General features: G+C 50.5%; 44 protein-coding genes and 2 pseudogenes (1 of these 46 running past the window's edge). 21 read left to right on the top strand and 25 right to left on the bottom strand.

Features of this window, described 5'->3' with window-relative positions:
- The 4 genes from C234_RS0103835 to mraZ all read right to left on the bottom strand — a co-directional run.
- A protein-coding gene (locus C234_RS0103835; protein WP_027324695.1) for a penicillin-binding protein crosses the window boundary here: on the bottom strand, positions 1-1,090 show its 5' portion. The gene continues 1,037 nt to the left of window position 1, outside the view; only the first 1,090 of its 2,127 coding nucleotides appear in the window; its start codon is at positions 1,088-1,090; the stop codon falls past the left edge of the window.
- Between the two features lie 69 nt (positions 1,091-1,159).
- Positions 1,160-1,489, bottom strand: a complete 330-nt coding sequence (locus C234_RS0103830; RefSeq protein WP_027324694.1) for an FtsL-like putative cell division protein — start codon at positions 1,487-1,489, stop codon at positions 1,160-1,162.
- Positions 1,490-1,498: 9 nt separating this feature from the next.
- Positions 1,499-2,431 carry a 16S rRNA (cytosine(1402)-N(4))-methyltransferase RsmH gene (gene rsmH, locus C234_RS0103825; protein ID WP_027324693.1) on the bottom strand — a complete coding sequence of 311 codons (933 nt, stop codon included), beginning with the start codon at positions 2,429-2,431 and terminating at the stop codon, positions 1,499-1,501.
- Positions 2,424-2,888, bottom strand: a complete 465-nt coding sequence (mraZ, locus tag C234_RS0103820; protein ID WP_027324692.1) for a division/cell wall cluster transcriptional repressor MraZ — start codon at positions 2,886-2,888, stop codon at positions 2,424-2,426. The genes rsmH and mraZ overlap by 8 nt, the downstream gene beginning before the upstream one ends.
- Positions 2,889-3,690: 802 nt before the next feature.
- Between mraZ and glsA the strand changes: the two genes are divergently transcribed.
- Positions 3,691-4,509, top strand: a complete 819-nt coding sequence (gene glsA, locus C234_RS0103810) for a lyso-glycine lipid O-acyltransferase GlsA (protein ID WP_027324690.1) — start codon at positions 3,691-3,693, stop codon at positions 4,507-4,509.
- Between the two features lie 28 nt (positions 4,510-4,537).
- The gene (gene glsB / locus C234_RS0103805; RefSeq protein ID WP_027324689.1) at positions 4,538-5,551 is read left to right on the top strand and encodes a glycine N(alpha)-acyltransferase GlsB; all 1,014 of its coding nucleotides are present in this window, start codon (positions 4,538-4,540) and stop codon (positions 5,549-5,551) included.
- On the opposite strand, the gene dgt is transcribed toward glsB, so the two are convergent.
- Complete coding sequence (gene dgt, locus C234_RS0103800; RefSeq protein ID WP_027324688.1) at positions 5,523-6,866, bottom strand: dGTP triphosphohydrolase; 1,344 nt, start codon at positions 6,864-6,866, stop codon at positions 5,523-5,525. The two genes, glsB and dgt, sit on opposite strands and share 29 nt — an antisense overlap.
- 137 nt (positions 6,867-7,003) lie before the next feature.
- Between dgt and dut the strand changes: the two genes are divergently transcribed.
- The 4 genes from dut to C234_RS0103780 all read left to right on the top strand — a co-directional run bounded on the left by dut (position 7,004) and on the right by C234_RS0103780 (position 11,590).
- Positions 7,004-7,438, top strand: coding sequence for a dUTP diphosphatase (dut, locus tag C234_RS0103795; protein ID WP_027324687.1), 435 nt, complete (start codon positions 7,004-7,006; stop codon positions 7,436-7,438).
- Between the two features lie 530 nt (positions 7,439-7,968).
- The gene (locus C234_RS0103790) at positions 7,969-9,732 is read left to right on the top strand and encodes a tetratricopeptide repeat protein (protein ID WP_027324686.1); all 1,764 of its coding nucleotides are present in this window, start codon (positions 7,969-7,971) and stop codon (positions 9,730-9,732) included.
- On the top strand, positions 9,729-10,292 hold the full coding sequence (locus tag C234_RS0103785) for a DUF4292 domain-containing protein (RefSeq protein ID WP_027324685.1): 564 nt from the start codon (positions 9,729-9,731) through the stop codon (positions 10,290-10,292). The genes C234_RS0103790 and C234_RS0103785 overlap by 4 nt, the downstream gene beginning before the upstream one ends.
- A complete protein-coding gene (locus tag C234_RS0103780) occupies positions 10,289-11,590 on the top strand; it encodes a murein hydrolase activator EnvC family protein (protein ID WP_027324684.1) in 1,302 nt (433 codons plus the stop codon). The genes C234_RS0103785 and C234_RS0103780 overlap by 4 nt, the downstream gene beginning before the upstream one ends.
- Positions 11,591-11,856: 266 nt before the next feature.
- Here C234_RS0103780 and C234_RS0103770 read toward each other — a convergent pair whose 3' ends face one another.
- The gene (locus tag C234_RS0103770) at positions 11,857-12,561 is read right to left on the bottom strand and encodes a hypothetical protein (RefSeq protein WP_027324683.1); all 705 of its coding nucleotides are present in this window, start codon (positions 12,559-12,561) and stop codon (positions 11,857-11,859) included.
- A 73-nt stretch (positions 12,562-12,634) separates the two neighbouring features.
- Positions 12,635-13,702: a M20 family metallo-hydrolase gene (locus C234_RS0103765; protein ID WP_027324682.1), complete on the bottom strand. Its 1,068-nt coding sequence runs from the start codon at positions 13,700-13,702 to the stop codon at positions 12,635-12,637.
- A gap of 109 nt (positions 13,703-13,811) precedes the next feature.
- Between C234_RS0103765 and C234_RS0103760 the strand changes: the two genes are divergently transcribed.
- On the top strand, positions 13,812-15,617 hold the full coding sequence (locus tag C234_RS0103760) for an AMP-dependent synthetase/ligase (protein WP_027324681.1): 1,806 nt from the start codon (positions 13,812-13,814) through the stop codon (positions 15,615-15,617).
- A 126-nt stretch (positions 15,618-15,743) separates the two neighbouring features.
- On the opposite strand, the gene C234_RS17640 is transcribed toward C234_RS0103760, so the two are convergent.
- Positions 15,744-15,917, bottom strand: a complete 174-nt coding sequence (locus tag C234_RS17640; RefSeq protein ID WP_158330240.1) for a hypothetical protein — start codon at positions 15,915-15,917, stop codon at positions 15,744-15,746.
- Between the two features lie 58 nt (positions 15,918-15,975).
- A complete protein-coding gene (locus C234_RS0103750; protein WP_027324680.1) occupies positions 15,976-18,894 on the bottom strand; it encodes a M16 family metallopeptidase in 2,919 nt (972 codons plus the stop codon).
- Positions 18,895-18,980: 86 nt separating this feature from the next.
- Here C234_RS0103750 and prfB point away from each other — a divergent pair.
- From prfB to C234_RS0103730, 4 genes are all read left to right on the top strand, one after another.
- Positions 18,981-20,085 (top strand): peptide chain release factor 2 gene (gene prfB / locus C234_RS0103745; RefSeq protein WP_122056472.1). Its coding sequence is split into 2 segments (ribosomal slippage): positions 18,981-19,043 and positions 19,045-20,085, totalling 1,104 coding nucleotides; the frame shifts between segments, so codons are not numbered across the junction.
- Positions 20,086-20,573: 488 nt separating this feature from the next.
- Positions 20,574-20,708, top strand: a complete 135-nt coding sequence (locus C234_RS18145; protein ID WP_021647366.1) for a hypothetical protein — start codon at positions 20,574-20,576, stop codon at positions 20,706-20,708.
- Positions 20,709-20,794: 86 nt separating this feature from the next.
- Complete coding sequence (locus C234_RS0103735; RefSeq protein ID WP_027324678.1) at positions 20,795-21,262, top strand: CYTH domain-containing protein; 468 nt, start codon at positions 20,795-20,797, stop codon at positions 21,260-21,262.
- 51 nt (positions 21,263-21,313) lie between these two features.
- Positions 21,314-22,609, top strand: coding sequence for an MgtC/SapB family protein (locus C234_RS0103730; protein WP_027324677.1), 1,296 nt, complete (start codon positions 21,314-21,316; stop codon positions 22,607-22,609).
- On the opposite strand, the gene C234_RS0103725 is transcribed toward C234_RS0103730, so the two are convergent.
- The gene (locus C234_RS0103725; RefSeq protein ID WP_148295153.1) at positions 22,610-23,110 is read right to left on the bottom strand and encodes a hypothetical protein; all 501 of its coding nucleotides are present in this window, start codon (positions 23,108-23,110) and stop codon (positions 22,610-22,612) included.
- A gap of 183 nt (positions 23,111-23,293) precedes the next feature.
- Between C234_RS0103725 and C234_RS0103720 the strand changes: the two genes are divergently transcribed.
- Positions 23,294-25,849 (top strand): TonB-dependent receptor, encoded by a 2,556-nt coding sequence (locus C234_RS0103720; protein ID WP_027324675.1) that lies wholly within the window; start codon positions 23,294-23,296, stop codon positions 25,847-25,849.
- A gap of 413 nt (positions 25,850-26,262) precedes the next feature.
- On the opposite strand, the gene C234_RS0103715 is transcribed toward C234_RS0103720, so the two are convergent.
- The 5 genes from C234_RS0103715 to C234_RS15785 all read right to left on the bottom strand — a co-directional run bounded on the left by C234_RS0103715 (position 26,263) and on the right by C234_RS15785 (position 34,758).
- Positions 26,263-27,255 (bottom strand): DUF5689 domain-containing protein, encoded by a 993-nt coding sequence (locus C234_RS0103715; RefSeq protein WP_027324674.1) that lies wholly within the window; start codon positions 27,253-27,255, stop codon positions 26,263-26,265.
- Between the two features lie 22 nt (positions 27,256-27,277).
- The gene (locus tag C234_RS0103710) at positions 27,278-30,025 is read right to left on the bottom strand and encodes a carboxypeptidase-like regulatory domain-containing protein (protein WP_027324673.1); all 2,748 of its coding nucleotides are present in this window, start codon (positions 30,023-30,025) and stop codon (positions 27,278-27,280) included.
- Positions 30,026-30,040: 15 nt separating this feature from the next.
- Positions 30,041-31,072, bottom strand: coding sequence for an endonuclease/exonuclease/phosphatase family protein (locus tag C234_RS0103705; RefSeq protein WP_027324672.1), 1,032 nt, complete (start codon positions 31,070-31,072; stop codon positions 30,041-30,043).
- Positions 31,073-31,085: 13 nt separating this feature from the next.
- Entirely contained in the window at positions 31,086-32,288 is a 1,203-nt protein-coding gene (locus C234_RS0103700; protein ID WP_081688110.1) for a DNA/RNA non-specific endonuclease, read from the bottom strand.
- 73 nt (positions 32,289-32,361) lie between these two features.
- Complete coding sequence (locus tag C234_RS15785) at positions 32,362-34,758, bottom strand: DUF5689 domain-containing protein (protein ID WP_052001882.1); 2,397 nt, start codon at positions 34,756-34,758, stop codon at positions 32,362-32,364.
- 550 nt (positions 34,759-35,308) lie between these two features.
- Here C234_RS15785 and C234_RS0103685 point away from each other — a divergent pair.
- Positions 35,309-36,964, top strand: a pseudogene (locus C234_RS0103685) (FAD-dependent oxidoreductase); the annotation flags it as partial.
- Positions 36,965-37,039: 75 nt separating this feature from the next.
- Positions 37,040-37,759 (top strand): annotated as a pseudogene (locus C234_RS18230) (DsrE/DsrF/DrsH-like family protein); the annotation flags it as partial.
- Here C234_RS18230 and C234_RS0103680 read toward each other — a convergent pair.
- From C234_RS0103680 to C234_RS0103670, 3 genes are all read right to left on the bottom strand, one after another.
- The gene (locus C234_RS0103680; RefSeq protein ID WP_034538149.1) at positions 37,752-40,610 is read right to left on the bottom strand and encodes a serine hydrolase domain-containing protein; all 2,859 of its coding nucleotides are present in this window, start codon (positions 40,608-40,610) and stop codon (positions 37,752-37,754) included. The pseudogene C234_RS18230 and the gene C234_RS0103680 overlap by 8 nt on opposite strands.
- 317 nt (positions 40,611-40,927) lie before the next feature.
- Positions 40,928-41,758 carry a bifunctional metallophosphatase/5'-nucleotidase gene (locus tag C234_RS0103675; RefSeq protein WP_027324668.1) on the bottom strand — a complete coding sequence of 277 codons (831 nt, stop codon included), beginning with the start codon at positions 41,756-41,758 and terminating at the stop codon, positions 40,928-40,930.
- Positions 41,759-41,780: 22 nt separating this feature from the next.
- Positions 41,781-42,566, bottom strand: a complete 786-nt coding sequence (locus tag C234_RS0103670) for a 5'-nucleotidase C-terminal domain-containing protein (protein ID WP_027324667.1) — start codon at positions 42,564-42,566, stop codon at positions 41,781-41,783.
- Positions 42,567-42,730: 164 nt separating this feature from the next.
- On the opposite strand from C234_RS0103670, the gene rplS reads away from it, so the two are divergent.
- A complete protein-coding gene (rplS, locus tag C234_RS0103665; protein ID WP_027324666.1) occupies positions 42,731-43,084 on the top strand; it encodes a 50S ribosomal protein L19 in 354 nt (117 codons plus the stop codon).
- A 286-nt stretch (positions 43,085-43,370) separates the two neighbouring features.
- Here rplS and C234_RS0103660 read toward each other — a convergent pair whose 3' ends face one another.
- Positions 43,371-44,351 carry an ROK family protein gene (locus tag C234_RS0103660; protein WP_027324665.1) on the bottom strand — a complete coding sequence of 327 codons (981 nt, stop codon included), beginning with the start codon at positions 44,349-44,351 and terminating at the stop codon, positions 43,371-43,373.
- A gap of 234 nt (positions 44,352-44,585) precedes the next feature.
- Between C234_RS0103660 and C234_RS0103650 the strand changes: the two genes are divergently transcribed.
- From C234_RS0103650 to msrB, 6 genes are all read left to right on the top strand, one after another.
- On the top strand, positions 44,586-45,302 hold the full coding sequence (locus C234_RS0103650) for an ABC transporter ATP-binding protein (protein ID WP_027324664.1): 717 nt from the start codon (positions 44,586-44,588) through the stop codon (positions 45,300-45,302).
- Between the two features lie 168 nt (positions 45,303-45,470).
- Positions 45,471-46,730, top strand: coding sequence for an ABC transporter permease (locus tag C234_RS0103645; protein ID WP_027324663.1), 1,260 nt, complete (start codon positions 45,471-45,473; stop codon positions 46,728-46,730).
- A gap of 12 nt (positions 46,731-46,742) precedes the next feature.
- Complete coding sequence (locus C234_RS0103640; RefSeq protein ID WP_027324662.1) at positions 46,743-47,984, top strand: ABC transporter permease; 1,242 nt, start codon at positions 46,743-46,745, stop codon at positions 47,982-47,984.
- Positions 47,985-48,006: 22 nt separating this feature from the next.
- Positions 48,007-49,116, top strand: a complete 1,110-nt coding sequence (locus C234_RS0103635) for an efflux RND transporter periplasmic adaptor subunit (protein WP_027324661.1) — start codon at positions 48,007-48,009, stop codon at positions 49,114-49,116.
- A 69-nt stretch (positions 49,117-49,185) separates the two neighbouring features.
- Entirely contained in the window at positions 49,186-50,589 is a 1,404-nt protein-coding gene (locus C234_RS0103630) for a TolC family protein (protein WP_081688109.1), read from the top strand.
- A 347-nt stretch (positions 50,590-50,936) separates the two neighbouring features.
- A complete protein-coding gene (gene msrB / locus C234_RS0103625) occupies positions 50,937-51,965 on the top strand; it encodes a peptide-methionine (R)-S-oxide reductase MsrB (RefSeq protein ID WP_027324659.1) in 1,029 nt (342 codons plus the stop codon).
- Between the two features lie 297 nt (positions 51,966-52,262).
- Here the strand turns inward: msrB and C234_RS0103620 are convergent, their stop codons facing one another.
- From C234_RS0103620 to C234_RS17870, 6 genes are all read right to left on the bottom strand, one after another.
- A complete protein-coding gene (locus tag C234_RS0103620) occupies positions 52,263-52,763 on the bottom strand; it encodes a DUF3836 domain-containing protein (RefSeq protein WP_027324658.1) in 501 nt (166 codons plus the stop codon).
- Between the two features lie 749 nt (positions 52,764-53,512).
- On the bottom strand, positions 53,513-54,613 hold the full coding sequence (locus tag C234_RS15780) for a hypothetical protein (RefSeq protein ID WP_051290142.1): 1,101 nt from the start codon (positions 54,611-54,613) through the stop codon (positions 53,513-53,515).
- Positions 54,614-54,650: 37 nt separating this feature from the next.
- Positions 54,651-55,322 carry a proline and serine-rich protein 1 family protein gene (locus C234_RS0103600; RefSeq protein WP_081688108.1) on the bottom strand — a complete coding sequence of 224 codons (672 nt, stop codon included), beginning with the start codon at positions 55,320-55,322 and terminating at the stop codon, positions 54,651-54,653.
- Positions 55,323-55,341: 19 nt separating this feature from the next.
- Positions 55,342-56,034, bottom strand: coding sequence for a proline and serine-rich protein 1 family protein (locus C234_RS0103595; protein ID WP_027324655.1), 693 nt, complete (start codon positions 56,032-56,034; stop codon positions 55,342-55,344).
- 112 nt (positions 56,035-56,146) lie between these two features.
- The gene (locus tag C234_RS0103590) at positions 56,147-56,986 is read right to left on the bottom strand and encodes a CvfB family protein (RefSeq protein WP_027324654.1); all 840 of its coding nucleotides are present in this window, start codon (positions 56,984-56,986) and stop codon (positions 56,147-56,149) included.
- 302 nt (positions 56,987-57,288) lie between these two features.
- A partial coding sequence (locus C234_RS17870) for a hypothetical protein (RefSeq protein ID WP_034538145.1) occupies positions 57,289-57,671 on the bottom strand: 383 nt, incomplete at its 5' end.

The raw sequence follows: 57,671 nt of genomic DNA, 5'->3' as shown, positions 1-57,671 counted from the left end.
CCCCCAGTATCTCTGTAACCGTCAGCTTGCCGTAACCTCCCCGATGCCAGTTGTGGTCTTTCATCACACGCCCGTGCATCGGCTTTTGCCCGTTGCCGGTATCCACGATATAGTCCGGAGTGATTTTCCCGTCTTCCAGCGCTACCATGATGGAAGCGGTTTTGAATGTAGAACCCGGTTCGAGCATGTCGCTGATGGCATTGTTGCGCATCTCGTAATATTCTCCGTCGTTCGCCTTCATCATATTGACAATCGCTTTCACCTCGCCGGTTGCGACTTCCATCAGCACCACCACGCCCACGCTGGCATTCAGTTCTTTCAGCTTGTCTACCAAAGCCTTTTCGCAGATGTCCTGCATGCCCACGTCCAATGTTGTAATCAGGTCGCAACCGTCTACGGGCGCTTTGTCTACGATATTCAGGTACTTGTTCATCACTTTCTGGCGGTGTGTCAGTCCGTCGCGCCCTTTCAGAAGAGTGTCAAAAGCAAGTTCGATGCCGTTTTTCGCTCCTTTGGCCGTGTCGGCATACACATCGCCCAGAGTACGCGATCCCAATGAACCGAAAGGTTTCTTGCGTTGGTTGAAGGCCAGTCCTTTGAATCCTCCTTTGTATGGGTTCAAGCAAAAGACAGGCAAGCGCTTCACTTCTTTGTATTGTATGTAAGAAATACGTTTGGGATAAATCAGGTAGTTGCGGCTTTTCGCCTGCCGTCCTTTTTTAAGATGCGCTTTGAAATGCGCCACACTTTGGTCGGGGAAGATTTTGTGAAGCCCGATGCAGATTGAATCCAGGTTGGCTTTGAGAAGAGAGTCCCGGCGCGCCTGATCTTTCTTTCGCTTCTTTTCATCTCTCTCGCCCGACATGAAGTCCATATATATCCTGTATTCCGGCAGCGAACTTGCCATAAGTTTGCCGTCGGACGAAATGATATTCCCCCGGTTCGGCTTCACCGTCACGTTCTCTTTCACGAAGCGGTCTGCCACCTCCTGCCAGTACTGTCTTTCGGCAAACATGGTGAAAGACGCCTTGACAACAATGGCTATGCCGACCGACGCCATCACGACGATGACGAAGAAGTAACGGGTCATTATGTTTTTTTTGTTTACAGCCACGGTTTTTCCTTTTTTCTTTGTTTCTACAAATCGCCCGCGCACAGCTTACTTGATGAGGTAAGGAGGATGGGTGGACGTTTGCAAATCACTTTCTTTGCTCGATATATAATCTTCGATGCGCGATTGGCGGCTTTTTTCCATCAGCTCCGAGTTACGTGTCAGCGCATCGTATTTAATGTCTGTCAGCTCTTTTTTCAATCGGTCTATCTCGATCTGCTGCTGCTGGCTGGCATAGCGGTTGTGGATGTAGAAAATGACAAAAGCCATCACGAGTACCAGCAGTCTGGTCTGCCGGCGGAAAAAGTCCGCAGCCAGAATGTCTCCTCCTAAGATGCTTTTTAGCGAAGTGCGTTTGCTTTTCTTTTCTTCTTCCATAGCGGTCGGTTATTCGTTTGACGGTTTTTCCCGCTTTTCGGCAATTCGCAGCTTGGCGCTTCTCGAGCGGGGGTTTCTGTCTATCTCTTCCTTGTCGGGAACAATCACTTTATTGTTGATAAGGCGGAAGGGAGCTCTCAGGTTGCCGAAGAAGTCTACGTCGGCCTTCCCTTCTGCGTTCCCCGTTTTCATTACATTCTTTACCATGCGGTCTTCCAGCGAGTGGTAGGTGATGACAACCAATCTGCCGCCGGGTTTGAGCGCTTCGGTGGCGGCTTGCAGCATCTCTTTCAGGGCTTCCATCTCCCGGTTCACTTCGATGCGAAGCGCCTGAAACACTTTTGCCAGTTCTTTCTTCTCGCGTTCGTGTCCGAAAAGAGGTTTGACAACTTCCAGAAACTCTCCGATGGTACGGATATGGTTTGCGCCGCGTGCCTTCACGAGCGTTGCCGACAGTTTACGGCTGTTCTTCAGCTCCCCGTAGAGGTAGAAAATGTCAGCCAGCCGACTTTCGTCGTATGTGTTCACCACGTCTGCGGCAGTCAGCCCCGCCCGCTTGTTCATGCGCATATCGAGTTCGCCGTCGAACCTGAACGAGAAACCCCGTTGGCTGTCGTCGAAGTGGTGCGACGACACGCCGAGATCGGCCAGGATGCCGTCTACCTGCTCTATGCCGTGGTAACGCAAGAAGTTGCGGAGATAGCGGAAATTGCTGCGCACGAAAGTGAATTGCGGATTTTCTGTGATGTTCCGTTCGGCATCTTCGTCTTGATCGAATCCGAACAGTCGCCCGCCTTCCCCTAAGCGTGAGAGTATCTCGCGCGAGTGTCCTCCTCCGCCGAAGGTGACATCTACGTAAATTCCTCCGGGGCGGATGTTCATTCCGTCTACGCTCTCCTTCAGCAATACGGGTATGTGGTATGTCTGCTCGTCTTTATTCATCTTCCGGTTGTTGGTCGTTCATAATCTCTTCCAGTACTTTCCCGAATTCTTCGGGCGGCATAAAGGGCTGTTCAGTCCGTTCTTTTGCCCAAATCTCTATTTTGTTGTCGATCCCGATAAAGCGTATGTCACCGTGGATGTTGCATATCTGCAAATACCGCTTCGGTATGAGTATGCGTCCGTTGTTGTCGGGGGTTACCACTTCCACGTCGCTGACGAACTGTCTGAATATCAGCTGGTGCTTGCTGCTCCATTTGTTCAAGCGGCTTCGGAGCTCGCTCAATTCTTCGTTCCATACGCTTTCGGGGTAGAGTGTCAGGCAGTCTTGAAACACGTCTTTTCGCATAATAAGCCTCTCTTCGGAAGCAGCTTGAAGTTGTTTCCGGAACGCAGCGGGTATGAATACTCTTCCCTTGGTGTCTGCCTTCGCCTCAATATTACCCAAAAAACGTATCATATATACCTTATATATAATAAGCGACGGTAAAATTAATCATTTCCCCACAATTCCCCACAAAAAACCACGAAATATTTCATAGAAGTTTTGAACAGATTGTTAAAAGCTTTTGCGGGCACTCTTCGTTTCAGCTGTAGAGTGAGCATTCACCCGTGTTTCGGGCGAGTTGTTTCGTCTTTTTTGAAGAGGCGGATTCTCTATTTTCCGGCATTCTCAATTTTATGTTTTCTCAATGAGAAGGATGTAGGCTGTCCGGGAAATTTTCGCATTTAGTATTGCCAAAGTTCTTTTCTGTTTAAATGGAGCTTTTATTTCGCTTGAACAAAGGCTCTCTTTGGCTTGAATAGAGCTTTTGTTTCGCTTGAATAAAGGCTCTCTTTGACTTAAATGGAACTTTTGTTTTGCTTGAACAAAAGTTCTCTTTGGAAGCAAACGAGAAGATGCTCTTGGGCGGATGGTGTTTTGCGAGTTTGAAATTTCGGAGAGAAAAGCTTTCTGCCATCGTTCCGCTTTATGTTAGATACAAGGTCGGCTTCTTCTGCTTTTTAACGCTCTTTTTCTTGTTGTTTTTTAAATTGAGGTAGATTATAGGTTCGAGAGAATGGAAGGTGCTATTTGTGATCCCAAGCGTTCGCTTTCCTTTCCGGCATCGGAACCTGCCGGGCAATCTTCGGTTATCTTATCGGTTTAAAGCGAGGTGTAAGGGAGATAATACTTACGGGTTTATATATTTTCTGCTGTTTTTTTGCGAATAATAAAAAAGAACCGTTAATTTTGTACCATCATTTTCGTTTAAAAAAAGATGACTGATGATTCATTGTTTCTGATTGATGTGGATAAGATAGTTCGGGATAAAGCTCCGAAGTATTATAAATATATCCCAAAGTTTCTCATTTCTTATTTGAAGCGGATTGTTCATCAGGACGAAATTAATGTGTTCCTGAACGATTCGAGAGATAAGGTAGGAGTAGACTTTTTGGAAGCCTGCATGGAGTTTCTTGACGCGAAAGTCAATGTGAAAGGCATTGAAAACCTTCCGAAAGAAGGGTTGTATACTTTTGTGTCCAATCATCCGTTGGGCGGACAAGACGGGGTGGCGCTCGGCTATGTGCTGGGACGCCATTACGATGGCAAAGTGAAATACCTGGTCAACGACTTGTTGATGAACCTGCATGGTCTGGCTCCGCTTTGTATTCCGATTAACAAGACGGGGAGACAGGCGAAAGACTTCCCCCGAATGGTGGAAGCCGGATTTCGTTCCGACGATCAACTGATTATGTTTCCCGCAGGTCTTTGTTCGCGGCGCAGGAAGGGGGTTATCTGCGATCTGGAATGGAAGAAGACTTTTGTTGTGAAAAGCGTGCAGGCCCATAGGGATGTAGTTCCCGTACACTTTGAAGGCAGGAATTCCGACTTTTTCTATAATCTGGCAAACATTTGCAAAGCGTTGGGGATTAAACTTAATATCGCCATGCTTTATCTGGCGGATGAAATGTTTAAAAACCGTCATAAAACCTTTACTGTCACCTTTGGCAAACCGATTCCCTGGCAGACGTTCGATAAATCGAAGACTCCTGCTCAGTGGGCGAAATATGTAAAGGATATCGTATATAAATTATAAACATGATAGAACAACTATAATTACGCACATGGAAGAAATTATAAAACCGGTGAGCAAAGAGTTGCTGAAAGCAGAACTAACAGAAGAGAAGCGCTTGCGAATGACTAATAAAAGTAATAATCAGATTTACATTATTACTCATAAAACAGCTCCCAACGTGATGCGGGAGATCGGTCGTTTGCGCGAAATAGCTTTTCGTGCCGCCGGTGGAGGAACCGGCCTTTCGATGGATATCGACGAATACGATACGATGGAGAATCCTTACAAGCAGCTTATCGTATGGAATCCCGAAGCCGAGGAGATACTGGGCGGTTACCGCTATCTGCTCGGGACCGATGTGCGCTTTGACGATGAAGGCGCTCCCGTTCTTGCAACTTCCCATATGTTTCATTTTTCGGATGTTTTCATAAAAAAATATTTGCCTCAAACGATTGAGTTGGGACGTTCGTTCGTTACTTTGGAGTACCAGTCGACCCGTGCCGGAACGAAAGGACTGTTCGCTCTTGACAATTTGTGGGACGGGCTTGGGGCTCTGACTGTGGTCATGCCCAATGTGAAGTATTTCTTCGGTAAGGTCACCATGTATCCCAGCTATCACCGTCGCGGAAGAGACATGATTCTTTATTTCTTGAAAAAACATTTCTGTGACAAAGAACATTTGATAGACCCGATTGATCCGCTGAAACCGGAAACTCCGGAGGGGGAACTGAAGGCCCTATTCTGTAAAGACTCTTTTAAAGAAGATTATAAGTTGCTGAACGGGGAAATCCGTAAATTGGGGTATAACATTCCTCCTTTGGTGAATGCTTATATGAGCCTCAGCCCTACGATGCGTATGTTTGGCACAGCCGTCAATCATGAGTTCGGCGAGGTGGAAGAAACCGGCATACTGATTGCCGTGGACGAGATTCTGGAAGAAAAAAGAATCCGGCACATCCAGACGTTCATCGAGAATCATCCGGATGCGCTGAGGCTGCCCGACAAAGGTGAGGAAGTATTTACACCGAAAGTCGTTACACCGCAGGAAGACTGTTGCCGTTGATTTTCCGGTAAAGGTCGAGCGCAAAGACGTCGGTCATGCCCGAGATATAATCGAGTACCGCCTGTATTCTTTCATAGAGTACGGGCGAATTTATATGATATTGCTCCGAAACCCGGTTGATCAATAGTTTGGAGTATGCCTTTTCCGGTGAGGTCACAGCATCTATCATCAGTTCGAGCAGAGTGCTGATGATGCGGAAACCTGCCAGTTCGATATCCAGAACGTCACGCGAACGGTATATCTTATCCAGCGAAACCTTTGCGCAATGTTCGTATGCTTCTGCCGGCTTTCCTGCGATATGCCTGATGAGCGCTCCCTCGAAAGTTCCCGCCAGTATCTCAGGCTCATGCTCCAGAAAGACGCGGGTACATTCGCGTATGAGCAGTCCGATGACCGAAGAACGGAGGTAAGCGATTTGCTCGTTGGTGTCGCTCACGATGCGGAGCGTCTCCCGGATATGCTCTATCCGTTCGTCTTCAAAAAAGCCCATGAAGAGTTGTTTGGTCTCTTCCGTAGTCAGAATCTTCAGCTTATGCGCGTCTTCTATGTCCATCATCTGGTAGCAGATGTCGTCTGCCGCTTCCACCAGAAACACCAACGGATGGCGCGCATACCTCAACGGATGCTCGTTGAGCAGAGTCAATCCCAGCTCGGTGCCTATCTTGCGGTAGCTCTCCTCTTCGGTGGTGAAAAAACCGAATTTCGACTTTTTGCCCGCAAGGCTTGAGGAGAAAGGATATTTGACAATGGAGGCAAGTGTCGTATAAGTCATGGCAAAGCCTCCTTTGCGCCGTCCTTCAAACCGGTGGGTCAGCAGCCGGAAAGCGTTCGCGTTTCCCTCGAAGTGTATCAGGTCTTCCCATTCTGCGGCCGAAAGCTGTTGCCCGTCGGGCTGCTTTTCTTGCAGAAACTGTCCTTTTCCCTCCGAGAAGAATGTTGAAATGGCCCGTTCGCCGGAATGTCCGAAAGGAGGATTGCCCAAGTCGTGCGCCAGACAAGCTGCCGATACGATGGAGCCGATTTCCGGAAGATAAGAGTCCCGGAGTTCGGGTTGCCGCTTCAGGATTGCTTTCGCCACATCGTTTCCCAAAGATCGCCCCACGCACGAAACTTCGAGGCTGTGCGTCAGTCGGTTGTGCACAAAGACGCTTCCGGGCAGCGGAAATACCTGTGTCTTGTTCTGCAACCTGCGGAAGGGAGCCGAAAAGATAAGTCTGTCATAATCTCTCTGAAATTCCGAACGATTCTCTTCCCGCTCCCGGTGGAATTCTTCCATCCCGAAGCGTCTGGCTGATATTAGCTGTTTCCAATTCATTGTTTTCCGTTTATTTGGTCAGGAGGAGGCTTTTGCTTGTTTCCAAATCGCCCCGCCAACTTAAATTAACTGCAAAATTAGCTAATTTTCAGCTCATTTTTTGTATTTTCGCCCGTTAAATAGTAAACTCGTAAAGAATGAACATCCAAGTAATCAATAAATCGAAGCATCCGCTTCCGGCTTATGCCACCGAACTTTCTGCGGGAATGGATATCCGTGCCAATCTGCACGAACCCGTAACCCTGAAACCTTTGGAACGCTGCCTCATACCTACGGGACTGTATATCTCTCTTCCCGCAGGAGCTGAAGCACAGATCCGTCCTCGTAGCGGACTGGCTGTCAAGAAGGGGATTACCGTGCTCAATTCTCCGGGAACGATTGATGCCGATTACCGTGGAGAGATACGCATCATTCTGGTCAATCTCTCTTCCGAGACTTTTGTGGTTGAAGACGGGGAGCGGATTGCCCAGATGGTGATAGCCAGACACGAGCAGGCTGTGTGGAAGGAAGTTGAGATACTCGACGAGACGGAAAGAGGCGAAGGAGGTTTCGGACACACCGGAAGAGGCTGAGCACTGTCAGTGCAGGCTGTCGATTGATTCGGAGGTTTGCGAATCTTTTTGCAGCAACGGTCGGGTGAGGCTGATTACTAATCGATAAAGGCCGTCGATTCACTCGGAACGTTTGTGAAGCGTTTTGCGGCGGAAGTCGGTGGGGTTGATTATATAGCCCATGCATGCTGTCGATTGATTCGGAGGTTTGCGAATCTTTTTGCAGCAATAGTCGGTGAGGCTGACTATTAATCAATGAAAGCCGTCCCTTGACTCGGCCACCGGCAAAGGGTTTTGCAGCAGTAGCCGATGTTCGACGAAAGCAGTGGTGGATCGAACTCAGGCTTTTGCTTCCCCTGACTCAGATCACCGGCAAAGGGTTTTGCAGCAGTAGCCGATGTTCGACGAAAGCAGTGATTGGTGCAGGCGGAGGCAGCGGATGAGTAAATCGGATGACTCCTTTAAAGACGGGAGAGAATAATAAATAGTGGTTGAGAAGAGTTAAAGCTCTTGTGGATAAAAGAATTCAAAAAGAAAAACGAGCTGGAAAAATGAAAAGAAATATAAGCTGTCTGATTATTGCAACATTATTGCTGGTATCCTGCGGAACTGCCGGAACTTTGAAGACAGGCAATAAGAAAAAAGCGGCTGAAGTAGCGGCTGCTTCTAAAGAACTGTCGCCCGAACTGCAACGGAAATACGATTATTTCTTTCTGGAGGCTGTTCGCCTGAGAGCAAAAAAAGAGTATGCTCCTGCTTTCGGTATGTTGCAGCATTGCCTCGAAATCGATCCTCACGCAGCTTCCGCACTCTATGAAATATCCCAGTATTACTTGCTTCTGCGTCAGATCCCGCAAGGGCAATCTGCTTTGGAGAAGGCGGTGCTGAACGCTCCCGGCAACTATTGGTACAGTCAGGCATTGGCTGCTCTTTATCAGCAACAGAACGAAACGGATAAGGCGGTGGAGCTGCTCGAACAGATGTCGGTACGGTTTTCCGACAAGCAGGAACCGCTACTCAACCTACTCGATCTTTACGGGCGGCAACAGAAATACGACCGGATGATCTCTACCCTCGACCGTTTGGAAAAGCGTATGGGAAAGAACGAACAGCTTTCTATGGAGAAGTTTCGCATTTATCTTCAGATGAAAGATGACAAAAAGGCTTTCCGCGAGATAGAAAGTCTGGTGCAGGAGTATCCGATGGACTTGCGGTATCAGGTCGTTTTGGGAGATGTTTACCTCCAGCACGGGAGGTTGGAGGAAGCTTACGATACCTACCAAAAAGTACTGGCTATAGAACCAGACAATCCGATGGCTGTGTTTTCCATGGCATCTTACTACGAGCAGAAAGGAGAGAAAGATTTGTACAACCGGCAGCTCGACATGTTGTTGCTGAACAAAAAGGTGGACGATCTGACAAAAGTCAATGTGATGCGCCAGATTATCGTAGAAAGCGAGCAAGCGGGCAAAGACAGTACGGAGGTTATTGCGCTGTTCGACAAGCTCATGACGCAAGATATGGACAATGCCCAGATTCCGATGCTTTATGCGCAATACCTGCTTTCAAAGAACATGGAGGCGGCTTCCGTTCCGGTTTTGGAGCAGGTGGTGAACCTCGATCCGGCCAACAAGGCTGCGAGGCTGATGCTGATAAGCTCCGCCGTGAAGAAAGAAGATTACCGGCAGATTATCAAAATCTGCGAACCGGGCATCGAAGCTACTCCCGATGCTTTGGATCTTTATTACTATTTGGCTATCGCCTACAATCAGGCGGAGCAGACGGACAGTGTGCTGAACGTGGTGCGGCGGGCGTTGGAGCATGTCACTACCGATACGCGGAAGGAATTGATTTCGGACTTTTATGCCATGATGGGCGATATGTATCACACTAAAAAGCAGATGACAGAGGCGTATGCCGCTTATGATTCGGCTTTGGTGTACAACCCTTCCAATATCAGTGCGTTGAACAATTATGCCTATTACTTGTCGGTAGAACGGAGAGACCTTGACAGGGCGGAGGAGATGAGCTATAAAACCATCAAGGCAGAGCCGGACAATTCCACTTTCCTCGATACGTATGCGTGGATTCTTTTTGAGAAAGGCAACTACTCGCAGGCGCGCATTTACATCGACAATGCGATGAAGGGCGATGGGGCGAAGAGCGATGTGATAGTGGAGCATTGCGGTGACATCTACTACATGACGGGCGATACGGAAGGGGCTTTGAAGTATTGGAAGCAAGCCTTGGAGATGGGAAGCAAATCGAAAACACTGAAACAAAAAATAGAAAAAAAGAAATATATTGCCGAATGAAAAAGGGAGTTTATCTTTTGCTGGTCGTAATGCTGTCGCTCGCCGGATGTAAAAGCACGAAGCGCCTGACTGTTCCGGAGGGACAGGTTTCCCGGTATCTGTCGTCGAAGTTGCAACTGACGGTTCCGGGGCGGAACGGGGCGATGTCTGTGGGCGGAAGCATGAAACTGAAAAGCAGGGAGCGGGTGCAATTGTCATTCCTGATGCCTCTGTTCCGTGTCGAAGTGGCGCGCATCGAAGCTACTCCCGATGAGGTGCTTCTGGTAGACCGCATGAACAAACGATTCGTTCGTGCCACAAGGGAAGAACTCAGAAGCCGGTTCTCGAAAGAGGTGGAGTTCGCGCGGTTGGAGAAGATACTTTTCGACGCATCTTTGCCCGGTGGTAAATCGGAACTGACAGGGAAAGAGTTGGGGCTTCCCTCGCTGGACAAAGCCAAGATCCGACTTTACGATTTCTCGGACAGGGAGTTTGCAATGAATCCTACCGAACTCGGAGCCAGATATGAGGAGGTTCCCGTAGATGATTTAATACAAATGTTGAAAGCTTTATTACGATGAAACATCTTTTTGTGTTCTTGTTGGTGTGTTTGGGATGGGGCATCCCGCTGTCGGCTCAGTCGAACAAACTGATCCGGGAGTTGGAGAACCGGCGCGGCGCTTTGCAGAAACAGATAGCCGACAGCGAATCGCTGTTGAAGAGCACGAAGAAAAATGTGGGAAGCCAATTGCGTAATTTGTCTGCGCTGACAGGCCGTATTGAGGAACGAAAACGGTATATCTCGGTAATCAACCGGGATGTGGATGCCATCGACCGTGAGTTGGAGAGCTTGGAAAAGCAGTTGAACAACCTGTTGCGCGATCTGAAAGAGAAGAAAACGAAGTATGAAGCCTCGGTGCAATATCTCTATAAAAACAAGTCCATCGAAGAGAAGTTGATGTTCATTTTTTCCGCCAAAGATCTGGGGCAGACGTACAGACGTATGCGCTACGTGCGCGAGTATGCCACTTCTCAGCGTTTGCAGGGTGAGGAAATTCTGAAGAAACAAGAGCAGGTGCGGAAAAAGAAGGCCGAGCGGCAGCAAGTCAAGCTTGCCAAGCAGAAACTCCTGAAGGAACGCGAGAGCGAAAAGGAGAAGCTGGAGGCTCAGGAAAAAGAGAAGCGTGTGCTGGTGGCAGACTTGCAGAAGAAGCAAAAAGGATTGCAGAACGAACTTGCCAAGAAGAGGCGGGAAGCCGCCCAACTGAACGCCCGTATCGACAAATTGATTGCGGAAGAAATAGAGCGTGCCCGCAAGCGTGCGGAAGAAGAGGCGCGTCGTGAAGCCGCCGCCCGTCGGAAAGCGGGAGAGAAAGCTGACGCGTCTGCCGCAGGAACTGCTTCGAAGCCGAAGTCGACACCATTGGAGTCATACCGTATGAGTAAGGCGGACCGCGAATTGTCGAGCAACTTTGCATCCAACAGAGGACGCCTTCCCATGCCGATTTCGGGACCTTACATCATAACCAGCCGTTACGGGCAGTATGCGGTGGAGGGACTTCGCAACGTGAAGCTCGATAATAAGGGAATCGACATACAGGGAAAGCCGGGCGCGCAGGCGCGTGCCATTTTCGACGGCAAGGTAGCTGCGGTATTTCAGCTGAACGGACTGTTCAATGTGCTGATACGGCATGGCAACTACATCTCTGTCTACTGCAACCTCGCTTCCGCCTCCGTGAAGTCGGGCGATACGGTGAAAACGAAGCAAACCATCGGGCAGGTCTTCTCCGATGGGGCAGACAACGGACGCACCGTGCTACACTTCCAGTTGCGCCGTGAAAAAGAAAAACTGAATCCCGAACCTTGGCTGAATAAATAAACCTGTATGCCGAAGAGTCCTGTATAGTGAGAAAGAGGGGCGTCGGTTGTCGTGCTGCGGAAAGAGGAGACTACCCGCTGTTTTGATTGAACAGGCAAACCTGTGTATGCAGGCAAGCCACAGCTTCCGCGTGGAGCGGCAGTTTGGCACATCCGAACAAGCAGCCCTGTGTATGCAGGCAGGCCCCCTGCGGACTATGTTGAAGCGGCCCGTGCGGAAACTCTGCAAAGCAGAAAGAGGTGTTCCCGCCGGGTAGCGCCGGAACTTTACTCCCTGATTCTCAGGAAGAGCTTGTAGCTTTCTTCCAGATAAGTGTCTTCGTTGTAAGCCCACTCGTCGTTGCGGTATTTCAGCGCCTTAAACAGCCGGCTGAGGTAGTCGTTCTCCATTTTTTTGCCGGTTTCTGTCAGGAAGCACTTGAAAAACATGGAGGGCTGCCCTTTCTTGTAGGTGTAAATGCTGATGCAATAAGGGTATTTGCCCTTGTAGGCTTTGACAAGAGGGAGCTCGGCCATGTAGATGGCATCGGCGTTGAGGCTGTCTTTGATAACTCCGCTCTCGATAGCCATGATGCGCGAATTAAGCTCTGCCTCGGTCAGCCCCGCTTCGCCGGAGGCCGTTGCCAACTCTTCGCGCAACTGGTAGAATGGCGAAGCCGCTTCGCCGCTCAGTTGCAGGTGGTAGAACATCGGGCGTACGCCGGGATAGAGGATGATGCAGTGCTCGTCTTTGGAGCGGAGCATCGCGTCGTATATCTTTTCGGAGTTTCCTTCCTGCGGCCCCCATACGGTGGACGAACGCAGATCGGTAAACCCTTCGGGAAGATCCCACGTGATATCCAGCGTGTTGGATACGAAAACGGAATAGGCGACGAATGAATTCTTTGATTTTTGCGCGTATCCTTCCGAGACTGCCGTCAGCAGGAACAAAGCGAAGAACGCGATTTTCAGAAAGCTTTTACTGATACTCATAAATTTAAAATTAGTATACCGAATTTGTTATAACGGCGATAAAGATAGAAAAAGAATTTCATAATCCGCACGTTTACAACTGTAATCCGTCCAAAATCTCTAAATAAATCCCGATCGCTTCTTCGATTTCTTTCAGCACGATGTATTCTTCGGCCGTATGCGAGCGTGAAGAGCGTCCCGGTCCCATCTTCACCGAAGGGAATGTCATCAGCGCCTGATCGGAGAGCGTGGGAGAGCCGAAAGGAACACGCCCCGCCGCCACGGCGCGCTGTACAAAGGGGTGCTTCTCGTCTATCCGCGAGGAGTTGAGGCGGAAAGAACGGGGCTTGGCATCGCAGGCGATGTGCTTCCGCACCTCGTCGAATATCTCTTCGTTGGAATAGAGTTCGTTGCTGCGGATGTCTACCACGAACGTACATCGATCCGGAATCACGTTGTGCTGCGTGCCCGCACTGATGCCTGTAACGCTCATCTTCACCGCCCCCAGCAGGGGAGACTCCTTTTCGAACCGGTAGTCGCGAAACCACCTGATGTCGTCCAATACTTTGTAAATGGCGTTGTCTCCTTCATCCCGCGCGGCATGCCCCGCTTTTCCCACGGCTGTGACGTCGAGCACCATCAGCCCCTTTTCGGCGATGGCGGGCTGCATCCCGGTAGGCTCGCCCACCACGCCCAAAGCAATGGGAGGAAGTCCCGGCAGTACGCTTTCTATGCCGTCTTTGCCCGAAACCTCTTCTTCGCAGGAAGCCAGGTAAATCGAGTTGTAGCTCTGCGCACTGCGGCAGAGCCGGAAGAAAACTTGCAGCAGAGCAACCACGCTCGCTCCGGCGTCGTTGCTGCCCAGCCCGTAGAGCTTCCCGTTTTCTTCGCGCGGGACGAACGGGTCTTTCCTCCATCCGTTCACGGGCTTCACCGTGTCGATGTGGGAGTTGAGCAGGATGGTCGGTTTCTTCAGGTCGAACATCGGACTGAGGCACCACACGTTGTTTCCCTTGCGTCCGGTCTGCATGCCTTCCGCCTCGATGTAATTTTGCAGAAAGTCTGCCGCCTGCGTTTCTTCACGGCTGACGGAGGGTATGCCGATCAGCGATTTAAGAAGTCCGACGGCTTCTGCCGTCATAGACGAAATATCATATTTCATTCGGTCGGTTTACTTTAGATTCATTTTAATATTTGCACAAAGATAGTTCTTTTGAGCAATAGTTTGAAATAAAACTAATACCTTTGCGCCATATTTAAATAGAATGAATATGACTTATCATCATTTATCTGTCTTGGTTCATCGTCGCGCCGAAAAGTATGGCGAAAAGGTAGCTTTGAAATACCGCGACTACGAGACAGCGCAATGGATTCCCGTTTCGTGGAATCTGTTTTCCAAAACCGTACGGAAAGCCGCCAACGCGATGGTGGCGATGGGAATGGAAGAAGAAGAGAATATCGGTATCTTCTCACAGAACAAGCCCGAGTGGTTTTATGTCGATTTTGCCGCATTCGCCAACCGTGCCGTAACGATTCCCTTTTACGCCACAAGTTCTCCGGCTCAGGCGCAATATATGATCAACGACGCGCACATCCGCTTCCTTTTTGTGGGCGAGCAGTTCCAGTACGACGCTGCTTTCAGCATATTCGGCGTTTGCCCGTCGTTGAAGCAGCTGATTATTTTCGACCGCTCGGTTGTGAAAGATCCGCGCGACGTTTCGTCGCTCTACTTCGATGAATTCATGGCGATGGGCGAAGGTCTTCCTCACAATATCACGGTAGAAGACCGTACGTCGAGGGCTTCGTACGACGACCTTGCGAATATCCTCTATACATCGGGCACTACCGGAGAGCCTAAAGGGGTGATGCTGCATCACTCGTGCTATCTCGAGCAGTTTCGCTCCCATGACGAACGCCTGACTACGATGTCCGACAAGGATGTGTCGATGAACTTCCTGCCTCTGACGCACGTCTTCGAGAAAGCATGGTGCTACCTCTGCATCCACAAAGGAGTGCAGATATGCATCAATCTGCGGCCGACGGATATTCAAACCACCATTAAAGAAATCCGCCCCACTGTGATGTGCGGTGTACCTCGCTTCTGGGAAAAGGTTTACGACGGCGTGCAGGAGAAAATACGGGAAACTACGGGATTGAAGAAGGCGCTGATGCTCGATGCCCTCAAAGTGGGCAGGGTGCACAATCTGGAGTATCTTCGTTTCGGAAAGACACCGCCCGTGATGAACCAGCTGAAATATAAGTTTTACGAAAAGACCATCTACTCGTTGCTGAAGAAAACCATCGGTATCGAAAACGGGAACTTCTTTCCTACAGCCGGTGCGGCAGTGCCCGATGAGATCAATGAGTTCGTCCGCTCGGTAGGAATCAACATGATTGTCGGCTACGGGCTGACGGAATCTGCCGCCACCGTTTCGTGCACGCTCCCCGTAGGTTACGAAATCGGCTCGGTGGGCGTTCCCCTGCCCGGTCTGGAAGTGAAGATAGGCAAGGATAATGAGATCCTGCTGCGCGGCAAGAGTATCACCAAAGGGTATTACAAAAAGCCCGACGTGACGGCTAAGGCCATCGACGCCGACGGATGGTTCCATACGGGCGACGCCGGGTATATCAAGAACGGAGAGCTCTTCCTGACGGAACGCATCAAAGACCTTTTCAAGACATCGAACGGAAAGTACATCGCTCCGCAGGTGCTCGAAACCAAACTCGTGATAGACCGCTACATCGACCAGATAGCTCTTATCGCCGACCAGCGCAAGTTCGTTTCCGCGCTCATTGTTCCCGTATACGGCTTGCTCAAGGCGTATGCGAAAGAAGAAGGTATCGAGTATAAAGACATGGAAGAGCTTTTGCGGCATCCTTCCATTCAGAAGTTGTATAACATGCGTATCGACACGTTGCAGCAGCAGTTTGCCCATTACGAGCAGATCAAGCGGTTTACGCTCCTTCCCGAGCCTTTCAGCATGGAGCGCGGAGAGCTTACGAATACATTGAAGTTGAAACGCGCCGTGATTGCCGAAAACTATAAGGACATTATCGACAAGATGTATGAGGAGTAGCTGGTGCGGGCGGTACATCCGTGAGACGCGGAGCCTTTGCGCATGAACGTATTGACTGCGGATTTTCGGAATAATCCTCAGTTTCGTCAGAGGCTCTGTTTTGTTCCGCCGGAGGCTCCGTTTGGCTTAAACAGAAGCTCTGTCGTTTTCCGGCAGAGCTTCTGTTTTTATGTCCTGTGATTGCTTTCTGTTCGGTGTGGCGGCAACCGATAGCAGGCAATCGCCCTTCATCGCTCCGCCGCCTGCTGCTTCGCCGGAGGCCGATAACGCGCCGGGGTCTCCGCAATGCCCGGCGTACAAACGAAACGTTTTGCAGCCATGGCTTTGCGGAGACCCCGGTTTGCGGTTGCCTTCTCGGTTAGTATCCGAATATTTGCTCCTGAGTAAGCTCTTCCACGGGGCCTACTTCCTTCAGTTTTTCCATATCCAGCTCTTTCTTGTCGCCCAAGATGCAGTAGACATAGTTACGTCCTTTCACCCATTGCTTCTGAAACTCCACAACGTCTTTCAAAGTCATTTTCTGTACATCGTTGTACAGTTTGATGCGGCTGTCCTTATCCATGCCGAGGTCTTGTGCGTGGATGTAGCTCCAGATAATGTCCATTTTGATGATGCGGTCTGTGCGCAAGCGGTTTATCAGCCCGTCTTTAGCCAGTTTGAAAGCTGTCTCCGATTCGGGCATTTGGTTCATTATCTCGTTGAACGTACGGATTGCATCCATCATCTTGTCGTTCTGCGTAGCGATCTGCGTATATATCGTATAAGGATACTTCAGGTATCTGGGCTGGTTCAGCCAAGCCCATGCCGAATATGCCAGGCTACGCGTTTCGCGCATTTCCTGAAATACGATGGAGTTCATTCCGCCGCCGAAATACTCGTTGTAGAGCTCGCGCGAGGGTTCGAATTCCGGTTCGAACTTCTTTTCCATATTCGATACTTGCGCCATGTAAATCTGCTTCGCCTCGTAGGGAGCGATCAGTATCTTCGTCTCCGGAGTGGCGAGATACGGGAATTCGTTGCCCTGCGGTATGTCGAGGAGCGTTTCCGGCACGCGGTGATACTGGTCGATGGTGCTCAGCAGGTCTTTTTTGCTGCTCGGCCCGTAGTATAAGATACGGTGCTTGTAACTGTTCTGCCTGTGAATGCGGTCGACCAGTTCCTGAGGATCCATCTTCTCCAATTCTTCTTTTGATAGCATGTGAGTGGAGGGGGACTGCGGTCCGTATTGGGCATAATTCATCAGGCGCGTGAAGTTCTGCCGTTGGTTCAGCTTAGCGTCGGTCCGTGCTTTCAGAATATCCGCCGCCAGATTGTTGTAGGCTTCTTTGTTCACTTGTGCGTCCGCCAGCAGTGCTTCGAACAGCTTCATGGCAGCCGGCATGTTCTCATTAAGCCCCGACAGCATGACATAGGTGCGTTCGTTGCCCGGCATTACCGAGAAGTTGCAGGCAAGCCGGTAGAACTCGCTCTTCACTTGTTCGGCGGTGAGTTCGGAAGTTCCCAGATATTCCAGATAATCGAAGGCCGTTCCCAACGCTTTGTCGTGATTGTTGCCCATGTCGAATACATAGATGAGCCGGAAGAGGTCGTTCACCGTATTCTGTTTGTAAAGCACCTGAATGTCCGATTTCGCCTTCAGGCGGTCCATGTCTTTCTCGAAGTCGAGGAATACGGGTTCGATAGGTTTCGCTTTGCTTTCTTGTATCTCTTTCAGGAAAGCGCTTGCCGTGTCTCGATTGGCTACGATCGGAGTGATTTCGGGCTTGGACATCTTTTTCTCGTTCGGGTCTTTTCCCTGCTTTTTGTATACCACGGCATAGTTGGTGTCTTTGAGATATTTGCCGGCAAAATCGACGATATCCGTTTTGGTCAGTTTAGCCATGCGGTCGAGGGCTGTCACTTCGTCGCTCCACGAAGTCCCGTTGATGAACGATCTGACGAACATGTCGGCCCGACCGTCGTTGTTCTCCATTCTTTGCAGTTCATACAGCTTCAGGTTGTTGATGTTGGCCTCCAACATTTTTTCGTCGAAATCTCCCATGCGCAGTTTCTCTATCTCTTTCAGCATCAGGTCTCTGACCTCTTCCAGCGTCTGCCCTTGTTTGGGCCTTCCGCCCAGAATCAGCGCGGAGTAATCGCTCAGCCCCATTAAGTATCCGTATCCGGTCAGCACTTTTTGCTGCTGGTTCAGGTCCAGGTCGATGAGCCCTGCTTTCCCGTTGTACAAAACACGTGAGATGACCTGCATGGTCTCGTACTCTTTATCGGAAACTCCGGGGAATCTCCATGCCAACGACACCATTTCGGCATCCGGTCCCATCACCTCCCGAACCACAGGCTCGTTGATGGACTCCTCTTTAGGAAGGTTGAGCACGGGCAGTTCGGGGTTCGGCTTCATCTCCCCGAAATACTTGTCGATAATGGCGATGGTAGCTTCCGGGTCCAGATCGCCCGACATGCAGATTGCCATGTTGTTGGGCACGTACCATTGTTTGTAATAGTTCTTGATGTTCGTAATCGAGGGGTTCTTCAAGTCGTCCTGCGTGCCCAGTACGGTTTGCGTGCCGTAGGGGTGCTTGGGGAAAAGCGAGGAGAAGATTGCTTCCTGTACCTTGCTCATGTCTCGCGTGAGCGACATGTTTTTCTCTTCATACACGGTTTCCAGTTCGGTATGGAATCCGCGTATCACGTTGTTCCCGAAGCGGTCGGCCTGAATTTTCGCCCAGTTTTCTACTTGGTTCGACGGAATGTCTTCCTGATACACGGTCTGGTCGTACCACGTGTAGGCATTCGTTCCGGTAGATCCGATGGCGGTCATCAGCTTGTCGTACTCGTTGGGAATGGCATACTTCGAAGCTTCGTACGAAAGACTGTCGATGACGCGGTATATGGCTTTGCGCTCCGCCTCGTCTTTCGTTTTGCGGTAAATCTCGAACTGCCGTTCTATCTCGTCGAGCAGCGGTTCTTCGGCTTCATAGTTCTGCGTGCCGAACTGCCGGGTTCCTTTAAACATCAGGTGCTCGAAGTAGTGGGCAAGTCCGGTGGTTTCGGCGGGGTCGTTCTTTCCTCCTACCCGTACGGCGATATAGGTTTGAATACGGGGAGTTTCTTTGTTTACCGTCAGATAAACTTTCAATCCGTTGTCCAGCGTGTAGATGCGGGCTTTCAGCGGATCGTTGGGAACTGTTTCATAGTCGTACTTTCCCGATGAAGTACATGCGCCCGCTGCTAACAAAAGAAAAAGCGACAGGCATGATTGTTTGAAAAGTTTATTCATAATAGCGATAACATTTAGGTAACAGAAACAAAGGTAGCGGATTTTTCCTTATCTTTGCCCGGCAAATCAAAAAAAAATGATATACAATGATCACTATCGAGCAACTTAAAGACGTGAAAGAGCGCACGGATGCGCTGAGGAGGTATCTTTGACATCGACGGGAAGAAAATTCAAGTCGAAGAAGAACAATTGAGGACGCAAGCTCCCGGCTTTTGGGACGACCAGAAGAAAGCCGAAGCCCAGATGAAGCTGGTGAAAGACCTGCAAAAATGGATAGACGGTTACAACGAAGTGCGTACACTGGCCGACGAACTGGCTCTGGCTTTCGATTTCTGTAAGGAGGAGTTGGTGACGGAGGATGAAGTGGATGCCGCTTATGCGAAGGCGAGCGCGGCAGTGGAAGCGTTGGAACTCAAGAATATGCTCCGCGAAGAGGCCGACCAGATGGACTGTGTGCTGAAGATCAATTCCGGAGCCGGAGGCACGGAGAGTCAGGACTGGGCGTCGATGCTGATGCGTATGTATCTCCGCTATGCCGAAACAAACGGATATAAAGCCACCATCGCCAACCTTCAGGAAGGAGACGAGGCGGGCATCAAGACCTGTACCATCAACATCGAGGGAGATTTCGCCTACGGCTACCTGAAAGGGGAGAACGGGGTGCACCGGCTGGTGCGTGTCTCTCCGTACAACGCGCAGGGAAAGCGTATGACTTCGTTCGCTTCGGTATTCGTCACCCCGTTGGTAGACGACAGCATTGAGGTGAGCATCGAGCCTGCACGTATTTCGTGGGACACGTTCCGAAGCGGCGGAGCCGGCGGACAGAACGTGAACAAGGTGGAGTCGGGCGTTCGTCTGCGCTATCAATACAAAGACCCGTACACCGGGGAGGAAGAAGAAATCCTGATTGAAAATACCGAGACGCGCGACCAGCCGAAGAACCGCGAGAACGCCATGCGCCAGCTCCGCTCCATCTTGTACGATAAGGAGCTGCAACACCGCATGGCGGAGCAGGCAAAGGTAGAGGCGGGAAAGAAGAAGATCGAGTGGGGATCTCAGATACGGAGCTACGTGTTCGACGACCGCCGGGTGAAGGATCACCGCACCAATCATCAGACTTCGGATGTGAACGGAGTGATGGATGGCAAGATCGACGACTTTATCAAAGCTTACCTGATGAGTTCCGAATAACGCTTTTCGCCCGATGCTTTCGCAGCTTGCATGCTCGTAATCATAACGAACTGCCTGACGGGCTGTAAGCAGAGTTTCAAGAAAGAAGTAGGATGGGCTTCGCTTCGGCTTTCGCCTACTTCTTGAGTCTGTAAGCAGAGTTTTAAAGAAAGAAGTAGGATAGGGTTTGCTTTGGCTTTCGCCCACTTCTTAAGTCTGTAAGCAGAGTTTCAAGAAAGAAGTAGGATAGGGTTCGCTTCGGCTTTCGCCTACTTCTTGAGGGGGTAAGCAGGGTTTCAAGAAAAAAGGGGAATAGCCTTTCCTTCGGCTTTCGCCCACTTCTTAAGTCTGTAAACAGAGTTTCAAGAAAGAAGTAGGATAGGGTTCGCTTCGGCTTTCACTCATTCCTTGAAGCTGTAAGCAAGGTTTGAAAAAAGAAGGAGTTATTTTTGGAAAGTTTATGGATTTGTTTTTACTTTGTTAGCGTTGAACTTTAAAGCTGATGTATTATGGGTAAAAGCAAAAAGAAAAGAGCACGCAGCAAGAAGGAAGAAGAACAGGCGCGGAAAGTGATGAAAATAATTTTTATCGCATTGCTTATTCTGGCATTGCTTCTGATGATATCGTTCTCCTTCCTCGGATAAAACAGCTACAGGGGATATGGAAGGATTGTGCGCATTTGCGGCAGGCATCCATATCCTCTGTTGTTTTTGCTTCTATGCATACCGTTATGGCACAAGAAATAGAACGTAAGTTTTTGGTTTCCGGTGAGTTCAAGTCGCAGGCTTTCGCTCACGACAGGATTACGCAAGGGTATATCTGCGCCTCCTCCGGCCGCACGGTGCGCGTTCGTATCCGAGAAGGGAAGGGTTATCTCACCATCAAAGGAGCTTCCAACGCTTCGGGCGCCAGCCGTTACGAGTGGGAGAAAGAATTGCCTTTGTCCGAGGCTGTCGAGCTGATGAAGCTTTGCGAAGCGGGCATGATCGACAAGACACGCTATCTGGTGCGTAGCGGGCGTCACGTTTTCGAAGTCGACGAGTTTCATGGCGACAACGAAGGGCTGATTCTTGCGGAGGTCGAACTCGGATCGGAAGAAGAAGCGTTTGTAAAGCCTGCCTTTATCGGCGAAGAGGTGACCGGAGACATACGCTACTACAACTCGCAGCTCATGAAGAATCCGTACAGAAGTTGGTGATTATTATCAAATAAATCCTATATTTGTCTCCGTACTTAAAAACGAGATGGTATGGAGAAGCTATACGACTTTTTGCCTCAGGAGTTCGTCACTTTCGTGTTGGTAACCCTCTTTTCTCTTCTTATCGGGCTTTCCCAGCGGCGCATCAGCCTTAAGCGCGAAGGGGAAACGACGCTCTTCGGAACCGACCGTACATTTACTTTCATCGGCATCCTCGGTTATCTGCTCTATATACTTGACCCTTCGGGACTCAGGCTCTTTATGGGCGGAGGCGCCGTGCTGGGCATGCTGCTGGGGATGAACTATTACGTCAAACAGTCGAAATTCAACGTTTTCGGGGTCACTACCATCATTATCGCCCTCATCACTTACTGCATCGCTCCCATCGTAGCCACCCAGCCCTCGTGGTTCTATGTGCTGATAGTGGTCACCGTTCTTTTGCTCACCGAGCTGAAGCATACCTTTACCGAGCTTGCCCAGCGGATGAAAAGCGACGAAATGATTACGCTGGCAAAGTTCCTTGCCATCAGCGGCATTATTTTGCCCATGCTTCCGCATACCGATATCATTCCGGGCATACGCCTCACTCCCTATTCCATCTGGCTGGCAACGGTGGTGGTTTCGGGCATTTCCTACCTTTCCTATTTGCTTAAGCGATATGTGTTCCGCGAATCGGGAGTGCTTGTCGTGGGTATTCTGGGCGGACTGTACAGCAGCACCGCCACTATCTCCGTGCTGGCGCGCAGGAGCCGGAATGCTTCCGGGCAAAAAGCGACCGAATACGTTGCAGCGATGCTGCTGGCTATCAGTATGATGTTCCTGCGTTTCCTGATTCTCATATTGATTTTCAATCGGGAGGCTTTTCTCGTCATTTATCCTTATCTTCTCATCATGTCGGCAATAGCCGCTTCGACGGCATGGTTCATCCATTCGCGGCGACAGAACGGAGAATTTGCCGGCGTGAGCGATGAAGAAGAGGAAGACACCAGCAACCCCTTGGAATTTAAAGTGGCGTTGATCTTCTCCGTACTTTTTGTAGTCTTTACCGTCCTTACCCATTATACGCTGGTGTATGCGGGCACGGGAGGATTGCAGCTCCTTTCGTTCATTTCCGGATTCAGCGATATTACTCCGTTTATCCTGAATTTGCTGCAAGGTACCGGCGGCGTGACGATTCTGATTATTGCGGCTTGCAGCATGCAGGCCATTGTCAGTAACATGTTGGTGAATATGTTCTATGCTTTGTTCTTCGCCGGCAAAGGGAGCAAGTTGCGTCCTTGGATTCTTGGCGGATTCGGCACGGTGATAGGCGCGAACCTGCTGCTGCTTTGTTTCTTTTATTTCTGATCATAAGAACGGCGAAACGTTCCTGTTGTCCGGCCGTTGTTTCTCTGATTTTGCGGGTACGTTTCGGCGTCGCGGTAGACATATATGGCTACCGCGGTGAGTATATATGGTTAGCGTCGGTGAGTATATATGGCTACCACGGTGAGTATATATAGCTACCGCAGTGAGTATATATGGACACCGCGGCAAGCATATATGTCCGTTACGGCGGAAGCATATTTCCCGCTCATCGAGCCTTGCTCGGGAGGGGAGAAACCGGTTTTTGCCTCCCATGTTTTGCGGGTTTGTTGCAGCGTCTGCCATGTACACGAACAGTTTTCGGTAGTTGTCTCCTCCTGTGTTTTGCGGGTTTGTTGCAGCGTCTGCCATGTACACAAACAGTTTTCGGTAATTGTCTCCTCCGGTGTTTTGCGGGTTTGTTGCAACGTCTGCCATGTACACGAACAGTTTTCGGTAGTTGACTCCTCCGGTGTTTTGCGGGTTTGTTGCAGCGTCTGCCATATACACGAACAGTTTTCGGTAATTGTCTTCTCCGGTGTTTTGCAGTTTTGTTGAGGTGTTTTCCCTTTTTTTAACGATACGTAAACTTGTAATAAAAAGAAAATCAACTATTTTTGGAGCCGACAGAGCCGGTTTGCCGATATTGGCGGCATCGGTATGAAATGCAACCAAATATATTTCATCATGAAAAACAGACTGCTACTATTGCTGCTTTTATGTTTCTTTTTCTTTATCTCATCCGATAGCTTTGCGCAACAGGCGGCCATTCACACGTACACGGTGAAAGGAGTGCTTGTGGATTCGCTTACGCATGAGGGAGAACCATACGCGACCATCCGGATCGTGAATAAAAACACGCCCGACAAGGTGGTGAAAATGGCTGTCACGGGAGCGAACGGGAAGTTTCAGGAGAAGATGACCGCCATGCCCGGCACTTACCTCATCACTCTTTCCTCTATCGGCAAGACAACCGCGCGGAAGGAGTTCGTGCTCACCGAGAAGGAGAAGAACGTCGATTTGGGTACTCTGTATACATCGGAGGCCACCAAAGAACTCGGCGGGGTGGAGGTCGTGGCGCAGAAGCCGCTGGTGAAAGTGGAGGTAGACAAGATTGCCTACAATGTGGAAGACGACCCCGACTCGAAGTCGAACACCGTGATAGAGATGTTGCGCAAAGTGCCGATGGTGACCGTAGACGGTGAAGATAACATTCAGGTGAACGGCAGCAGCAAATTCAAGATACACGTGAACGGGAAGCCGAACAATATGATGAGCGCCAACCCCAAAGAGGTGTTGAAGAGTATGCCTGCCAACACCATCAAGCACATCGAGGTGATTACTTCGCCCGGAGCCAAGTACGATGCCGAGGGCGTAGGAGGAGTGCTGAACATCGTGACCGTTTCCGGAGGATTCGAAGGCTATACGGCAACCGTCAACGGAAGAGTCACCAACAACGGATTGGGAATCAGCCGTTATGGGATGATAAAGCGGGGCAAACTTACAATGGCTGTCAACTATAACCTCAATTACCACAACAACCCGCGCAGCTACTCGGAAAGTTATCGCGAAAACTATGAATCGGATACGGAGAAATATCTGATATCCGAAGGCTCCAATAAGTCGAAAGGGAATTTCCTTTACGGGAATCTGGAAGCGAGCTACGAAATAGACACGTTGAGGTTGCTCTCTGTCAATTTCGGCATGTATGGAGGCAAAAACAAGTCTCCCGGAAGCAGTCAGACCGTGATGTACGGCGCCAATCATCAAGATGTTGCCTACCGCTTCCGTACCGATCATTCGGGAAAGTATTCGTGGTACTCGATCGACGGGAGCGTGGATTACCAGCGCGTTTCGCGCAGAAACAAAGAGCGGATGCTCACCCTTTCTTATAAAACGAGCATGCAACCCCGAGGGAACGATTATTACAATGTTTATCTCGATATATTTCCCGAAGCGCAGAGGGAAGAACTGATCAAACGCCTGCAACTGACAAACGTCCGTTCGGATGGAAGTACGGGTACGACGGAACATACCTTCCAAGTCGACTACACGACGCCCATCGCCAAGATGCATACGGTGGAAGGGGGAGTGAAATACATCTACCGGCGGAATGCGAGCGAAAACAATCTGTTCGAGGCCGTCGGGGGAAGCGAGGATTACGTGTACAGCGATTCGCGCAGCAGCGATTACCGTCACCTCAACCACATCATTTCGGCTTATGGGGGGTATACGCTGAAGTACAAAGACTTCTCTTTCAAGCCGGGGTTGCGCTACGAACAGACCATACAGCGGGTGAAGTATCTGGTAGGTCCCGGTGAGGATTTCCGTGCCGATTTCAGCGATATCGTGCCTTCCGTGATGCTCGGCATGAAGGTGGGAAAGACGCAGAACCTGCGATTGGCCTACAATCTGCGTATCTGGCGGCCCGGAATCTGGAGCCTGAATCCGTATTTCAACAATCAAAACCCCATGTTCATCAGTCAGGGAAATTCCGACCTGAAGAGCGAGAAAAGCCACTTTTTCCAATTCTCCTACAGCAGTTTCGGGCCGAAGCTCAACATCAATCTGTCGCTTAACCACTCGTTCAACAACAACGGCATACAGAATGTAACCCGTTTGATTACCGCTCCCGAAGGAGAGATATTCGACAACGACCCCACGCATCTGGCGCCCCGGGGCGCTTTGTACAGCACATACGCCAACATCGGGAAAAGCAGGAACACGGGGTTGAGCCTTTACTTCAACTGGAACCTTTCTCCCAAGACACGTTTCTACCTGAACGGTTACGGAAGCTACAATGATATGAGAAGCCCTGCGCAGGGCTTGCACAACTACGGTTGGACGGGTTCTTTCCATTCGGGCATTCAGCATACTTTCCCTCTGAAGTTGCGCGCGAGCCTGAACGCGGGAGGAAGCACACCCTACATCAACCTGCAAGGCAGAGGGTCGGGATACAATTACTACGCCCTGTCGCTCAGCCGCTCTTTCCTGAAGGAAGACCGCCTGACGCTGAATGTTTTTTGCAACAACTTCCTTCAAGAATATCGGACTTATACCAATCGTACGGAGGGAGTCAACTTCCTGTCGCGTAACTCATACCGCTATCCTGACCGCCGTTTCGGGTTCACCATCGGCTACCGGATGGGTAAATTGCAGGCGAGCGTGAAGAAAACAGCGCGCAGCATTACCAACGACGATGTGAAAAGCGGCGGGAACAACGATGGCGAAGGGCAGCGCTGACCGTTGCGGGGAAGTATTTCCCCAAACAATATCTGTAAAGTCTTACCCAAGTTTACCAGCATTAACGTATTCTTGGGTAAGTTCGTATATGCACATAACTGCTAAACTAAATCGGCACAGCCGGAAAGGTGGCGGATTGTAAGAGACAAACATAAAATAGCCCTGCCAAACTTCATGCTGAAGTAATGAAGGTTTTGCCGAGCGACCGGGAATCAGCTTCATCAAAACCATCAAACTTCATGCTGAAGTAGTAACAGGGCTATTCTTACAGCAACCGAAGATATCCGGTTTCAGACCGGAAGTTTGTCTTCGTTGCATTTGAGTTTTTACAGCTTCTTTCTTTCAGGCAAACGCGAGATACTTCTTTGGCAAGTAATCTTTATTTGTCCGTGTAAAGCAGACGCTTTCTGCCTTCAGAAGCGGATGTCGTCGAAACTGTTGATCAGCAGTTGGTATTTCACGAACCCGCCGCTTTTTGAGGAATATTTCGTATAGATAGCCGTAATATCTCCTTTTGCTCCGTTCGTCGGAAGCGGATGGAGCGCGAAGTTGGCATATCCGCTTACGCGCACGATATAGTTGCCGCTCTCCATGCTCGTGCCTTCATAGCCGAACACCGAAGAACCGTAGTAGTGGGCGCCGTTGTAGCTGTATGCGTATGTGGGCGGCAACCCCTCTTCGACGTAATACTTATTGGTGTATTGCGCCGTGGTGGATCCGTTCGGGTAGAGCGTCTCCAGATATTGCGGATACCTGTCTTTGTCGAATATTCCTTCCTTATAAGTCAATCCTTCGAAACGCACGAGGCGGCCCAGCGCGTCGTCGTTCAGCTTCGTTTTGTAGTTGTCTGCCGTTACCACAAGCGTATCGGCTGCGGTCGGTTTCACTATCTCGCCTTTAAAGATATGGCGGTTCACGAAAATAGACTGTTCGATGTTTCTGTTGGCATAGCCTTTCGCAATATCATCCTTTGTAGGCATGCCGCCCACGCTCAGCATATACCGGTAATTGCCGACAGCAAGTCCTTTGGCTTTCACAAATACCATCTGCCCCACAGGGAAAGACACATAGTTGCTCACCATCAGTTTCAGCTCGATGGCCGATTCGGACGCGTCGTCGTAGATGTACACCGACTTGTACACATTGCCGGCTTGGTCGCTCGAAATCACCCGTCCGCCGATTACGTAATCTTCCGTTATCTCAAGCGTTTTCCCCAGACTGGCGGCGGAGTTTCCGTGCGCCGCATAGAAGAGTTGCTTGAGATCCCTGATAGAGATGTATTTGCTTCCGGCAAAGTCCGCCTTGGTCCAGACCTTGGCGGGAGCCGGCTCTTCAAACTCGTTATAGCAACTGCTTATGCTCAGCCCCGCCGCTATAATCATACATAGTTTCAATATCTTGTTCATAATTATCCTTTTTTACTTATCCTTAGAAACGGAGATAAACATTCATGTAGTAGGTAGTGCCGAACATGTAGAAATACTTCGAGTCGAACGGCTGGTACTTCTGATACGCTTCCTCCTTATTCTTCAGCAGGCGTATCTGTTCGTATCCGCCGGTCTTGATGTCCTGGTCGTTCAGCAGGTTCTTCACTTCGAGGCTGAACCCGAGGGTATACGCGCGGCGGATGTACCAGTTCTTCCCTACGCTTGCGTTGAGCACGTGAGCCTTGTCGAACTTCTCCTGCTTGCGTATGCTGATGATGTCTTCCGCCGTCATGCCCGGTGTCAGTACGGCGTCGGTGCGGTAGAGCGGACTCATCGACAAATACATGTTGTTGTAATAGTTCAGGTCCACAGAAGCGAAGAAGTTTCTCCGTCCGCGGTACGACAGACCGATGTTCATAGCCGTCTGCGGCGTGCTCTCCACGCGGAAGTTTTTCCAGTACACCTTTCCTTCATTCTTCACCATGCCGCTGTTGTCCTGAATCTGCACGAAGTCCGGATTGTTGTCGTAGGTAAACTGTCCCCAGCTTACGGCTCCGTTCAGCGAAAGCCCTGCATACAGAGGCACCGTGGCGGCGGCTTCAAGTCCGAAATGCTGTTTCTCGATGCCGCTGATGGCGAAGTTGGAGAACGTCATTGCCACGTCGTCGTAGTAAGACAGCACTTTCGACTGATCCATGAATTTGGTGTAGTAGCCGGAGATGCGGGCTTTCATGTCTCCTATGCGCAGGTTATACGAAGCGTCGGCTCCGAACACTTTTTCGAGCGTCAGTCCCGGAGTTATGTCGTTGCGGGTACGCGGCGATACGAAAGACGACTGGAACGAAGGCGCGTTCTCCATATAGAAGAGGTTGGCGTTGAGCGAGTGTCCCGCCGAGAGCTTGTAGCTGAAGTTTGCCTTCCACTTGTAGGTCAGGAAGTTCTTTTTCTTCGAGTCGCCCTGCGAGTTGTCGGGAAACAGTCCTTTCTTCCAGATTCCGTGTCTCCATAAAGTCGTGTGTCCCACTTCCGCGCCCATGTTCACGCCGAAGTTTCCGCTGGCGATGTTGTAGTCTACCCATGCGCGGCCATCTATGATGTTGCCGTAGTAGTCGTATCCGTACTTGTCGCCTTTCTTCACGGCTTGCGCATGTCCGTGCTTGGCGTAATAATCCATGTTGTTCTGATACTTCACCGGGTCGAGGCCGCCCATGTCCCGTTCGGCAAACTTATCTATGTCTATCCAGTAATCGCCTCCCAACAAGTCTTTCACTTTGCTGTAATACTCCGTGCGGTTGCGACGCAGGCTCAGTCCGCCTTTCACTTTCGAGTTGTCGCGGAACAAGTGAGAGAACTGTGTGTGAAGGTTCCAGTCCAGCTGGTCGGCGTGACGCTCTTCCACCATGTTGATAGAGCGGCGTCCCGTCCCGTAAAGAGGATTTACCGGTTGGTTCCGGTTGATGTTGTACAGGTTTTCCCAATCGATGTGGCGGATGTTGTCCGTATTCGCCATCCAAGCTTCGTATAAATGAGCGCCTACATACGTGTTGGGGTAGAAGCTCGGCAAATTGCGGTAATAGTCGGGGCGAGGGTCGGGGCCTCCGTACCACGTCAGCGCGGAGTAGCCGTTCCGTCCGAAGCGGAAAGAAGTCGCCACGTTCAGTTGCGAGCGTTCGTCGATGTCGAACGTATAGTTCAGCATGGCAATCGGCTCGTGGTAGTTGCGCACGCGCGCGTTCACCCGTTTGCCGTTCAGCCATCCCCAGTTCGGGTTGTAATAGTTGTTTCCCACCAAGTCATACGCTTCTTGCGTAGAAGCCTGTTGCGCTCCGCGTTCGGTCGGTGCGCCGAGCACCGATAGCGCCAGGCGATGGCGGTCGTCGAACTGCTTTTCGATGGCTGCGAAATACCCGAATGCGTTGTAGTAAACTCCCCGTACATAGTCGTTTCCTCCCTGTCGGGTGGATACCGATAAAGCGTACGACCATCCGTTGTCTTTTTTCCCCGAGGCATAAGTCAGCATGCCACGGAAGCGGTACATCGAGTTCGCGTTCACCACGCTTGCCCGGAATCCTTTGCGGATCTGCGAAGCCCGCGTGTTGATGTTGGTCGTTCCGCCAATCCCGCCTATTCCGGCGGCTCCCATGTTCAGCCCCGAAGTCACTTCCTGATTGCGCGTAGCGTCGTTCAGCCCGCCCCAGAGCGACCAGGGAGTATAACCCGTCATGGCGTCGTTCATCCGGATTCCGTTCACCGATACGTCGGAGTATTGCGAATCGTAGCCCCGGTTATTGAAGCGCATCTCGCTGAACTTATAGGAAGCGATGTTGTTGAACACATCTTTCGAAGCCGAAAGCGAAGAGGGCAACACCTGAGCGTCGCCTGCCGATTCCGTGTCGAACTCCGCGAACACCGCATCGTCGATAGGCGTTTGCGTGCTTTCGGGCACTAAGATTACCTGATTCAAGTCCCTTATTAACCTGTCTACGCGTACGGCCAAGGTCAGCGATTCGAAATCCGCCGTCTCGAACGTAAGGTTATATTCTCCTTTTGCCAGGTGTTCGAACAGGAAATTTCCCGTTTCGTCGGTACGGGCGGTGACATTTCCCGGCGTTAACGTCACCTTTACGCCTTCTATGGCATTGCGTGTCGTGCGGGATACGACTTTACCTTTGATACCGCCTTGGTCTTGTGCGAAAACGGCGAATGATATCAAAGAAAATACCACGAAGAGGATTGTTTTGATTTTCATATGCACTAATTTATTTTATTTGCCTACATAGATATATACGGGGAAGTGGTCGCTGAAGCCGCCCTGAAAGTTATCGCCTACGAAGGTGCGCAGAGGGTATCCCTTGAACTGCCCCTCTTTCTGCTCCATGTAGTGCGCGTGGAAGATGTTTCCGTAGTATTTCGAGCCGCGCGCGCGTTGCAACTTCAGCGTGTTGCTTCCGCCCGTCACCAGATTGTCCGAAACAACGATGTTGTCGAAGATATTCCACGAATCCGAATAAGCCAATGTTCCGTATCCGGCTTTCAGCATCTCGGCATACGGGTTGTAGAGGTCGCCCTGTTTCAAGTCTTTTATCTTGTATTTGGCTCCCAGTCCTTCGGCTATGCTTTTGTCGGTAGGGTCGTCGTTGAAGTCGCCCATCATCACTACCTTGACGGCGGGGTTGTCACGCCTCACCGAGTCGGTAATGTGGCGCATCTGCCGGGCCACCGCCATGCGTTTCGATTCCGACGCTTCTTTTCCTCCCAGCCGCGAAGGCCAGTGAGCCACCATAAAGAAGAAGGGTTCTCCGCCTATCGTTCCCCACATCGACAGGATGTCGCGTGTTCTGAACTCAGGTTCGGGAATATCCGCCTTGAAAGGTTTTTGTCCCTGAATCTTGAACACATCGGGGCGGTAGAAGAAAGCCACGTCTACTCCGCGCGCGTCGGGCGAATCGAAGTGAACGATCCGGTAGTTGCCCGGAATGAGTTTCGGAGTCGCTATCAGATCTTCCAGCACCGTCCGGTTCTCAATTTCGGCTACACCGATCACGGCCGGATAATCTTTGTTCACGGCGGCAATGTCGAAGAGCACGCGCTCTATATTGCCGAGTTTCTTGTTATACTTCGCAGTGTTCCATCTTTTTGCTCCTTCCGGGGTAAATTCATCATCGAGAACCTCCGGGTCGTTGATGGTATCGAATAAGTTCTCGAGGTTGTAGAATACGATCTTGTAGGGTTTCTGAGCGAAGTTGAACGAAGTCAGAAACGCGAGGAGCACAAGGGTTAATAATATCTTTTTCATACGCAACGGCTCATTAGTTTATTCCCCATTTGGCGGGTTCTTTTTGTTTTTTCACAGATTCCGGCACTTGCGGGAAGAACTTGAAGCCTGTTTTGGCTTCGATGTCCGCTACTGTGGTGCAGATGGAACGTGGAGGCTGGATGTTTCCGTACGACCGGTGTTCCACCCAGAATCCGATAGACTGCAATTCCAGTTCCGAACAGTCCTTGATCGCTTTCCCGGTCTTTCCCGTTTTGGTGCGCAGCAGCAATTTGTAGTAATGCGTGGGAACCGGAACCGGTTTACCCATGCCGTCTGTTGTTGTCGAATATCCCTGTGCGAAGTGAGCGCCCGTTACCACGTACAACGTATCCGAACATTTGTTGCTACGGACTTTAGCCTCCAGTTGCGCCCACATGTCCTGATTCAGGCGGCTGGTTTGCGGAGTCATATTCGACATATAGAAAGTCTGCGCGTTCATTTCGTAGGTGCTCAAACGGTCGGCTGAGGCTATCTGGTGTCCCCGGTCGTAGGATCCGCGGTACGAACGTTCGATGCAGTTTGCCTGCACATCTTCCGGTATGATGGGGTCGAACGCCCATGCGTCCGTGCGTTTGCCGGTGCGCATATAAGCGGCGTGTATGGGATAAGCCACCCACAAAGCCGCTTTCTTGCTCTTGTCGAAGCAAAGCGAATAGTTTCGTACCCTTTTATTGTCCAGCGAAGCGTAATGAGTCACGTACTGATAGTCGGCGTTTTCCTTCATAGCCGGAATTTCCGCCCATACATCGAAAGCGGGCAGGTTCTGCTGCGAAGAGGCCAGCTGTGTCAGGGGGAAAGTTTGCGCTTCCTCCCCGTCGAACCGGAAAGTGACTTTTGCTTCGCGCTCTTCCCCTCCGTTATTCGTGGTATAATATACGTACAACACGTTGAGCCCCTCCTTCACCGTTCCTTTTGTCGCGGTGAGGGTGGCGTCGTTGTATCCGAACGAACACCATGCGCTCCCTTCGGTTATCTCCGCACTCCATGGAGTTCCCGCTGTTCCCGTGATGAGCAGCGCAAGCGAACCTTTGGTCGAGTTTACGGTAGACGATATCTTCCAGCGGGCTTCATTCGGCAACTTGGGAGAGTCGTCCGAACTTCCTTTGTCGCAGCCGTAAAGAGACAAAAAAAGAAGGAGAACACCCGGCAAACCGAAGTTGTAGAGCAAGCTATATTTGTTTAAGAATTTTTTCATTAATACGAGATAAAAAGGCTATCCGTCCGGTTGCATCCATCATTGCTTTCCGGACGGATAACAGTTTGTAATGTTAATATAATTGGAAGCCGCACATCACGCCGCGCGCTTTGGCTCCATCTCCTGTAAATTCGGCGTCGGTAGCGATTGTGATTGTAGAAGCGGCTGTAAGTCCGGTCAGATTGAAAGTGTAATAATCTTCATCGGTAAAGGTTACGGTAAATACGCCTGTACCCGTTAATGCGTCATTGCCGGAGATTTGCGGCGTCTTGTTATCGCCGTCTATACTACCTCCGCCGTTGACTTTGATGTATACGGTCATTTTTTCTCCTTTCCATGCGGCGCCATAGAACGAAAGCTTTTTATTGCCGGTAACGCCGAGCGCACCGGTAGTAAACATTCCGCTTTTTTTACTTGTTCCAAGTTTTAGTCCTTCAACCTCTTTGCCGTCTATGGAAAGGTCTTGCTTGTAAGCGTTTTTATTCTGCGCCGTGCTGCTGTTCAACAAGAACGGAGTCATTGACTCGAATACTCCCTTGGTGTCGTTACCTGCGCTTTTCCCGGCTACTTTGATCGCGACTTTCACGCTGTTTCCGCCGTTGATGCTGATGGTCAATTCCTGCTCAACCGCTTCGGTATTATTGTTCGCTTGAGCGGTGACCGTTACTTTGTTGCCTTCCAGTGTAGCGGAAAGGATGCCTGTCAGTTCGCTGATCGAGAGCTTGTTGCTTCCTTGGTTCGAAACATTTACTTCCAGTATTTGGCTTCCTCCTTCGGCTGTGAAGTTTACCGATGCGGGGGTGACAGATACGATTACAGGTTTATTGGATGCGAAGTCCTTCACATCATCCATGTTTCGCGGAGACAGTTGCGCATTGTTCTTGAACACGGTTGCGATACCGGTGATATTACCCTCCACTGCCGCAAACGGTTGTCCGACAAAAGCTTTTGCGTCCTTTTTGCAGAACACCGCAAACTCTTTTCCGGCAGCAGTGAATGTATGCGGACTTTCTACTCCCCATACTCCGGCGGCTTTGGGAGTCGCTTTTTCTATCGTTACGGTCATTCCCTGATAATCCGCCAATTTGTCCGGAGCAATGGCGAAAGGAGTAATGGTCGCCGTGCCTGTTTTCTCAACTTTTACCCACGTGTCTTTAGCACCGCCTGTGACTTCATACATTCCGTTATAGTTGACCACCTTGGCCAGTCCTTTATACAGGGTTACTTTCACCTTGTCGCCTTTTGCTAATTTCAAATCGCCCGAAGGTTCTACCTGATTTCCGTATAGCGTAATGCCGTTTTTGGGCTCTTGGCTGTTTTCGGTGGCAAGAATCAGGTTGTTGTTCGAGTAGTTGCCGCCTTCTACGTCATTCTGTACCACAGCCTCGAAGAAACGGTCGGCACTCGCGTCGATCACTGTCTGCGAAGGAGTCATCATGGCGATCAACTCGGGGATTGTAATGGCTTTGGGTTCTCCGGGAACCGGCGGTTCCGGCTCTCCGCCTTCGCTTAAGTCGATTGGGGTTCCTCCGTTTCCGGTAACCAGTGTCACATCGTCGATGGAGAATACCGAAGCCTCGTCGGCCGCGAATTTGATGTAAAGCGTGGCGGCTGCTTTGCTCAACGTGAAGTTTGCAGTGGCAAACACCCAGAATTCGTTCGCTTTCTTAATTTCGTAAGGTACGGCGGCGCTCCATTTCTCACCGTCTGCGCTGAGGTAGAAGTGGAATTTCTCCGGTTTGAACTCGTTGTCGTAAGTTCCGTTGTTGTTTTTGGAATAGTTTCCTCCGAAGGTCAGGCGAAGGTTGGTCTGCGATTCTTTCAGCGTGATTTTTTGTACCTCGAAGCTTGCGTTTGCCCCGAAGAACAACTTGGTTAAGCCTGACGCGCCTTCGTAGCCTTCACTCAATTTGCCCGATTTGCGAAGAGACGCTCCGCTTCCCTTATAAGTTACCGTTGCCGATCCTTCTCCGGATTTGTCCCATCCGTCGTACTCGTCGACAAAGGGATACTTGTTGTTGGCATCTTTGTCTCCCTTGGTTCCGAAAGTTTCTTTATAGATTAACGTTGCAGGAACGATCTGTCCGCGTTTGATGGTAAGGGTTTCAGACATCAACGGTCCTACTTTGTTGAACATTTCCACCACGATGTTCGCTTCGCGGGCTTCTCCGCCCGGAACGCTTACCTGAATTCTTGCGGAGCCTTCTCCTTCATATTGCGAGAGGGTCACCCATTTTTTGTCTTCTTCCGTTATGACAATTCTCCATTTGCGGTTGGTAGAGATTTCGAATGCGTCTTGCCCGCCTTCGACAGGCTGTCCGTTCGATTCTTCAAAGTTAAGAGTGGTAAGAGAGATATTGAGGAAAGGAGCCTCGGTATCTTCATTGTCGTCAACACAGCTTACGAAAGCCGTGCTCAACATTACAAGCATAAGCCCGTAGATTAGTTTAAGGAAATGTGAATTTCTCATATAATTGCTTTTATTAAATTAATTGTTCTTTCGTCAAAGTAATTGTCAAATCTCAGCCTTTCGAACTGAAATAGCCGAGCAAAGTTATTCGTTTATATGATATAAGCAAAGTTTCTGAGTGTTTTTTCGCTTTTTCATTCCGAACTTCCGGTATTGTTTCGGTAAAAGAGCGGAGATTGTCGGCAGATTCGTTTTTTCTCTCTCAAAACAGCATTTCCGATGAAAAGAAACAGAGCCTTTGTTTGGATGAAACGGAGGCTCTGTCCGGTGAAACAGAGGCTCCGTTTCGCCTCCGGAAAAAGGGCTTTCGGGCGAACACCAAATGGAACACTTTCTAGCCCCATGTAACTTGTTGTGGAATTGTCCGTTACGAAGGTTTCGTAATTGAAGGGCGAACGCTTAAGCGAACACTTAATAAATAAGGGAGATAATAAATATATTTTCTTCAAAAATATATTCTGATCGATTTTCGCGTTTTTGCCCGTTTTTTGTGGAACATTTCATGCGTCCGGATTGTTATTTCCCCAAGAAACTATTTATGCATGAATATATGAAAATTATCATTGTGGGCGGGGTCGCAGGAGGAGCTACCGCTGCTGCCCGTATCAGAAGAATGGACGAGAGCGCGGAGATCATTCTTTTAGAGAAAGGAAAGTATATCTCTTATGCCAATTGCGGACTGCCTTACTACATAGGCGGGGTGATCGAGGAGCGCGAGAACTTGTTTGTACAGACGGCGGAGGGATTTTCCACGCGTTTCCGTATCGATGTGCGCACGGAGAACGAAGTGACGGGTATCGACCGTGCGAGGAAGACGGTTACCGTGCGCCGGGGAGAAGAGACATACGAGGAGACTTACGACAAACTGCTGATTTCTACGGGCGCGACTCCCGTCCGCCCGCCTCTGCCGGGTATCGGCCTGGAAGGGATATTCACGCTGCGGAATGTAGACGACACGGACCGCATCAAGCGGCACATCGACCGCTGCCGCCCGCGCAGAGCCGTAGTGGTGGGAGCGGGGTTCATCGGGCTGGAGATGGCGGAAAACCTGCATGCGCTGGGGGCGAAGGTGTCTATTGTGGAGATGGCGGACCAAGTGATGACTCCGATCGATTTTTCCATGGCGTCGCTCGTTCACCTGCATTTGATGGAAAAAGGGGTGAACCTTTACCTGAACCGGGCGGTGGCCTCCTTCGAGAAAACGGACGACGGACTGAAGGTCTGCCTCAAAGACGGACATTCGATTGCCGCCGATGTGGTGATTCTTTCCATCGGAGTTCGCCCGGAGACTTCGTTGGCTCGTGCCGCAGGGCTGACGATCGGAGAGACGGGAGGCATCGCCGTGAACGATTATCTGCAAACTTCGGATGAGGCGATCTATGCCATCGGAGATGCGATAGCGTTCCGACATCCCATCACCGGAAAGCCTTGGCTCAACTATCTGGCGGGACCTGCCAACCGTCAGGGACGCATTGCGGCGGACAATATGCTCGGAGCGGGCATTCCTTACGAGGGGTCGATAGGCACGTCCATCGCCAAGGTGTTCGACCTGACGGTGGCTTCTACGGGGTTGCCCGGCAAGCGTTTGCGTCAGGAGGGAATCGAATATATGTCGGCTACTATTCATCCCAATTCGCATGCCGGATACTATCCCGGCGCAATGCCGATGAGCATCAAGATTACCTTCGGTAAAGAAACGGGGAGGTTATACGGCGGACAGATCGTGGGATACGACGGCGTGGATAAGCGGATCGACGAAATCGCGCTCGTGCTGAAACGGCAGGGAACGGTTTACGACCTGATGAAGGTGGAGCAGGCGTATGCCCCTCCTTTCTCGTCGGCGAAAGATCCGGTGGCTGTTGCCGGATATGTGGCGGAAGATATGATTTGCGGCAAGGTAGAGCCGCTTTACTGGAGGGAGTTGCGCGATGGGGGGACCGACGGCAAACTTCTGCTGGACGTCCGCACGCCGGACGAGTTTGCTTTGGGATCGCTGCCCGGAGCCGTGAACATCCCGCTCGACGAGCTGCGCGGCAGGCTGGGGGAACTGCCCAAAGACAGCATGATTTACGTGTTCTGCGCCGTGGGGTTGAGGGGCTATCTGGCATACCGCATATTGGCGCAGCACGGGTTTACGCAGGTGCGCAACCTTTCGGGAGGCTTGAAGATATATTATGCTGCCACAACTCCCATAGTGCCGTGTGAAGAGAATGCCGGCGGAAGCGGTTCCGCTTCGGGCAACGATGCGGCAGGTAAGACGGCAGCCAGGGGAGTAGTGCCGGTACGTGTGGACGCGTGCGGCTTGCAGTGTCCCGGTCCGGTACTGAAAATGAAGAAGGCGATGGACAGTCTCGCGCCGGGCGAAAGGGTGGAGGTTATTTCAACCGATCCCGGTTTCCTGCGCGATGCGGGGGCATGGTGCAACTCTACGGGCAACCATCTGGTTTCTACCGAATCGCAGGGCGGAAAAGCGGTGGTGGTGATAGAGAAAGGAGAGCCCAAGGCGTGCAATCTGGTGACTTCGTGCGACGATAAGGGGAAAACGCTGATTATGTTCAGCGACGATCTCGACAAGGCGCTGGCTACGTTTGTTCTTGCCAACGGGGCGGCGGCTACGGGGCAGAAGGTAACCGTATTCTTCACCTTCTGGGGGCTGAATGTGATTAAAAAGCTCCGGAAGCCGGCTGTGGAAAAGGATATCTTCGGAAAGATGTTCGCCATGATGCTTCCTTCAAGCTCGTTGAACCTGAAGCTTTCGAAGATGAGCATGGGGGGAATCGGCGGCAGGATGATGCGTTATATCATGAACCGCAAGGGAATCGATTCGCTGGAATCGCTCAGGCAGCAGGCGCTGGACAATGGAGTGGAGTTTATCGCTTGCCAGATGTCGATGGACGTGATGGGCGTGAAGCGCGAGGAATTGCTCGATGAGGTGACGGTAGGCGGCGTGGCTACGTACATGGAGCGCGCCGATAAGGCGAACGTCAACCTGTTCATCTGATCAGCGCGTCGTATATCGCCTGCTGGATGTGCTCGCGGATTTCGAGTGTCATGAGGCGGCGGTTGGCGGCGTCGGGATAGGTGCGGTTGCTCAGAAAGACATAAACCAGCCCGTTCACCGGGTCTGCCCAGGCGCAGGTTCCTGTGAAGCCGGTATGCCCGTAGGCTTGGGCGGGCGTGCCGGCAGCGCAGTTGCCCTTTTCGGGGTGCTGCGTGTCGGGCTTGTCGAAGCCCAGTCCGCGCCGGCTGATTTTGGATGTTTCGGTGGTAAACAGCAGGCAGGTCTCTTTGCTCAGGTAACGCTTGCCGTCTATCTCGCCTTGGTTCAGCAGCATCCGGTAAACCTTTGCCACATCGCGCGCGGTGGAGAACAGTCCGGCGTTCCCCGCTACCCCGCCGTGGAAGGCGCATGCCTCGTCGTGCACGAATCCGCGCAACGTCTCCTTCCGCAGGAAGAGGTCGGTGCTCGAAGGCACGATTTCCGTAGGCTTGAAGCGGCGCAAGGGGCGGTATGCCGTCCGTGCCAGTCCCATCGGTTCGTAGAACTCCTGCCGCAGATACTCGTCCATAGGCATTCCCGCCAGTTGCTCGGCCATCATCCCCAGCAAGATGAACCCTATGTCGCTGTACACATATCGTTTGGTTCCTGTTTTGGCTTCGGCGATTTGGGTTTTGATTACTTTTTCGAACGAAGCGTTGAGCCACCATTTTTCGGATATGCGGACGGTGTATCGCTCTTTTCTGACGGGTGAAATATATTCGCTCTTGAACCTGAACTTCGTATTCGCCCACGTGCCCGGACCGACAAGAAGCGTGTGGCTCGCGTCTTTGCGGCCGCTGAAGAGTTTTCCTTTGTAGCTGTCGTCGTCGATCGCCTCGCGGTAGAAAGGGATGAAAGAGGGCAGCCCCGACTCGTGGAACAGCAGCTCCTGAATGGTTATGTCTTTCTTGTCTGTCTGCCGGAGGAAAGGCAGATAGCGCGCTATCTTGTCGGTGAGGTTGAAACGCCCTTTGTCGTAGAGCTTCATCAGCGCCAGCAGTGTTCCGGTGGTCTTTGAAAGCGACGCCAGGTCGTAGAGGTCTGTGGGGCTTACCGGCGCGCTTCCTTTACCCGCCTGAGTGCCGAAAGTCTTGTCTACGAAAATATGTCCGTCTTTCATCACCACGATCTGGCAGCCGGGATAAGCCTGCTGCCGGATGCCGTCCGAGGCGATGGAGTCGATGCGCAGCAGCTTCGCGGAAGAAAGGCCGTACTCTTCGGGAACGAAATACGGAGGAGTCTGCGGGTCGACGGTCACTCCTGCTCCCGCGCGAAACAGTCCTCCGACGCTTGCGGAGAGTCGTCCGTCGGCGGTAGCTTTGCCGAACAGCACATCCGCCGTGCGTGTCATCACGTCTTTATGGGCGGTATGCGCCAGTACCACCGCCGAGGCGCGGTCTGTCGCACGGTGAATTTGCAGCATCGTTTTTCCGGGTGTGAAGAACAGGTAAACGGTAGGCGAATGGGGAGTAAACTTCGCGAAGAAAGGTTGGTAGGAAGCCAGACGCTGTTCGCTCACGGCGACAATGATCCGCTTGTAGGCGGAAAGCGAGTCTTGAAGCCGCTTGGCCTCTTCCGCCCGCAGGTCCGGACGCAGGCGAAAGCGGGTGATCGGCGCGTGTTCCGACAGTTGTCCGGCAAGCGCGTCCATGTTGTTTTTCGCGCCGACCTCCAAAAGGGCGACGCTCTGCTCTTTGTCCCCGTAAAGCGGTAACACCCGCTTTTTATTGTGCAGTACGGTGATTGCCGCCAAGTTCAGCTTGCCGATCAGGTCGGCCGTTTGCCGGGTATGGATGCGTTGCTCCAGTCCGGAGAGTTGCACATAAGGCTTTTCCTTCAGCCCCAACGCATATTTGTATGTCAGTACTTTGCGGCATTTGGCCTCTATCTCCTCCCGTTTCAGCTCGCCTTTTTCGATGGCGTCCATCACACTTGCCATCTCTTTCTTCAGGTTGCGCGGAGCCAGCACCATGTCGTTGCCGGCTTTTAAAGCCCGCACGCATACGTTGTCGTTTCCTGCGACTCCTTTCATGGCAAGGGCATCGGTGAAAATGAGTCCTTTAAAAGCGAAATCTTCTCTCAACAGCTTGTATACCACGTTGCGCGAGAGCGAGGAAGGAAGACCGCCTATCGGCTCGACGACCGGGACTTGCAGGTGCCCCACCATCATGCCTCCCAACCCGGCGCGTATGGCTCTTTTGAAAGGATAAAGCTCGATGCTGTCGAGACGTTCGCGGGTGAAAGGGAGTACGGGAAGCGCCTTATGCGAATCGATGTCCGTATCGCCATGCCCCGGAAAGTGCTTGCAGACCGACAGCACGCCGCCATCCTCCAGTCCGGCGGCATAGGCGATGACTTTATCCGCCACCCGCTTCGGGTCTTCCCCGAACGATCGGCTGTTGATTACGGGGTTATCGGGATTGATGTTGACGTCCGCCACCGGGGCGAAGTTTACCTGCACCCCGATTTGCCGGCACTGCCGCGCCATCTCTTTTCCGTATTCATAGATCAGTTTGTCGTCCTGAATACATCCCAGTATCATATTCCTCGGAAAAACGGGTGTGCCCCGCAATCGCATCGACAGCCCCCATTCGCCGTCGAAAGTAATCAGGAGCGGAATCTTGGCAAGGCGTTGCGCCTTGTTGGTCAGCACTGCTTGGTTTTGCAACGTTCCTCCCGAGAAGAGAAGCCCCCCGACGCCGTAGGTGTCGACCGCATCGTGCAGCACCGCGAGGTTTTGTTTGGTATTCACCGGCGCAATGGTGTGGATGAACAGTTGCCCCACCTTCTCCTTGAGGCTGAGCTTTTCCATCACCGAGTCTACCCAGTGGAGGCAGCGTTTGTCCTGAAGCACTTTTTGCAGCAGGCGCGGATTCCCGTCTGTCCGAAGCGATGAAGAACCGTTCGGAGGCGCGGATAAGGAAGCCGGTCGGTCCGACGCTTCCGGAGTGAAGCCCGGCTTCTGCCGTTTTTGTGTTGCAGATGCCTTCGCTGTTTTATCAGCTTTGCGTGACAGAGAGACCTCTTCCGCCCGCTTTGCTTGCGCGAGCTGTGTATGAAAGTGCGCCGGCTTCATTACGAATCCGGTGAGTGAAAGAAACAGCGCGGTGAACAGTGAAGGAATCAGTCTCATTTACGTGTTAAAGTTAAGTCGAGGCGTCCGACGCGTACTCCGTTCTTTCCGGTGTGCATCAGCCGTACCTCTTTTCCGTCGGCATTCAAATACGTTTTGGGGGCTTTCATGAAGGTGTGCGAGTGACCGCCCAGCACTACGTCGATATTCCGGGTGTCGGCTATCAGCCGTTCGTCGGTCTGTATACCGAGGTGCGACAGGCACACCACTACATCGCATCCCTCCGATTTCAGCAGGGCGGCGGTTTCGTTCGACACTTGAACAGGATCTTTGTAAACCACTCCTTCGCACTTATCCGCCTGAATCAGTCCGTCGGGTTTGGCTCCCAGTCCGAACACCCCGATGCGCAAACCGAACCGTTCGAGGATGATGTAAGGCTTCACCAGCCCCTTCAGCGGAGTATTCTCCAAATCGTAGTTGGAACATACAATGGGGAATGCGGCCATCTTGAACAGGCGCGCCATGTTCTCCAAGCCGAAGTCGAACTCGTGGTTCCCGATGGTGCAGGCGTCGTAACCCATTTCGTTCATCAGTTTCACCTCCACTTCGCCTTTGTATATATTATAATAAGGTGTACCCTGCGAGAAGTCTCCGCAATCGAACAAGAGCACATGTTCGTTTTCCTTGCGGAACCGGTTGAGGAAGGTGGCTCTGCGTACGAATCCCCCTTCTTTGTAATTCTTGTCTCCTTTCTGGTTGATGGGTTCGATGCGGCTGTGCACGTCGCTCGTCTGGAGAATGATAAGTTGTTTGGTTTTCTGTGCCGATGCGGAGAAACCGAATCCCCACACGAAGCACACGATGAGTAATGTATGCAATTTTTTCATATACACGGTATTGAAGTTTCGTTTATCTGATACTGATTCGCCCGTCGAGCTTCGAGGTAACCGCCTTTCCGTCGGCAGTCTGCTTCCGTACATAATCCAGAAACAGCTTGCGCAGTGTAGCGTTCTCGGGGCATTGGCGTTTCTCGGCTTGCAGCAAGGCGTCCATGCGTCCGTTGCCATCTGCCAGATAGTCGACGGTGGAGACGGTATAGAGCCGTTTGTCTTCTACCGGTCTGCCGCCCACGGTTGCGTTCAGCAATTCTCCCGTCCGGCTGATTTCGAGGCGGACGCCGCTTACTCCCTCTCCTTGCAGCGATGCGATGGATTGGAACAAGCGTTTCAGGTGCCGCCCTTCGATGGTGAGCACGCAAAGCGAATTTTCAAAGGGGAGAATCTCGTACACCGTTCCTACCGTTATATCGCCCTGAGGCAGAATGTTTCGCAACCCTCCCATGTTGATGAGTCCCATGTCGGCGGGCTTGCCCAACACTTGCGCCGCAGCGTCTCGGAGTACTTCCGCCACGAGGTTAGAGAGCAGGCTTTCGGGTATCTCCTTCTCCATTCTCATGGCGCTGGTCCCGATGACTTCGTACATCATGCGGTCGATCTCTTTCTTGTAGGGTTCCAATACTTGGCTTGTCTTTTCGTCGGGATTCCGGTCCCATGCCGAGTCGATGGTAATCATGCTGCCCGTCGCTTGGGATACGTAGTAGCGTGAGGCGGCTTCCCGCGGCGAATGGCACGATGAGAACGCCAACAGGCTTGTGAGCACTGCTGCCGCGAGAAACTTTCGGTAAGTTTGTTTCATGCTTGTAGCTTTTTGTTAGATCAGCCACAAATATACGAAAAACATTTGGCTATCTGCCAAATAATTCGTTACTTTGCACCGCTTTCGCGCAATCGCTGTCAAGAAGAGATGAGATGCTTGGTATGTTGCGTTGTAACGATCAAACAATTTAATAATAAACTACAATGGATTTAATTAAAATTGCAGAAGAAGCATTTGCTACCGGAAAACAGCATCCGAGCTTCAAAGCCGGAGACACTGTGACTGTGGCATATCGTATTGTCGAAGGTAACAAAGAGCGTGTACAGCTGTATCGCGGCGTTGTTATCAAAATCTCCGGTCACGGAGAAAAGAAGCGTTTTACTGTACGTAAAATGTCAGGAACAATCGGCGTAGAAAGAATTTTCCCGATCGAATCACCGGCTATCGATAGAATCGAAGTGAACAAGGTAGGTAAAGTTCGTCGCGCTAAGCTGTATTACCTGCGTTCTCTTACCGGTAAAAAAGCCAGAATCAAAGAAAAAAGAGTTTTGGGTTAATCCCTGCTCTTCGTTCGAGATAGAAAAGGAAATTCCGAAAGGGGTTTCCTTTTTTTGGGGGGGTGAGGAATATCCCCTTAATCGGCTGTTTGAAAAAAGGTGTCCGGCTAAAAAGAGGTATAAAATGTAAGGGGCTGTCCGGCTTTGAAGTGCCCTCCAAAAGTTTTTTGACCGACTTTTGGGGGATGCAGTTCGCTTTTCGGACAGCCCCTTGCTATGGCTTGCCGTTTCAAACCGAAAGACGCGAAGTCGTCCTGTTTGTTCGTTTCGGACGGGTTCGCCTCTTTTATTCTTTCAAGTCTTTCAACTCCCAAGCCAGTGCGCTGGCTCCCAGAACGGCGGCGTCCGAATCTCTGAGTTCGGAAACGAGCAATTTGGTTTTTCCTTTGTAGATATTGAGCACATTCTCGTCGATGGCCTTTTTAATCGGGTTCATGATATAGTCGCCCGATTTGGCGAGGCCGCCGAACAGTACGATTGCCTCCGGACTGGAGAAAGCGATGGCGTCTGCCAATGCTTCGCCCAGAATGTTGCCGGTAAACTCGAAAATCTCCTGCGCCAGTTTGTCGCCTTTTACGGCAGCGTCGTACACGTCTTTCGATGTGATGCTTTCGGCCGGAATGTCACGGAGCAAACTCGGCTCCGTACGTGCCGCGAGGAATTCGCGTGCCGTGCGGGCTACACCCGTGGCCGAGCAATAAGTCTCCAGACAGCCTTTGCGTCCGCAACCGCATACGCGTCCTTCGCGGCGTGCGATGACGTGTCCCAGCTCGCCGGCAAATCCGTCGTGCCCGTATACCATCTGTCCGTTGATGACGATACCGCTGCCTACGCCCGTACCCAATGTGATCATAATGAAGTCTTTCATACCGCGCGCTGCACCGTAAGTCATTTCACCGATGGCTGCCGCATTGGCGTCGTTCGTGAGCGCTGTAGGTATGCCCAGTCTTTCTTCGAACATGGCTGCCAACGGAAGAACTCCTTTCCAAGGCAGGTTCGGAGCAAACTCAATCGTTCCGGTATAATAGTTTCCGTTAGGCGCACCGATGCCGATACCCCTGATCTTCTCCGCACCACCATTGGCAACAATCAGAGGAAGAAGGTTTTTGCATACTTCGTCTGCGTATTCTTCAGCAGTGGGGTATCCTGCAGTCTTGATAGAGCTGCTGGCGATGATCGTTCCACGCGCGTCCACAATCCCAAAGACGGTATTCGTTCCGCCTATGTCAATACCTACTACGTAGGGTTTTTCCATGGTTGAATTCATCATATTTCTATATTTATAGGGTTAGTTAATTATTCCTTATTATAATTCACAAATTACGCAAAGAAGATTGAGTTAGCAAAATGTTTTTTGAAAAAAGTTCACTCGCTTTGCAACTTTTCGTATATTGCTTTCGTCTAATGAGAAAAGTTCGCCATTCGTAACGAATATAGCGGGAGTGCGGATGAGGGACTTTAAAAACTTAAGAATAAAAGAATTCAAAAAGCTCAAAAATAAATGATTCATCTGACAGGCATCAACAAAACCTACCATAACGGTGCGCCTCTGCATGTGCTTAAAGGAGTAGACCTCGACATCGATCGCGGCGAGTTTGTTTCTATCATGGGGGCTTCCGGCTCCGGGAAATCGACGTTGCTTAATATCTTGGGTATATTGGACAATTACGATACCGGCGATTATTACCTGAACGACGTGCTGATAAAGAATCTGAGCGAGACGAGGGCGGCCGAGTACCGCAACCGGATGATAGGCTTTATCTTTCAGTCGTTCAACCTGATTCCTTTCAAAGATGCGGTGGAGAATGTGGCGCTTCCCTTGTTTTATCAGGGAGTGAGACGCAAGAAGCGGAACATGCTGGCGTTGGAATATCTCGACCGGCTGGGCCTGAAGGACTGGGCGCACCACATGCCCAACGAAATGAGCGGCGGGCAGAAACAGCGTGTGGCCATTGCACGGGCGTTGATCACGCAGCCGCAAATCATCCTTGCCGACGAGCCTACCGGAGCGTTGGACAGCAAGACTTCGGGAGAGGTGATGCAGATATTGAAAGACTTGCACCGAACGGGGATGACCATCGTTGTGGTGACTCATGAGAGCGGGGTGGCCAACGAGACGGACCGCATTATTCACATCAAAGACGGTATCATCGAACGGATAGAAGAGAACTCCGCGCACGACTCTTCTCCTTTCGGAGCCGGCGGGTTGATGAAATAGCGTGAGGCTGCATCTGCATGAATAGGAAAAAGCAGACGGGAGCTCAGCGGGGGCGATGAGAGAAGATGAAGCTGCATCCGTTCCAAAGGAATGGGTTTCATGAGTCGATAAAAACCGGACCGGAAGGTGCGGGTTAGTTTGAAAACAGAAAATCACAGAAAAATCGAAATGATAGACCTTTGGCAAGAAATATTCAGTACGATCCGGAGAAACAAGCTGCGGACATTCCTCACGGGGTTTGCCGTGGCATGGGGAATCTTTATGCTGATTGTGCTGCTCGGAGCGGGAAACGGGTTGATTCATGCGTTCGAAGAATCTTCTTCGGAGCGTGCGATGAACTCCATCAAGATTTATCCCGGCACCACTACCAAGTCTTATGACGGACTGAAGGAAGGAAGATTCATCCGGCTCGACAATAAAGACCTGAACGCGACTTCCGAGCACTTCCCCGACCATGTGATCAAGGCGGGCGGCATTGTCTGGCAGGGCAGTGTGAACCTGAGTTTCGGTTCCGAATACGTAAGCCTTGACTTTGGAGGAGTTTTTCCGAATTATACGGAGGTGGAAGCGGTAAAGATTATCGAGGGGCGGTTTATCAACGAAGTAGACATCAAAGAGCGCCGGAAAGTGGCGGTGATACATAAGAAAACTGCGGAAATTCTGTTCGGCAAGGCGCGTGTCGAGCCTGTGGGGCAGACGGTGAATGCGGGCAGCGTTACTTACCGGATAGTGGGCATCTATGACGATAAGGGCGACAGCGGAGACAGAGACGCTTATATCCCTTTCACTACCTTGCAGACCATTTATAACAAAGGGGACAAGCTGAGCAATATAGTGATGACCACCAAAGGGCTGGAATCGGTAGAGCAGAATGAGGCTTTCGAAACGCGGTATCGCAAAGTGATTGCCGCCAACCATCGCTTCGACCCTGCCGACAAGAGCGCGTTGTGGATTTGGAACCGGTTTACGCAATACCTGCAACAGCAAAAAGGAATGGGGATATTGCGCACGGCTATTTGGGTGATCGGTATCTTTACACTGTTGAGCGGCATTGTAGGGGTATCCAACATCATGCTGATCACCGTGAAAGAGCGTAGCCGCGAATTCGGCATCCGCAAGGCGCTTGGCGCCAAACCTTTCTCGATTCTCCGCCTCATTATCGTAGAGAGCGTAACCATCACCACGATTTTCGGATACGTCGGTATGGTAGCGGGTATCGGCGCAACGGAGTGGATGAACAATGTTTTCGGCAAGCAGACAATGGATACGGGAATGTGGACGACAACGGTCTTTCTCGATCCGACGGTCGATTTGAGAATTGCGGTACAGGCCACCTTGACACTGATTATAGCCGGCACGCTGGCGGGATTGTTCCCTGCGAGGAAAGCCGCGAGAATCCGGCCGATTGAAGCATTAAGGGCAGATTAGTTCGAAAGCAGTATGAAAATAGACAGAGATACATTCGAGGAAATTCTCCTCACCATTACGAGAAACAAAACGCGGAGCCTGCTGACGGCTTTCGGCGTGTTCTGGGGCATCTTTATGCTTGTGGCTCTTATCGGGGGCGGACAGGGAATGCAAGACATGATGAAGAAAAACTTCGAAGGGTTTGCCACGAACTCAGGCTTTCTGGCTGCCCGGAGAACAGGAGAGGCATACAAAGGGTTTCGCAAAGGTCGTTGGTGGGAATTGGAAACGGCGGATATCGAACGGCTCCGTTCGCAAGTGAAAGGGCTAGATGTCATTACGCCGAGCGTATCGAGTTGGGGAGGTAAAGCGGTGTATCAAGAGAAGAAATACGATTGTAACGTAAAGGGGCTGTATCCCGATTATCTGCACATCGAACCGCAGGATATGAGGTACGGGCGGTATATCAACGACGTGGATATCCATGAGGCGCGTAAAGTCTGTGTGATCGGGAAGCGGGTATATGAGAGCCTTTTCAATCCGGGTGAGGATCCTTGCGGCAAGTATATTCGGTTGGACGGCATCTATTACCGCGTTATCGGCATGTCTGCTTCCGAAGGGAATATGAGCATACAAGGGCGGGCTTCGGAAGCGGTGGTTCTCCCTTTTACCACTATGCAGCAGACGTATAATCTGGGAAGCCGGATAGATGTGCTTTGCTTCACCGTGAAGCGAGGTGTGAAGGTGTCCGATGTGCAGCCCGGGATGGAACAGATCATCAAAAAAGCGCATTACATCGCTCCGGATGACAAGCAGGCGCTCATGTATCTGAATGCCGAAGCCATGTTCTCGATGGTCGATAACCTGTTTACCGGTATCCGGATATTGATCTGGATGGTGGGGATGGGGACATTGCTGGCAGGAGCCATCGGCGTGTCGAACATTATGATGGTGACCGTGAAAGAACGCACGACCGAAATCGGTATCCGCCGTGCCATCGGAGCGCGCCCGAAGGATATATTGCAGCAGATTCTTTCCGAAAGTATCGTGCTCACTACTATCGCTGGCATGTGCGGCATCTCCTTTGCCGTGATGGTGCTGCATGTGGTAGAGATGAATGCCAATGCCGACGGCGGAACGGCAAGGTTTCAGGTCGGCTTCGGGCTGGCGGTGGGAACCTGCATCCTTCTTATCGCGTTGGGGATGCTGGCGGGATTGGCGCCTGCCTACCGCGCAATGGCGGTGAAGCCGATTGACGCGATCAGAGACGAATAATTCAAAATAACAACAATAGGATATGAAAAAGTATTTGAAAATCGCAACCCTGGTAATTATGGCTCTTGTTCTCGTATGGACATTTGTTTTCCTTTATCAGAAGTCACGCCCTAAGGTGACGGTGTATGAGACTGTGACGCCGGAAGTGGCGAATCTGGAAAAAACGACGGTTGCTACGGGAAAGGTGGAACCGAGAGATGAAATCCTGATTAAGCCGCAGATTTCCGGAATCATTGCCGAAGTGTATAAGGAAGCGGGACAAAGCGTGAGGAAAGGGGAAGTGATAGCCAAGGTGAAAGTGATTCCCGAGCTTGGACAACTCAATGCGGCGGAAAGCCGTGTGCGGCTGGCAGAGATAAACTCGGCTCAGGCAGAGACGGAGTTTGCCCGCATCAAGAAACTGTACGATGACCAACTGATCAGCAGGGAGGAGTACGAAAAGGGCGAAGTAGCTGTGAAGCAGTCGCGCGAAGAAAAGCAGACGGCAAAGGATAATCTCGAAATCATTAAAGAAGGGATTACGAAAAGTAACGCGTCGATCAGCAGTACGATGATTCGCTCGACCATCGACGGGCTGATACTGGATGTGCCGGTGAAGGCGGGCAATTCGGTGATCATGAGTAATACGTTCAACGATGGTACTACCATTGCTTCGGTGGCAAACATGAACGATCTCATTTTCCGCGGCAACATCGACGAGACGGAGGTCGGACGCATTCATGAACGGATGCCCGTGAAGCTTTCCATCGGCGCTTTGCAGAATCTGAGCTTCAATGCGACGCTCGAATATATCTCGCCCAAAGGAGTGGAGACAAACGGAGCCAATCTGTTCGAAATCAAGGCGGCTATTGCTGTTCCCGATTCGGTGCAGATAAGAGCGGGCTATTCGGCTAATGCCGAAATCGTGCTGCAGCGGGCGGAGAAAGTGCTGGCAATACCCGAAAGCTGTGTGGAGTTCAGCGGAGACTCTACGTTTGTGTACGTCATGACGGACTCCGTGCCTTCGCAGGTGTTCAGGCGTACTCAGGTGACGACGGGAATGAGCGACGGCATCAAAATAGAGATTAAAAAGGGAGTGACTGCCAAAGATAAAATACGCGGAGCAGAGAAGAAAGAACCAACCAATCATTAAACTGATTTCGATGACAATATTTGATTTGACTTTAAAAGGAATCCGAAACTTCTCATTAAACTGATTTCGATGATAATATTTAATTTGACTTTAAAAGGAACCCGAAATTTCCTGAGGCGGGAGAAAGCCGCTGCGGCAAAACTTTTCTCTTTCGTCTTCACTGCTCTCTTGTTGAGTGGAGCGGGATTGTGTTACGGACAGGAACCGGCCGACCGGGGGCAAGTGTGGTCGTTGCGTCGGTGCATCGACTATGCCATTGAGCATAATTTGCGGATTCGTCAGTCGGCGAATGCGGCGGAGCAGAATAAAGTAGATGTGAATACGGCTAAATGGGCACGCTTGCCGAATGTAAACGGTACTGCAAGTCAGAACTGGAGCTGGGGGCGATCGCCTTCTCCCGTGGATAATTCTTATCGCGACATAAACAGCGCCAATACAAACTTCAGCGTAGGGGCGAACGTTCCTCTCTTTACGGGGTTGCAGCTCTCCAATCAGTACACGCTTGCCAAGCTGAATCTGGCGGCTGCCATCGAGGATTTGAACAAGGCGAAAGAGGATATAGCGATCAATGTTACCTCCGCTTATCTGCAGGTGCTTTTCAATATGGAGTTGAGTAAAGTGGCAAAGCAACAAGTGGAGATGAGCGCCGAGCAGCAGAAGCGTATCGAGGGACTCTATGAGGTGGGAAAAGCCGCTGCTCCCGATGTGGCGGAAGCAAAGGCTCGTGTGGCGCAAGATGAGATGACGGCGGTTCAGGCCGACAATGCTTATAGGCTTTCGCTGCTGGAGTTGAGTCAGCTGCTGGAACTTTCCACGCCCGAAAGGTTGGTACTTGAAAGTCCGGAAGAGGAGTTGGAGCTTTTGCCTCTGACTCAGCCGGATGACATCTATGCGCAGGCTCTGGCTTTCAAACCGGGTGTGAAAGCGGCGGAATACCGTTTGCAGGGAAGTGTTAACCGTATTCGTATCGCTCAGTCGCAATGGTATCCCCATCTTTCCTTCGGTGCGGGACTGGGCACGAACTATTATACCGTGAATGGGAAATCGGAGAAAAATTTCGGCAGCCAGATGAAGAATAACCTGAACAAATATGTCGGTTTCAGCCTGAGCATACCTGTCTTCAATCGGTTCGCTACCCGGAATCAGGTGCGTGCGGCACGTTTGCAGCAAGCCAATCTCGCTCTGGAACTGGATCACACCAAGAAGGCGCTTTATAAAGAGATTCAGCAGGCGTGGTACAATGCGGTGGCTGCGGAGGGCAAGTATGCGGCCGGCGAGGCGGCGGTAAAAGCCAATCAGGAATCGTTCCGCCTGGTGAATGAGAAGTATAATCAAGGCAAGGCTACTTCGATAGAGTTCAACGAGGCGAAGCTGAATCTCACCAAAGCCCTTTCGGATCGCCTGCAAGCTAAGTACGACTATTTGTTCCGAACTAAGATACTCGATTTCTATAAAGGCAAGGCCATTGAATGAAACAAGTTTCTTGCCATCCGATTTTTACAGTGAGAAGCTGAAAAGAATGGATTAACTTCTGATTAGGTATCTTTGAGCCATTGAGTACGGGCCTTACTACATAAATATCTTTGCAACAGATAAAAAGATTCGGGAAAAGTTTTGTTGGATATCGATGATTTAAAATGCGTTGAATAAAAAACGGGATTTATGTTTATACGGATGAAAAAGCCGTTTCAGCTTGAGGATGGTAAGTTGAAACGGCTTTTACTTTTATGCAGGAAATCAATTGGAATTGATTGTATTTTATGATGTTTTCGCAAACATATCCGTAATTTTCCTCGTTACTATTGAAAGAGATTACGAATATGAAACGTTTAATGATTGCAATGCTTTTACTGATGAGTAATGTGTTGCCGGGAATTGCCAAACCAATGAAAAAACAAGCGGAAATCTATTTTGCAGGCGGGTGTTTCTGGGGAACGGAACACTTCCTGAAGCAAATCAGAGGGGTGGAAAGCACCCAGGTGGGGTATGCCAACAGCCGGGTGGCTAACCCGAGTTATGAACAAGTATGCACGGGCGAGACGAATGCTGCCGAGGCGGTGAAAGTAGTGTATGACGCGGAGATGGTGAAGTTAAGCTTGTTGCTCGAGCTTTACTTCCAAACCATCGACCCTACCAGCATGAACCGGCAGGGAAACGACCGCGGGAGCCAGTACAGGACGGGTATTTACTATACGGATGAGGCTGATCTCCCTGTGGTGAAAGCCGCTTTGCAGAATCTCGCCACGCGCTATACAGCGCCTGTCGTTGTTGAGGTGGAACGACTGAAGAATTTTTATCCGGCGGAAGAATACCATCAGGACTATCTGGACAAGAATCCTACGGGCTATTGCCATATCAATCCCGCTTTGTTTGCTCTTGCGAAGAAAGCCAATGCACCGGTTGCGAAGACTTATAAGAAGCCCGATGACGCAACTTTGCGCCGCACGCTGACTGCCGAACAGTATGCCGTGACACAGCAGAATGCCACAGAGCGCGCTTTCCGCAACGAATATTGGGATGAGCACCGCCCCGGCATTTATGTGGATATCACTACCGGAGAACCTTTGTTCGTTTCTACCGATAAGTTCGATTCGGGTTGCGGATGGCCCAGCTTTTCTAAACCTATCGATAAGAAACTGATTGAGGAGAAGAAAGATACTTCGCACGGAATGATACGTACGGAGGTGCGCAGCAAAACCGGTGATGCCCATCTGGGGCATGTGTTTACCGACGGCCCGGCTGACAGAGGCGGGCTTCGTTATTGTATCAACAGCGCTTCGCTCCGCTTTATCCCGAAAGAGAAAATGCAGGAAGAGGGTTATGGGGAATACCTGCATCTGGTAAAATGACGTGCAGGATGAAGGCGTTGTTTACACTATTTAGTAAGTCGATGCCATATCCGGAACAGAAAATCGAGGCAGACTTATTCCCATGAGCTATATATAATAACAATCCCCCTTATTCTTTCTTTTTTAGACGAAAAGAACTGAATAAGGGGGATTTGTTCCGAAGAGGCTTTGGCCTTTAAAGCTTTTCATTCTCGAATATTACTTCGGTCCGCCCTCCTTTGTTTCAAGAGAGAGCCGTGCGGTGCAGGCTTTCGTTTTTAAGATTTTCCGGCTTTGCCTCGTTCGGCTGTAAATCAATTAATCTTTAAGAGAGAGCAGAGTTTCACAACTCTGTTGCTTAGAAAAAGCCATTGCTTGCTTGGGTTTATCGTTTTTCCATTGGTAGTTCACACAGGCCACCGGCATATTGTTTTCGTTGAGCTCATATACGCTTTTCTCTACTTGGGCATCGTAGGCTTTGTGCGCTTCGTTCCAACGGGCGTATGTCAGAGTGATTTGCCCGTCAGAATAGGTGTAGTCTATTTTGAAGTACGGGTTCCATTTCTCGCGTCTGGCATCCCACTTGAAAGCTTCTTTGGATGTCATTCGCTTTTGCTCGTCGTAAGTGAAATCATACTTCATGTGACGGTAGAGCGAACCGTCCAACTTGTAAATAACTTTCGATACGATAAGATCGCCTACTTTTTCTTCATTTGTGATGAAGTTGCCGTTTTCCTGTGCTTTCAACCCTGTATAACTGAAGCTTGCAATTAGGATTCCCAATAGAATCATGGTTCTGGATAAGATGTTCTTTTTCATGGCTGTATGTTTTTATTGGTTTACTTATTTTCCTTTCTTTGTCTATTAGACGGAACCAATACATCGAATGGTTGCAACAGCTATGCTTTTTTATGCTTGTTCTTCGTCAATCGGAATAAAACAAGATCTGTGCCATCTCATTAATATGTTGATAATGAGATAATATTCAGCTGGATTTGTGCGCAAACGAACACTCTTTTGTCCGCAGGCGGACGGGTGGAAAGCGAGAAGAAAGAATGCGATGAAAGAAACCTCTCTTGCCGAAATGCCATGCAGATAAACATTCGCCTGCCTGAAAGGTTGTTTTCGTTTGCCCGGTCATAAATGTTTTTAGTGAGCGCAAAATGCACTTACACAGCTCCCGCTTTGTTCGCAAAGAAAAGTACATCTCAACATGTCGGCAACTCTGACGTTTTTCCGGATACTACCTTTTCACAGAGAGTGATTTATATAATGTATGCCTTGCCCAGAGAGAGAAAACAAGAAAAACAGAGGATTATCTCGGGTTATGGTTGTATGAAAACATAGACGAAGATCGCCTTTCTGAATTGAACTATTACGATTATCTCTGCTGTCGGCTCTCACTGGTACTATTGGCGGGGTGCTTTCTGAACAGATCTATTACGATTTTCTCGGGCTATGGTTATATGAAAACCTCCGCAGAATTTCCGGTTCATGGCTTATGAAGAATTCAAGCCAATCGTATCCTTCGTTCTGCGGAGGTTTCGGTATGTAAATAAAGGAATGGGTTATCTCCTTGAACTTTCCATTCTTTGGGAGTGTGAAGATCTGCGACCTTCCGTTTTCCGCTCTGTGGAATTGCTCCGGCTGTACCGGCTTCCCGCATCGCTTTCCACGCTTCTTCGGGTACTTTCCCTGCGCGAGGCGTGTCTGCCGTTCCTGTCTTCCGTTGCTCGCTCTGTGGAATTGCTCCGGCTGTACCGGCTTCCCGCATCGCTTTCCACGCTTCTTCGGGTACTTTCCCTGCGTGAGGCGTGTTTGCCGCTTCTGTCTTCCGTTGCTCGTTTGCTGTAATTACTCCGGCTACCTTCTGTTCTTGACCGTTCCGACCGTTCGACGGATTGCCGCCTGAAATCATTTTCGCCTTTACTGATTTTTGTTCTGTTAGGAGTAAAGTCGTTATAGCCTTGATTCGTGCGCGAGCGGTTGTACGACCTTTCATTCCTGCCCGACCTGCCTGATCGCACGTAGACGTTTTGTCTCGTCGGTGCATTGTGCGGGCGGATGGAGGTGTTCGAGCGGAAGCGTATCGATCCGAAATCCGAATGACGGTACGAATGGAACACGCGTTGCTCGCGGATACGGTAGGGGGTGGGGTAGTGTTTCAAATCGTACCTGCCCCGGTAGTAGCTTGCATGATGAAAGTAAGGGCGGTAGTGGGCGCCGCAATAAGTCCGGTAATGGTAAGGCTCGCCGTAATAGAAGAAAGAGCGGTTGGGGTAGTTGATGTACACCCGGAAGCTCCATCTTCCGCCTGCAAAATAGACCGGACGGTAAAAGTACTCGGCGTTCAGGAACCGGCGGTATTGAGATTCGCTCAATACCCAGCGAAGGTCATCGTTGCGGATATCCAGCGCTTCGTAGTAATCGTCCAATGCCCATTCGGCTCCATCGGCTACGTATTCCATAATGTTGCGTACGGAGTATATGAAGTCGTAGTTGATTTCATACACGTCGTTGTATTGCAAAGTGCTCAGGCGCAATTCGTAAGCCATCTTGTCGGTGAGGAATCGCGTTTCTTTGCGCACCTTGCTCATACTCACCGATGCCATGGCGGTTGTTCCGGCAGCCATCCCGATGGCGATGAATAAAATTAGTATTCGTTTCATAGCGTTGCTCTCCTATGTGTGTTTAGGTTTAACTTTGTTATCGAAGCCTGAGTGCCTTGCGTACTTCTTCTCTGTCGGAGCCGAAGCTCAAGATGCCGATCACCACTTCGAAGTTTTGTTTATCTACTATATAAGGATATATCTTTATCATCATTTCCTTTTGGTCGGAAGTGAAAGAGATTTGTTCGACTAACTCTTTGGCTTGCTTCGAGGTGAAGTCATACTGTTGCAAGGCCGTTTCTATGAGTCTTTTTTTCTCGTTCGTGGAAGAGTATTTGACGTTGTCGAGCAACTTCCGGAACTCGAAACCATCCATTGTCCTTTCTCGGTCGAAAGAGTGTCCCACCGGCGGGAAGTTGTCGATGGTACTTATGACTGTGGGCGAAGGTCTTGTGAGTGTGGCATTATCGAGATTCATGCTTCTGTCTTTGAACGAGTCCATCCCCGATACGCGCCCGTCTGTAAACTGGATGAGTATGATAGACCATCCCACATCGCTGAGCGGCGAAAATTTGCGGTACTCCCACTCTTCCATATTACCCTCGAAACGGCGGAAGTGAGGTTCCGATTTGAATATGCTGCGTACTTCGGCAGGGGTCATTCCCTGCTGAACGCCCGAAATCATCTGTCCGGACAAATATTGGGACGTTGAGCAAGCGCTGTTCAATAGCATGAGTGCCAGAAGTAAGGCGAAAGATAATTTTTTCATGATTTCTAATTATTATGAGTTAACGTCGGTTTTCCCGGTACGTTCTTACGAAACCGTTCATTTCATCTTTGTTGGAAAAAAAGGTCAATGTGCTGATTACAGTGAAGAAGGCCTCTTTGTCCACGATGCGGGGATACATAATCTTCATGATCTTCATTCTCTCGTCGTCGAAGGTGTAGAGCTTCGTCAGGCGCAAGCATTGGGCGGATGTGAAGTAAGACGAGGTTATGGCGGTTTCAATCATCGTCATCCGGTCCGAATCGAAAGGTTCGCTCTTTACCTTATTATAAAAGGTATCGAACAGCTTCGGACTCATGATTCGCCCGTAATACGGTTCATAGCCCATGTCGCAATCGCTTGGATCGTACTCTTCCCGTTGGCGGGGAAAATCCGGATAGAGATTCGGGTCGCTTTCCACAAAAATATCTTTGACTTCCATGCCATTGAAATATACCCGTTCGTGAAACAACTTTCTCCCTTTCCATACTCGTTCGCCCGTACGGGTGTAGCGGGTGGAGAAGACCTCTACGGTGTAGTAGCCTCTTTTCAGGTTGGTGACAAAGCAGGTTGTGGTAGGCATGCACATCTGGTTTCCTCCGAAGTAAACGAGTATGGGCGTTTCTCCTCCGTTGATGCGTATCCCGTTCAGCGGCTGCGCTTTCAGCGAGATGGCAGCCAGCAGGAAAATGAGATTTATAATAAGTCTGCGCATAATATATGAGTTTTAATGAGGTTGTTTATAATTCATATCACAAAATTAGGGTGAGGAAACTCCCCACCCCAATGATTCTCTCTATTCGTTCGTAGGGATTTCCCTATTCCGTTTAGGGTTCCGCTAATGTGATGCCGTCTTCCTGCAGGCTGATCAGCCGCTTCTTGTACAAATCACCTACTCCTTTTTTAAAGGTTTTCTTGCTCACGCCGAACGTTTCGTATATCTCGTCTGCCGGGCTTTTGTCATTCAGCGATATCCGCCCGCCGTTCTCCCTGATGTACTCCAGCAACGTTTTTGCGAAGTCGTCTACTTTCCCCAAGCCGGGTTTTTGGAGCATCAGATCTATTTTGCCGTCGTCGCGTACTTGTTTTACGAAAGCCCGCATCTTCCTCCCCGCCTCGAGCATGGTGAATACCTCGTTCTCGTATAGCAGCCCGCTGTGTTGATGTTCGATGATGGCTTTGTACCCCAGATCGGTTTTTTGCCAGATGAGTATCTCCACCTCTTCGCCCGGCTGATACTCCGGCATCTCTTTCGAGAGGTATCTCTCTACCTTGGCGGAAGCCACGATGCGGTAGCTTTCTTCGTCCAAGTGGGCGTGGATCATGTACTTCCGTCCCACCTGCATTTTCATCTTCTGCTCGCCGAAGGGTACGAACAAGTCTTTCATCAGTCCCCAATTCAGGAATGCGCCGAACTGGTTCACCCACGCTACTTCCAGATAAGCGAACTGTCCCACTTGCACCAGCGGCGTGAGCGTGGTTGCGACCAGCCGTTCGTCCATATCGAGATATAAGAATACGTTTAAACGATCTCCCACCTTGCAGCCTTCGGGCACGTAGCGTGCAGGCAGCAGTATCTCCCCCTCTTCTCCGCCGTCGAGGTACATGCCGAAGTCTACCTGCTTTACGACCTCCAGCTCATTGAACCTTCCTAATTCGATGTTCATACTTTTATTCAATTGATTATATAGGAGACAAAGGTAAACTATTTTGCGAATACTTCAAAGCTGCATTGCTAACCTTTTGTGTGGTAATTTCCAAGAGTTTTTGCAGTAGAACTAATTCGTCTTTTGTCTGCGTTTTATTCGTCTCCCGTTCGACAGACGAATAAAACGCAGACGAAAGGCGAATGGTGCACGTCCGTCAGACGTATTGGCGGTTAAAAGGAAAAGCTTGCGGCTGGAATGAAAAAGGTGTAATGCCTTCACGCATATTCGGTATGTGCTATGCCTGCATTTCGCAGAGCCAATCATGTGTGTGATGTACTTGCTTTTCGTCTCTTTTCTTCTTCAAGTAAAAGCTTTTCCGTGTAACAATCATGTGTGTGATATACTTGCTTTTCTTTTGTATGCGTCACCGATTCTCTTTCGCGCCGGACGTCGTTAATCGTATGCCGCTTGCTTTCCTTCAATAGGGATGGAATGTCTGAGATGTTTGCAGGCCGTATGGCAGGGTTTCTTTGCTGTCTGTGAAACCTCTTGCCGGTGCTACCGTAAGTCAGATTGTCAATCGTCATGCGGTTTTTTTGCCGTATGTGAACCATATTAGGCTCCCCCGCACCATCTCCTACGGCATGATGGCGAGCTTGCTTTGGCCCATGTGAAACGCCATGCCGATGCCAACGAAAGTTGT

It is taken from the genome of Bacteroides pyogenes DSM 20611 = JCM 6294 (assembly GCF_000428105.1).
Classification (GTDB): Bacteria; Bacteroidota; Bacteroidia; order Bacteroidales; family Bacteroidaceae; genus Bacteroides; species Bacteroides pyogenes.
Note: the sequence above shows the minus strand (reverse complement) of the source record. Positions and strands in the feature narration are given on the sequence as shown.

Bases quoted from the DNA above. Each gene is read 5' to 3' on its own strand.
- rplS (WP_027324666.1), top strand. From the start codon at position 42,731: ATGGATTTAATTAAAATTGCAGAAGAAGCATTTGCTACCGGAAAACAG.
- C234_RS0103620 (WP_027324658.1), bottom strand. From the start codon at position 52,763: ATGAAAAAGAACATCTTATCCAGAACCATGATTCTATTGGGAATCCTA.
- dut (WP_027324687.1), top strand. From the start codon at position 7,004: ATGAACATCCAAGTAATCAATAAATCGAAGCATCCGCTTCCGGCTTAT.
- C234_RS0103650 (WP_027324664.1), top strand. From the start codon at position 44,586: ATGATTCATCTGACAGGCATCAACAAAACCTACCATAACGGTGCGCCT.
- C234_RS15780 (WP_051290142.1), bottom strand. From the start codon at position 54,613: ATGAAACGAATACTAATTTTATTCATCGCCATCGGGATGGCTGCCGGA.
- mraZ (WP_027324692.1), bottom strand. From the start codon at position 2,888: ATGATACGTTTTTTGGGTAATATTGAGGCGAAGGCAGACACCAAGGGA.
- C234_RS0103760 (WP_027324681.1), top strand. From the start codon at position 13,812: ATGACTTATCATCATTTATCTGTCTTGGTTCATCGTCGCGCCGAAAAG.
- C234_RS0103725 (WP_148295153.1), bottom strand. From the start codon at position 23,110: ATGGCAGACGCTGCAACAAACCCGCAAAACACCGGAGGAGTCAACTAC.
- C234_RS0103660 (WP_027324665.1), bottom strand. From the start codon at position 44,351: ATGAATTCAACCATGGAAAAACCCTACGTAGTAGGTATTGACATAGGC.
- C234_RS0103790 (WP_027324686.1), top strand. From the start codon at position 7,969: ATGAAAAGAAATATAAGCTGTCTGATTATTGCAACATTATTGCTGGTA.
- C234_RS0103735 (WP_027324678.1), top strand. From the start codon at position 20,795: ATGGCACAAGAAATAGAACGTAAGTTTTTGGTTTCCGGTGAGTTCAAG.
- msrB (WP_027324659.1), top strand. From the start codon at position 50,937: ATGAAACGTTTAATGATTGCAATGCTTTTACTGATGAGTAATGTGTTG.
- glsB (WP_027324689.1), top strand. From the start codon at position 4,538: ATGGAAGAAATTATAAAACCGGTGAGCAAAGAGTTGCTGAAAGCAGAA.
- C234_RS15785 (WP_052001882.1), bottom strand. From the start codon at position 34,758: ATGAGAAATTCACATTTCCTTAAACTAATCTACGGGCTTATGCTTGTA.
- C234_RS0103750 (WP_027324680.1), bottom strand. From the start codon at position 18,894: ATGAATAAACTTTTCAAACAATCATGCCTGTCGCTTTTTCTTTTGTTA.
- C234_RS0103645 (WP_027324663.1), top strand. From the start codon at position 45,471: ATGATAGACCTTTGGCAAGAAATATTCAGTACGATCCGGAGAAACAAG.
- C234_RS0103770 (WP_027324683.1), bottom strand. From the start codon at position 12,561: ATGAGTATCAGTAAAAGCTTTCTGAAAATCGCGTTCTTCGCTTTGTTC.
- C234_RS0103630 (WP_081688109.1), top strand. From the start codon at position 49,186: ATGATAATATTTAATTTGACTTTAAAAGGAACCCGAAATTTCCTGAGG.
- C234_RS18145 (WP_021647366.1), top strand. From the start codon at position 20,574: ATGGGTAAAAGCAAAAAGAAAAGAGCACGCAGCAAGAAGGAAGAAGAA.
- C234_RS0103830 (WP_027324694.1), bottom strand. From the start codon at position 1,489: ATGGAAGAAGAAAAGAAAAGCAAACGCACTTCGCTAAAAAGCATCTTA.
- C234_RS0103700 (WP_081688110.1), bottom strand. From the start codon at position 32,288: ATGAAAAAATTCTTAAACAAATATAGCTTGCTCTACAACTTCGGTTTG.
- C234_RS0103780 (WP_027324684.1), top strand. From the start codon at position 10,289: ATGAAACATCTTTTTGTGTTCTTGTTGGTGTGTTTGGGATGGGGCATC.
- C234_RS0103670 (WP_027324667.1), bottom strand. From the start codon at position 42,566: ATGAAACAAACTTACCGAAAGTTTCTCGCGGCAGCAGTGCTCACAAGC.
- C234_RS0103705 (WP_027324672.1), bottom strand. From the start codon at position 31,072: ATGAAAAAGATATTATTAACCCTTGTGCTCCTCGCGTTTCTGACTTCG.
- C234_RS0103730 (WP_027324677.1), top strand. From the start codon at position 21,314: ATGGAGAAGCTATACGACTTTTTGCCTCAGGAGTTCGTCACTTTCGTG.
- dgt (WP_027324688.1), bottom strand. From the start codon at position 6,866: ATGAATTGGAAACAGCTAATATCAGCCAGACGCTTCGGGATGGAAGAA.
- C234_RS0103675 (WP_027324668.1), bottom strand. From the start codon at position 41,758: ATGAAAAAATTGCATACATTACTCATCGTGTGCTTCGTGTGGGGATTC.
- C234_RS0103710 (WP_027324673.1), bottom strand. From the start codon at position 30,025: ATGAAAATCAAAACAATCCTCTTCGTGGTATTTTCTTTGATATCATTC.
- C234_RS0103640 (WP_027324662.1), top strand. From the start codon at position 46,743: ATGAAAATAGACAGAGATACATTCGAGGAAATTCTCCTCACCATTACG.
- C234_RS0103680 (WP_034538149.1), bottom strand. From the start codon at position 40,610: ATGGAAAAGCTCAGCCTCAAGGAGAAGGTGGGGCAACTGTTCATCCAC.
- C234_RS0103635 (WP_027324661.1), top strand. From the start codon at position 48,007: ATGAAAAAGTATTTGAAAATCGCAACCCTGGTAATTATGGCTCTTGTT.
- C234_RS0103765 (WP_027324682.1), bottom strand. From the start codon at position 13,702: ATGAAATATGATATTTCGTCTATGACGGCAGAAGCCGTCGGACTTCTT.
- C234_RS0103600 (WP_081688108.1), bottom strand. From the start codon at position 55,322: ATGAAAAAATTATCTTTCGCCTTACTTCTGGCACTCATGCTATTGAAC.
- C234_RS0103595 (WP_027324655.1), bottom strand. From the start codon at position 56,034: ATGCGCAGACTTATTATAAATCTCATTTTCCTGCTGGCTGCCATCTCG.
- rsmH (WP_027324693.1), bottom strand. From the start codon at position 2,431: ATGAATAAAGACGAGCAGACATACCACATACCCGTATTGCTGAAGGAG.
- C234_RS0103720 (WP_027324675.1), top strand. From the start codon at position 23,294: ATGAAAAACAGACTGCTACTATTGCTGCTTTTATGTTTCTTTTTCTTT.
- glsA (WP_027324690.1), top strand. From the start codon at position 3,691: ATGACTGATGATTCATTGTTTCTGATTGATGTGGATAAGATAGTTCGG.
- C234_RS0103715 (WP_027324674.1), bottom strand. From the start codon at position 27,255: ATGAACAAGATATTGAAACTATGTATGATTATAGCGGCGGGGCTGAGC.
- C234_RS0103590 (WP_027324654.1), bottom strand. From the start codon at position 56,986: ATGAACATCGAATTAGGAAGGTTCAATGAGCTGGAGGTCGTAAAGCAG.
- C234_RS0103785 (WP_027324685.1), top strand. From the start codon at position 9,729: ATGAAAAAGGGAGTTTATCTTTTGCTGGTCGTAATGCTGTCGCTCGCC.